The organism is Brevundimonas sp. (assembly GCF_030704825.1).
Classification (GTDB): Bacteria; Pseudomonadota; Alphaproteobacteria; order Caulobacterales; family Caulobacteraceae; genus Brevundimonas.
The window spans coordinates 1-45,372 of the sequence record NZ_JAUYNX010000018.1 but is presented as its reverse complement, the minus strand read 5'-3'; the positions used below and the strand labels follow the sequence as shown (position 1 = coordinate 45,372).

At 70.8% G+C, this 45,372-nt stretch carries 48 protein-coding genes and 1 riboswitch; of the genes, 23 read left to right on the top strand and 25 right to left on the bottom strand.

The features are described from left to right. A partial coding sequence (gene thiC, locus Q8Q71_RS10470) for a phosphomethylpyrimidine synthase ThiC (protein WP_305759536.1) occupies positions 1–1,623 on the bottom strand: 1,623 nt, incomplete at its 3' end. Positions 1,624–1,756: 133 nt separating this feature from the next. After that, positions 1,757–1,865, bottom strand: a riboswitch (TPP riboswitch). A gap of 39 nt (positions 1,866–1,904) precedes the next feature. Between thiC and Q8Q71_RS10465 the strand changes: the two genes are divergently transcribed. Further along, positions 1,905–2,489 (top strand): hypothetical protein, encoded by a 585-nt coding sequence (locus Q8Q71_RS10465; protein WP_305759534.1) that lies wholly within the window; start codon positions 1,905–1,907, stop codon positions 2,487–2,489. 6 nt (positions 2,490–2,495) lie between these two features. On the opposite strand, the gene Q8Q71_RS10460 is transcribed toward Q8Q71_RS10465, so the two are convergent. Next, a complete protein-coding gene (locus tag Q8Q71_RS10460) occupies positions 2,496–3,107 on the bottom strand; it encodes a TetR/AcrR family transcriptional regulator (protein WP_305759533.1) in 612 nt (203 codons plus the stop codon). Between the two features lie 241 nt (positions 3,108–3,348). Here Q8Q71_RS10460 and Q8Q71_RS10455 point away from each other — a divergent pair, with 241 nt between their 5' ends. The 3 genes from Q8Q71_RS10455 (at position 3,349) to Q8Q71_RS10445 (ending at position 5,128) form a co-directional block, all read left to right on the top strand. Next, the gene (locus Q8Q71_RS10455) at positions 3,349–4,347 is read left to right on the top strand and encodes a D-cysteine desulfhydrase (protein WP_305759532.1); all 999 of its coding nucleotides are present in this window, start codon (positions 3,349–3,351) and stop codon (positions 4,345–4,347) included. A gap of 57 nt (positions 4,348–4,404) precedes the next feature. Beyond that, positions 4,405–4,710: a hypothetical protein gene (locus Q8Q71_RS10450; RefSeq protein ID WP_305759531.1), complete on the top strand. Its 306-nt coding sequence runs from the start codon at positions 4,405–4,407 to the stop codon at positions 4,708–4,710. Between the two features lie 67 nt (positions 4,711–4,777). After that, positions 4,778–5,128 carry a hypothetical protein gene (locus tag Q8Q71_RS10445; RefSeq protein ID WP_305759530.1) on the top strand — a complete coding sequence of 117 codons (351 nt, stop codon included), beginning with the start codon at positions 4,778–4,780 and terminating at the stop codon, positions 5,126–5,128. Positions 5,129–5,187: 59 nt separating this feature from the next. On the opposite strand, the gene Q8Q71_RS10440 is transcribed toward Q8Q71_RS10445, so the two are convergent. Next, positions 5,188–5,880, bottom strand: coding sequence for a hypothetical protein (locus Q8Q71_RS10440; RefSeq protein ID WP_305759529.1), 693 nt, complete (start codon positions 5,878–5,880; stop codon positions 5,188–5,190). Positions 5,881–6,106: 226 nt separating this feature from the next. On the opposite strand from Q8Q71_RS10440, the gene Q8Q71_RS10435 reads away from it, so the two are divergent. The 6 genes from Q8Q71_RS10435 (at position 6,107) to Q8Q71_RS10410 (ending at position 9,979) form a co-directional block, all read left to right on the top strand. Next, a complete protein-coding gene (locus tag Q8Q71_RS10435; RefSeq protein ID WP_305759528.1) occupies positions 6,107–6,364 on the top strand; it encodes a hypothetical protein in 258 nt (85 codons plus the stop codon). A gap of 76 nt (positions 6,365–6,440) precedes the next feature. Beyond that, a complete protein-coding gene (locus Q8Q71_RS10430) occupies positions 6,441–6,764 on the top strand; it encodes a hypothetical protein (RefSeq protein ID WP_305759527.1) in 324 nt (107 codons plus the stop codon). Positions 6,765–6,901: 137 nt separating this feature from the next. Then, positions 6,902–7,564: an aspartate/glutamate racemase family protein gene (locus tag Q8Q71_RS10425; protein ID WP_305759526.1), complete on the top strand. Its 663-nt coding sequence runs from the start codon at positions 6,902–6,904 to the stop codon at positions 7,562–7,564. 66 nt (positions 7,565–7,630) lie between these two features. Then, positions 7,631–8,158 carry a Rid family hydrolase gene (locus tag Q8Q71_RS10420; RefSeq protein ID WP_305759525.1) on the top strand — a complete coding sequence of 176 codons (528 nt, stop codon included), beginning with the start codon at positions 7,631–7,633 and terminating at the stop codon, positions 8,156–8,158. 43 nt (positions 8,159–8,201) lie between these two features. After that, positions 8,202–9,134 (top strand): nucleoside hydrolase, encoded by a 933-nt coding sequence (locus Q8Q71_RS10415; RefSeq protein WP_305759524.1) that lies wholly within the window; start codon positions 8,202–8,204, stop codon positions 9,132–9,134. Further along, positions 9,131–9,979, top strand: a complete 849-nt coding sequence (locus Q8Q71_RS10410; protein WP_305759523.1) for a ribokinase — start codon at positions 9,131–9,133, stop codon at positions 9,977–9,979. Before Q8Q71_RS10415 ends, Q8Q71_RS10410 begins: the two co-directional genes overlap by 4 nt. On the opposite strand, the gene Q8Q71_RS10405 is transcribed toward Q8Q71_RS10410, so the two are convergent. The 3 genes from Q8Q71_RS10405 to Q8Q71_RS10395 all read right to left on the bottom strand — a co-directional run bounded on the left by Q8Q71_RS10405 (position 9,976) and on the right by Q8Q71_RS10395 (position 12,322). After that, positions 9,976–10,650 carry a bifunctional 4-hydroxy-2-oxoglutarate aldolase/2-dehydro-3-deoxy-phosphogluconate aldolase gene (locus tag Q8Q71_RS10405; RefSeq protein ID WP_305759522.1) on the bottom strand — a complete coding sequence of 225 codons (675 nt, stop codon included), beginning with the start codon at positions 10,648–10,650 and terminating at the stop codon, positions 9,976–9,978. The genes Q8Q71_RS10410 and Q8Q71_RS10405 overlap by 4 nt on opposite strands. A gap of 143 nt (positions 10,651–10,793) precedes the next feature. Beyond that, positions 10,794–11,402 carry a hypothetical protein gene (locus Q8Q71_RS10400; RefSeq protein ID WP_305759521.1) on the bottom strand — a complete coding sequence of 203 codons (609 nt, stop codon included), beginning with the start codon at positions 11,400–11,402 and terminating at the stop codon, positions 10,794–10,796. A gap of 110 nt (positions 11,403–11,512) precedes the next feature. Then, positions 11,513–12,322, bottom strand: coding sequence for an alpha/beta hydrolase (locus tag Q8Q71_RS10395; RefSeq protein WP_305759520.1), 810 nt, complete (start codon positions 12,320–12,322; stop codon positions 11,513–11,515). 46 nt (positions 12,323–12,368) lie between these two features. Here Q8Q71_RS10395 and Q8Q71_RS10390 point away from each other — a divergent pair, with 46 nt between their 5' ends. From Q8Q71_RS10390 to Q8Q71_RS10370, 5 genes are all read left to right on the top strand, one after another. After that, a complete protein-coding gene (locus Q8Q71_RS10390; RefSeq protein WP_305759519.1) occupies positions 12,369–12,626 on the top strand; it encodes an Lrp/AsnC ligand binding domain-containing protein in 258 nt (85 codons plus the stop codon). 72 nt (positions 12,627–12,698) lie between these two features. Further along, positions 12,699–13,883 carry an acyl-CoA dehydrogenase family protein gene (locus Q8Q71_RS10385; RefSeq protein WP_305759518.1) on the top strand — a complete coding sequence of 395 codons (1,185 nt, stop codon included), beginning with the start codon at positions 12,699–12,701 and terminating at the stop codon, positions 13,881–13,883. Positions 13,884–13,887: 4 nt separating this feature from the next. After that, positions 13,888–15,006 (top strand): acyl-CoA dehydrogenase family protein, encoded by a 1,119-nt coding sequence (locus Q8Q71_RS10380; RefSeq protein WP_305759517.1) that lies wholly within the window; start codon positions 13,888–13,890, stop codon positions 15,004–15,006. A 73-nt stretch (positions 15,007–15,079) separates the two neighbouring features. Further along, positions 15,080–16,378, top strand: a complete 1,299-nt coding sequence (gene hmgA / locus Q8Q71_RS10375; protein WP_305759516.1) for a homogentisate 1,2-dioxygenase — start codon at positions 15,080–15,082, stop codon at positions 16,376–16,378. Further along, positions 16,375–16,761 (top strand): hypothetical protein, encoded by a 387-nt coding sequence (locus tag Q8Q71_RS10370; RefSeq protein ID WP_305759515.1) that lies wholly within the window; start codon positions 16,375–16,377, stop codon positions 16,759–16,761. Before hmgA ends, Q8Q71_RS10370 begins: the two co-directional genes overlap by 4 nt. Before the next feature lie 115 nt (positions 16,762–16,876). Here the strand turns inward: Q8Q71_RS10370 and Q8Q71_RS10365 are convergent, their stop codons facing one another. From Q8Q71_RS10365 to zwf, 5 genes are all read right to left on the bottom strand, one after another. Next, on the bottom strand, positions 16,877–17,137 hold the full coding sequence (locus tag Q8Q71_RS10365) for a hypothetical protein (protein ID WP_305759514.1): 261 nt from the start codon (positions 17,135–17,137) through the stop codon (positions 16,877–16,879). Between the two features lie 85 nt (positions 17,138–17,222). Next, positions 17,223–18,200 carry a glucokinase gene (glk, locus tag Q8Q71_RS10360; protein WP_305759513.1) on the bottom strand — a complete coding sequence of 326 codons (978 nt, stop codon included), beginning with the start codon at positions 18,198–18,200 and terminating at the stop codon, positions 17,223–17,225. 80 nt (positions 18,201–18,280) lie between these two features. Then, positions 18,281–20,173: a phosphogluconate dehydratase gene (gene edd / locus Q8Q71_RS10355; protein WP_305759512.1), complete on the bottom strand. Its 1,893-nt coding sequence runs from the start codon at positions 20,171–20,173 to the stop codon at positions 18,281–18,283. Further along, the gene (pgl, locus tag Q8Q71_RS10350) at positions 20,173–20,880 is read right to left on the bottom strand and encodes a 6-phosphogluconolactonase (protein ID WP_305759511.1); all 708 of its coding nucleotides are present in this window, start codon (positions 20,878–20,880) and stop codon (positions 20,173–20,175) included. Before pgl ends, edd begins: the two co-directional genes overlap by 1 nt. Next, complete coding sequence (gene zwf, locus Q8Q71_RS10345; protein WP_305759510.1) at positions 20,873–22,330, bottom strand: glucose-6-phosphate dehydrogenase; 1,458 nt, start codon at positions 22,328–22,330, stop codon at positions 20,873–20,875. Before zwf ends, pgl begins: the two co-directional genes overlap by 8 nt. Before the next feature lie 210 nt (positions 22,331–22,540). Here zwf and Q8Q71_RS10340 point away from each other — a divergent pair, with 210 nt between their 5' ends. Next, entirely contained in the window at positions 22,541–23,749 is a 1,209-nt protein-coding gene (locus tag Q8Q71_RS10340) for an NAD(P)/FAD-dependent oxidoreductase (RefSeq protein ID WP_305759509.1), read from the top strand. Here the strand turns inward: Q8Q71_RS10340 and Q8Q71_RS10335 are convergent. Beyond that, complete coding sequence (locus Q8Q71_RS10335; RefSeq protein WP_305759508.1) at positions 23,746–25,101, bottom strand: bifunctional diguanylate cyclase/phosphodiesterase; 1,356 nt, start codon at positions 25,099–25,101, stop codon at positions 23,746–23,748. The two genes, Q8Q71_RS10340 and Q8Q71_RS10335, sit on opposite strands and share 4 nt — an antisense overlap. 151 nt (positions 25,102–25,252) lie before the next feature. On the opposite strand from Q8Q71_RS10335, the gene Q8Q71_RS10330 reads away from it, so the two are divergent. Then, positions 25,253–27,562, top strand: a complete 2,310-nt coding sequence (locus Q8Q71_RS10330; protein WP_305759507.1) for a TonB-dependent siderophore receptor — start codon at positions 25,253–25,255, stop codon at positions 27,560–27,562. 8 nt (positions 27,563–27,570) lie between these two features. Next, entirely contained in the window at positions 27,571–28,248 is a 678-nt protein-coding gene (locus tag Q8Q71_RS10325; RefSeq protein WP_305759506.1) for a Fe2+-dependent dioxygenase, read from the top strand. Between the two features lie 143 nt (positions 28,249–28,391). On the opposite strand, the gene Q8Q71_RS10320 is transcribed toward Q8Q71_RS10325, so the two are convergent. The 7 genes from Q8Q71_RS10320 to Q8Q71_RS10290 all read right to left on the bottom strand — a co-directional run bounded on the left by Q8Q71_RS10320 (position 28,392) and on the right by Q8Q71_RS10290 (position 36,310). Beyond that, positions 28,392–29,756, bottom strand: a complete 1,365-nt coding sequence (locus Q8Q71_RS10320; RefSeq protein WP_305759505.1) for a sulfite reductase subunit alpha — start codon at positions 29,754–29,756, stop codon at positions 28,392–28,394. After that, entirely contained in the window at positions 29,753–30,766 is a 1,014-nt protein-coding gene (locus tag Q8Q71_RS10315) for an FAD:protein FMN transferase (RefSeq protein WP_305759504.1), read from the bottom strand. Before Q8Q71_RS10315 ends, Q8Q71_RS10320 begins: the two co-directional genes overlap by 4 nt. Positions 30,767–30,849: 83 nt before the next feature. Further along, positions 30,850–31,650 carry a DUF4198 domain-containing protein gene (locus Q8Q71_RS10310; RefSeq protein WP_305759503.1) on the bottom strand — a complete coding sequence of 267 codons (801 nt, stop codon included), beginning with the start codon at positions 31,648–31,650 and terminating at the stop codon, positions 30,850–30,852. A gap of 11 nt (positions 31,651–31,661) precedes the next feature. Then, complete coding sequence (locus Q8Q71_RS10305) at positions 31,662–32,165, bottom strand: DUF2271 domain-containing protein (protein WP_305759502.1); 504 nt, start codon at positions 32,163–32,165, stop codon at positions 31,662–31,664. Positions 32,166–32,174: 9 nt separating this feature from the next. Further along, positions 32,175–32,837, bottom strand: a complete 663-nt coding sequence (locus Q8Q71_RS10300; protein WP_305759501.1) for a PepSY-associated TM helix domain-containing protein — start codon at positions 32,835–32,837, stop codon at positions 32,175–32,177. 51 nt (positions 32,838–32,888) lie between these two features. Then, the gene (locus Q8Q71_RS10295) at positions 32,889–34,907 is read right to left on the bottom strand and encodes a TonB-dependent receptor (RefSeq protein WP_305759500.1); all 2,019 of its coding nucleotides are present in this window, start codon (positions 34,905–34,907) and stop codon (positions 32,889–32,891) included. Continuing rightward, positions 34,904–36,310: a glutamate ligase domain-containing protein gene (locus Q8Q71_RS10290; protein ID WP_305759499.1), complete on the bottom strand. Its 1,407-nt coding sequence runs from the start codon at positions 36,308–36,310 to the stop codon at positions 34,904–34,906. Before Q8Q71_RS10290 ends, Q8Q71_RS10295 begins: the two co-directional genes overlap by 4 nt. Positions 36,311–36,377: 67 nt before the next feature. Here Q8Q71_RS10290 and Q8Q71_RS10285 point away from each other — a divergent pair, with 67 nt between their 5' ends. Further along, positions 36,378–37,199: an LD-carboxypeptidase gene (locus Q8Q71_RS10285; protein ID WP_305759498.1), complete on the top strand. Its 822-nt coding sequence runs from the start codon at positions 36,378–36,380 to the stop codon at positions 37,197–37,199. A 231-nt stretch (positions 37,200–37,430) separates the two neighbouring features. After that, a complete protein-coding gene (locus Q8Q71_RS10280) occupies positions 37,431–38,378 on the top strand; it encodes a pepsin/retropepsin-like aspartic protease family protein (RefSeq protein WP_305759497.1) in 948 nt (315 codons plus the stop codon). Here Q8Q71_RS10280 and Q8Q71_RS10275 read toward each other — a convergent pair. The 4 genes from Q8Q71_RS10275 to Q8Q71_RS10260 form a co-directional block, all read right to left on the bottom strand. Further along, entirely contained in the window at positions 38,375–39,223 is an 849-nt protein-coding gene (locus tag Q8Q71_RS10275) for a neutral zinc metallopeptidase (protein ID WP_305759496.1), read from the bottom strand. The two genes, Q8Q71_RS10280 and Q8Q71_RS10275, sit on opposite strands and share 4 nt — an antisense overlap. Before the next feature lie 77 nt (positions 39,224–39,300). Then, the gene (locus Q8Q71_RS10270) at positions 39,301–39,687 is read right to left on the bottom strand and encodes a hypothetical protein (RefSeq protein WP_305759495.1); all 387 of its coding nucleotides are present in this window, start codon (positions 39,685–39,687) and stop codon (positions 39,301–39,303) included. Positions 39,688–39,731: 44 nt separating this feature from the next. Next, on the bottom strand, positions 39,732–40,385 hold the full coding sequence (locus Q8Q71_RS10265; RefSeq protein WP_305759535.1) for a methyltransferase: 654 nt from the start codon (positions 40,383–40,385) through the stop codon (positions 39,732–39,734). Continuing rightward, positions 40,385–41,320, bottom strand: a complete 936-nt coding sequence (locus tag Q8Q71_RS10260) for a fatty acid desaturase family protein (RefSeq protein ID WP_305759494.1) — start codon at positions 41,318–41,320, stop codon at positions 40,385–40,387. Before Q8Q71_RS10260 ends, Q8Q71_RS10265 begins: the two co-directional genes overlap by 1 nt. Before the next feature lie 142 nt (positions 41,321–41,462). Between Q8Q71_RS10260 and Q8Q71_RS10255 the strand changes: the two genes are divergently transcribed. Genes Q8Q71_RS10255 through Q8Q71_RS10245 form a run of 3 tightly spaced genes read left to right on the top strand, consistent with a single transcriptional unit; the run spans position 41,463 to position 43,033 of the window. Beyond that, positions 41,463–41,867 (top strand): hypothetical protein, encoded by a 405-nt coding sequence (locus Q8Q71_RS10255; protein ID WP_305759493.1) that lies wholly within the window; start codon positions 41,463–41,465, stop codon positions 41,865–41,867. Continuing rightward, positions 41,864–42,061 (top strand): helix-turn-helix transcriptional regulator, encoded by a 198-nt coding sequence (locus Q8Q71_RS10250; protein WP_305759492.1) that lies wholly within the window; start codon positions 41,864–41,866, stop codon positions 42,059–42,061. The genes Q8Q71_RS10255 and Q8Q71_RS10250 overlap by 4 nt, the downstream gene beginning before the upstream one ends. Before the next feature lie 30 nt (positions 42,062–42,091). Continuing rightward, entirely contained in the window at positions 42,092–43,033 is a 942-nt protein-coding gene (locus Q8Q71_RS10245) for an alpha/beta fold hydrolase (RefSeq protein WP_305759491.1), read from the top strand. A gap of 13 nt (positions 43,034–43,046) precedes the next feature. On the opposite strand, the gene Q8Q71_RS10240 is transcribed toward Q8Q71_RS10245, so the two are convergent. Then, a complete protein-coding gene (locus tag Q8Q71_RS10240; RefSeq protein WP_305759490.1) occupies positions 43,047–43,913 on the bottom strand; it encodes a DUF3298 and DUF4163 domain-containing protein in 867 nt (288 codons plus the stop codon). Between the two features lie 11 nt (positions 43,914–43,924). Then, positions 43,925–44,974: a UbiA family prenyltransferase gene (locus Q8Q71_RS10235; protein ID WP_305759489.1), complete on the bottom strand. Its 1,050-nt coding sequence runs from the start codon at positions 44,972–44,974 to the stop codon at positions 43,925–43,927. Positions 44,975–45,372 lie beyond the last annotated feature (398 nt).

Genomic DNA, 45,372 nt, shown 5'->3' with positions numbered 1-45,372 from the left:
GTTGAACTGGTCTTCCCAGCGGAACTCGAACCGGGCGCGGCTCAGGGCGTCGTCGTGCAGGCGGGCGGCCGGGTGGCCTTTGGCCAGGTCGGCGGCGTGGGCGGCGATCTTGTAGGTGATGACGCCGTCCTTGACGTCCTGACGGTCAGGCAGGCCGAGATGCTCCTTGGGCGTGACGTAGCAGAGCATGGCCGTGCCGAACCAGCCGATCATGGCCGCGCCGATGGCGCTGGTGATGTGGTCATAGCCGGGGGCGATGTCGGTGGTCAGGGGCCCGAGCGTGTAGAAGGGCGCCTCGTGGCAGTGTTTCAGCTGCTCATCCATGTTGGCCTTGATCTTGTGCATCGGCACGTGGCCGGGGCCCTCGATCATGACCTGGCAGCCTTTCGCCCAGGCGATCTTGGTCAGCTCGCCGAGGGTGCGCAGTTCGGCGAACTGGGCCTCGTCATTGGCGTCGGCGATGGAGCCGGGACGCAGGCCGTCGCCGAGGCTGAACGACACGTCGTAGGCCCGCATGATGTCGCAGATGTCCTCGAAATGCTCGTAGAGGAAGGACTCGCGGTGATGCGACAGGCACCACTTCGCCATGATGGAGCCGCCGCGTGAGACGATGCCGGTGACGCGTCTGGCGGTCATCGGCACGAAGGGCAGGCGGACGCCGGCGTGGATGGTGAAATAGTCGACGCCCTGTTCGGCCTGTTCGATCAGGGTGTCGCGGAACACCTCCCAGGTCAGGTCCTCGGCGACGCCACTTACTTTTTCCAAGGCCTGATAGATCGGCACGGTGCCGATGGGGACGCTGGAGTTGCGGATGATCCAGTCGCGGATGTTGTGGATGTTGCGGCCGGTCGACAGGTCCATGACGTTGTCGGCCCCCCAGCGGGTGGCCCAGACCAGTTTGTCGACCTCGTCGTCGACGCTGGAGAGGACGGCCGAGTTGCCGATGTTGGCGTTGATCTTCACCAGGAAGTTGCGGCCGATGATCATCGGCTCGACCTCGGGGTGGTTGATGTTGTGCGGGATGATGGCTCTTCCCCTCGCGATTTCATCGCGGACGAACTCGGGGGTGACATAGTCGGGAATGCTCGCCCCGAAGCTTTCGCCATCCCGCTCGGCGCTAACGCTCGCGACGCGGTCGCTCGCTCCTTGAGCGCCTTCGCTCGCAGGGTTCTTGCGCCTGAGGTTCTCGCGGATGGCGACGTATTCCATCTCGGGGGTGATGATGCCGGCCTTGGCGTATTCGTACTGGGTGACGGGGCGGCCCTCGACGCCCTTGAAGACCTTGTGGCGGCTGGTGTCGAAGCGGGGGGCCAGGTTCTTGCCGCTGGCGTGGCCGTTGTCCTCGGGCTTGACCTCGCGCGGGTTGAGGACGGGGGCGATGTCGCCGCGGTCGAGCTGCCAGCTGGATTTGACCAGGGGCAGGCCGCGCTTGATGTCGATGGTCACCGTCGGGTCGGTGTAGGGGCCGGAGCTGTCGTAGATGGTCACCGGCGGCTCGTTGGCCGACGGGTGGACGGCGACCTCGCGGAAGGGGACGCGGATGTCGGGATGGAGTTCGCCGGCGACATAGACCTTGCGGCTGCCGGCGCGCTCGCCGGTCGGGATGGTGCCGGTCTCGCGCATCACCTGTTCGCGGGCGTCCTTGAGGGCCAGCTCGACATTGGGTTCGTGCGGCAGCTCGGGCGGGGTGACGGCGATGTTCATGGCGGCCTCGATGTTGAGGGCGCCGACGTCGGGCGAGAGGGTCCTGTCGCGTGGACCGAAGCGTTTCCCATCCCTTCGCCGGCATGACCCGGATCAGGTTCGACGGGTCAGGGGATCACCCCTATCTCAGCCGCTCGAGCGCGACCCCCCGGAGAACGGCGCCAGCCTAGGCCCGGCGCCTCTGGCTGTCGAGCGGCGCCGTGCCCACCTTGGCCGTGGAGGTCGATATGGACGAACGTTACGACGCGGAGGCGCTGCGGCTGGCGCGGCAGGCGGCGATGGCCGGGGAGTCGGTGCTGTGGGCCGGCCGGCCGGGACGGCGATGGGCGCCGGGCTGGCCGGTGGCGCTGGCGGTCGTGCCGCTGGCGATCATCGCCTGGACCTTCGGATCCCTCGTCGTCAATGAACCGTACCGCATCAGCGAGTGGTGGCAGTGGCTGGTCCCCTGGGTGATGGCGGCGCCGTTCGCCCTCATCCTGGGCGTCCACCTGTGGCGGATGTGGCGGCGCGACCGCGAGATCTACGCCGTGACCGACTGGCGGGTGCTGATCCTCGCGCCGGACGGGACGCCGCGGCACGCGGTGGGGCTGGAGCGGGCGGACGAATTCCGGCGGGTGGGGCGCAGGGTGAGCCTTGGCGGCGAGGACGAGGTCTGGCGGCTGGGCAAGACCGACCTCGACGGCGGCCTGGGCCGGTTCGAGCAGCTGCCCCGGCTGGAGCGGCTGGCGGACGCGGAGCAGGTGATGGCGACGATCCGGCGGGCGGCGGCTCGGGCCGCGGCCTGATCGCGCCTATTCGGGGAAGACGGCCAGCAGGGCGTCGAGGGCGGCCTCGATGCGGGCCCAGCCGGCCTCGTCCAGGGCCACGCCGCCGACGCCGGGGCGGGTCCCGCCGGACAGGGCCAGGTGCTGGACCGCGGCCAGCAGCACGGCGTTGATGGCGACCGCGTCGCCGGCCGGCGGGGTGCGCAGGCGCGGGCGGCGCTCGCGCATCCAGGCCTGGAGCACGGCCGAGCGCTCGGACTCGATGCGGTTGAGCAGGGGCGAGGACTCGACCAGGGCCCAGGCCACCAGCCTCAGGGTCAGGGGGCTGGCCCGCAGGGCGCCCAGCCAGGCCGACAGGCTCTCGCGGGCGAAGGCGCGCAGGGAGTCCGAGCCGGCGGCGGGGACGGCGTCCAGCGACCGGACCAGTTCGGCATGGGCGCGGGCGGCGATGCGGGCGACCACGCCGTCGGCGCCCTCGAAATAGCGATAGACCAGCTTGCGGTCGCAGCCCGCCTCGGCCGCCAGGGTCTGGACGTTGAGGCCCGGAAAACCGTCGCGCAGCAGGATGCGCTCGCCGGCCTCGACGATGAGGGCCTCGGTGGCGGGGCGGCTGCGCAGGCGGACGGGCGATTCGGCCATGAAGCGAGCATCACGCCGCGCGGCGGGCGGGGCAAGCGGCGGATGGCGGATAAAGGTGCGGCCCGGTCTGCGTCGGGGGGCGTGGCAGAGACCGGGCCGCTTTCGGACTTGTCGAGCGCGCATCGCCGCAAGGTCCGAGCGATAAACTGCGATCCACGCGTTCGGTTCCCGAGATTTCGCGCGCGTTCGCCGGATGGCCGCCGGGATGGTATCGGGAGCGGTCCCGTCCGGAGCTCCGTTCATGCACCTCGCCCGTTTCCCCCGCATCCGCCTGGCCCACCTGCCGACGCCGCTGGAGCCGCTGCCGCGGCTGTCGGAGGCGCTGGGGGTCGAGCTGTGGATCAAGCGCGACGACTGCACCGGGCTGGCCGGCGGGGGCAACAAGACCCGCAAGCTGGAATTCCTGCTCGGCGACGCCTTTGAGCAAGGGGCGGACACCTTGGTGACCCAGGGGGCGGTGCAGTCGAACCACGTACGCCAGACGGCGGCGGCGGCGGCGGCGCACGGTCTGGCCTGCGAGATCATCCTGGAAGAGCGGACGGGGTCGCAGGCCGTCGACTACACTCGCAACGGAAACGTGCTGCTGGACCGGCTGTTCGGAGCGCGTATCCGCACCGTGCCGGGCGGCAGCGACATGACCGCCGAGCTGGAGGCCACGGCGGCCGGGGTCAGCGCCCGGGGCGGGCGGCCCTATGTCATCCCGGGCGGCGGTTCGAACGCCGTCGGGGCGCTGGGCTATGTCGACTGCGCCCGCGAGATCGTGGTCCAGGCCGACGAACTGGATATGCCGATCGACCGGATCGTGACCGCGACGGGCAGCGCCGGAACCCACGCCGGACTGGTGGCCGGGCTGGCGGTGATGGGGGCGGACATTCCGGTGCTGGGCATCGGGGTGCGGGCGCCGAAGGAGAAGCAGGAGGAGAGCGTCCTGAAACTGGCCCACGCCACCGCCGTGCTGCTGGGCCGCCCGGACGCGGTGACGGCGGAGATGGTGGTCGCCGACTGCGACTATGTCGGCGAGGGCTACGGCCTGGTCGACGGGGCGGTGATCGAGGCGCTGAAGCTGGCGGCGCGGACCGACGGCATCCTGCTGGACCCGGTCTATACCGGCAAGGCGATGAAGGGGCTGATCGCCCTGGCGAAGGCGGGGCGGTTCGAAAACGAGACCGTGGTCTTCCTGCACACGGGCGGGGCGCAGGGGCTGTTCGGGTACGAGAGCGTGATGGAGGCGGGGCTGTAAGGGGGATGTCCGCTTTCGACGCATTGCGGACGTTCAGGGTGGCGTTACCCTCCTACCATGCTGAAACACCTTCGCGCTCGCTGGCCTGATCCGACAATCCCCGCTGGGGAGCCAACTTTGCTGCTCTATGAGATTGATGAGGACGCTGATGCCGTCGTCCGCACTGTCGATATTTTTGCAGACGGAAGCATCACTCGAAACAGCATTGAGATAGAGGAACGTAGCGGCCAAGCCTGCCCCTCACTCATTGATTGCTCGCTCGCTGACGGCTTCACTGGCGTGGATTCCGAGGCAATCACGCACGAGGACTTCGACGCAGCCTGGCTTAAGGGCATCGACAAGCCGTTCTGGAATGTCCGTTAGCCACACCCAGGCGACGGTCTGCTGCCGACCCATTGCAGCCATCTCCAAACGTCAGATACTGCGAAGCATGCCGAAACGCACGGTTGCCATTCTGCTTGTCGTCATCGCTAGCGCCGGCTGCTTCTATGGCTGCGCGCAGCCACCCTCGAATGAATGTGCGGCGATCACGCATAAACAGGCGGTCAGCATCGCAGACGCCGCCAAACAAGGGATGCTTTCACGGTCGCTCTCGTCCGTTGAGCGAAATTTCACGGCCAGTTCTGCTCACGTTGAAGCGTTGAATGATGGTCGGGGCTACGGTGCGCAGGTGGCTTATCGTGGCGACGATGGGCAGACGCTGATCGCGCTGATCCACGAGGACTGCTACGTCGGTTGGACGCAGCGTGGGCCAGACCATCTTGGCCCTGATACCCGCTAACCACCCTGAGGCGCCTGTCGGCTCCCGACCCTTTGCGGACGTTCCGAGGAAAGGACGGGTCAGGGTTCCCGCCTCCACCAGTAGGTCATGATGCGGAACGTCCCGTCGGGCGCGGGACGGGTGGCGACGGAAACGCTCAACGGGCCGCCGTGAAGCGGGACGGACACAGAGACCACGTCCGCATCCATCTCTGTCCGGCCCAGGATCACATAGTCGCCTATGGAAGCAGAGGCGGTTGCCTCACCAAAGGCGATGAGCACGCCTTCCCCTGATGCTTCGTCTCGCCAGAGCCCGACTGACCCTGCAGAAGCCGACACCCGGAAGGCGTCCTGGAACGCATAGCCTTCGATCTGCGGCCAAGCTTGCGGAGCCCGGAAAACGCGGCTTTCGTCCACCGGTGTCGACGAGGGGACGCCGAGGGCAAGGCGGCCGTGCCTGATCCCGTCGTGCCCGGGGCCGGGACCGTGTTGGTAGGCGAGCGACAGGATGCGGCCGTCGGCGAGCCGCAACGACGACCACTCCATCGCATACCCGGTGAAGTCGACGAGGTCGGTTCTCCCGGTCGCGACGTCGAGCCCCCACTCGAACTCCAGATGGGTGGTCATCAACGACGCCGCGCCGTCCTGCCGGGACACCGGTGTCCCGGTCACGGAAATCGCCGAAGAAGGGGACTGCGCCGGCTCCCGCGCGGTCGCAGGAGCCGCAAGAGAGGTCATGAGACAGCAAACAGCGGAGACAACCATCAGGCGCATCTTCAATCGGTAGCACGAAACTGGAACGTCCGCTTCCCACCCTTAGCCGACCATCGCCTCCCGACCCGTTGCGGACAGCAACAAGGTCCGCGATGGCGGGAACCTGTTCGGGCCTGCCCGCCTTGATGCCCGGAGGAGAGATCAGCATGCCCATCGATGATATCCCCGCCCCCGATCAGGGCGCGAACGAACCGCTCCAGGGAGCCCGCGCCTTCGGGGCCGGAGCATGAGCCTGCGCCTGTACGAGGTCGCCCTGGCCCGAAACGGGTCGGAGAGGCGCATCGTCCACGTCATGTCGGAAACCGACGTCCAGGCGGGCGACGCCGCCGCTCCGCTGATGGCCGCGGACGAGAGCATCGTTTCGATCACTGAAATTCCGGATCATGGAACGGCGCGCGTCGATGCGCCCCCGCCCAAATCCCAGGCCGCCGAATTCGCCCCGGTCACCCCGGGCGCCGCCGCCGCGCCGGACCGATCCGAATAGCAGGCGCCAGGCGGTAACTGGGCCGTATGGAACGAGACGGGGAGCCGTGCGTCGAGTCTGCGGAAGGAGAGTGATCATGCCTCATCAGAACAGCGCGTCTTCCGACGCCGCCGCACAGAACAGCGCCACGGATTCCGGATCGCCTCGCAATATTCCAACCGACCAGGATCTCAGGCCCGAGCCCACCTCCTACGCCGCCCGGGAGGGCGATATGAGTTCGGTCGCGCCGCCGGCCGCCGGCGAGGTCGCCGATTATCAGGACGAGGGGGAGGCGCTGGAAGGCGAACCGGTCCAGCAGGGCGCGACCAACACCAACCGGCCCGACCGCACCGAGGCTCTGGACGGGCAGGGGCCGAAAACCCGGGCGGCCAACAAGGACATTGTCCGCGGCCGGATGTAGCCGAACCCGCGCGACGCTGGACATCCGTACCCGCAAGGCCCCCCAGGCCTCAGACGGCATGGCGTTTCATGCCGGTTTTCGCGCATAAGGGCGTCGGGCCGTCTGCTTCGCAGGGCGGCGAGGAGTTCACAGGCGCAATGGGCAAGGTATTGGGCGTCCTGGGCGGCATGGGTCCGGCGGCGACCGTGGCCTTTCTGGCGCGGGTGCAGGCGCTGACGCCGGCGCAGGGCGATCAGGACCACATCCGCATCATCGCCGACATCAATCCGCAGGTGCCGGACCGCAATCGCGCGCCCGACGCCGCCGAGAAGATTCTGGGCCAGATGGCGATGCGGCTGCGCGACGCCGGGGCCCAGGTGCTGGCCATGCCGTGCAACACCGCCCACGCCCAGGCGGCGGGGGTGAAGAAGATCGGTCTGCCCTTCATCGACATGATCGCCGAGACCACCGAGGCCGCGACGGCGGGCGGGGCGAAGAAGATCGGCGTGCTGGCCACGCCGGGCGGCGAGGCGCTGTACACCAAGGCGCTGCAGGGCAAGGGGGCCAAGATCGTGCGCCTGAGCGGGGCGGCGCGGGAGGCCTTCATGGCCTGCGTCCATGCGGTGAAGCGCGGCGACGTGGGCGACGGGCCGCGGGCCGAGATGCGCCGTCTGGCGGCCCTGCTGGTCGCGGGCGGGGCCGAGGCGGTGATCGCCGGCTGCACCGAGGTGCCGCTGCTGCTGGGGGCGGAGGACGTGTCCGTGCCGCTGGTGGATTCGGCCGAGGTGCTGGCGCAGGTTTGCGTAAACCGGTGCCGGTGACCAAAGCTTGAGTTGAGCCGGACCCGGGCGCGGGGCAGAAAACGGGCCGGAAACCGGAGACTCCCGATGCGTTCGATCGTGGCCGCGCTCATCCTGGCCAACCTTCCCGGCGCGGCTTTCGCCCAGGATGCGCAACCCTGGCCCGTACGGCTGCCGAGTTCGGGCGGAGAGGTCATCATCCCCTCGCGCGGCGGGCAGTACGCCCACGACGAGGTGGGCTACGCCCCGGCGCGGCGGGCGGGAGATACGCTCTATGTCTCGGGCGCGATCGTCTTCCGCGCCGAAGGCGAGGGAACCGACGTCGCGGCCTTCGAGGCGCAGGTGAGGCGCACGCTGACGAGCCTGAACCGCACGCTGGAGGCGGCCGGCGCGGCCATGGACGACGTCGCCCTGATCAACAGCTTTCACGTCTGGGAAGGGCCGGATTTCGTGGGCTCGCGGAACGAGCAGATCGAGGTCATAGCCCGGGTCTGGCGCGAGTTCTCGGACGGGCCGCGTCCGGCATGGACGGCGGTGGGGACGACGGGGCTGCTGGGCACGGGCGGGATCGTTGAAATCCAGCTGACCGTGCACGCGCCGACCGCCGCCGACTGACGGGCCGCTTGCGGGCGGGCGCGGGTCGCGGCAGTGATGCGGGGTGACCAGACAAGCCCTCATCATCGATTGCGATCCCGGCGTGGACGACGCCGTGGCCCTGATGCTTGCCTTCGGCTCGGAGGCGCTCGAGCTGCTGGCGATCACCGCCGTGGGCGGCAATGTGCCGGTAGTGAAGACGGCGCGGAACGCCCGCATCCTGCGCCAGATCGCCGGGCGCGAGGATGTGCCGGTGTTCATGGGGGCCGACCGGCCGCTGCGGCGCGAACCGGCGGGCGCGGGCGAGTTCCACGGCGCCGAGGGGCTGGGCGACATGACGCCGTTCGAGCCGGACGCGCCGTGCGCGGACGGGCATGCGGCGGACGCCATCATCGATCTGGTCATGGCGCGCCCGGCGAAGACCGTGGCGCTGGCGGTGCTGGGCCCGCCGACCAACCTGGCCCTGGCGTTGCGCAAGGAACCGGCGCTGGCGGCGCGGCTGGGGCCGGTGGCGGTGATGGGCGGGGCGCGGTCGGAGGGCGGCAACATCACCGCCTCGGCCGAGTTCAACATCTGGGCCGATCCCGAGGCGGCGGCCGAGATGCTGGCCAGCGGCTGCGACGCGGTGCTGTTCGGCCTGGACGCGACGCATCAGGTGCGAGCCACCGAGGCGCGGATCGCGACGCTGGAGGCGATCGGAACGGCGATGGCGGATGCGGCGGCGTCGATGATGCGGTTCTCGCAGCGGGTCGAGCGGAAGATCGTCGGCTGGGACGCGCCGCCGGTGCACGATCCCTGTCCGGTGGCCTGGCTGCTGAAGCCGGCGCTGTTCGACCTGAAGCCCTGCCGGATCGCGGTGGAGACGCAAAGCGAACTGACGCGCGGGCATACGGCGGTGGAGTTCCGCGAGGGGGTGGCGGGGGCGCTGCCGCACCGCTGGGCGGTCCGCGCCGACGCGGACGGGGTGTTCGCCCTGATCGCGGAGGCGGTGGGATGAGGATCACCGTCGTCGGTTCGATCAACCTGGACTTCGTCGCCTCGGCGCCGAAACTGCCGCGCGCCGGGGAGACGGTGACGGGGGCGACCCTGGCGCGGCATCCGGGAGGCAAGGGCGCCAACCAGGCGCTGGCGGCGCAGCGGCTGGGGGCCGAGGTGGCCCTGATCGGCCGGGTAGGACGCGACGCCATGGCCGAGGAGGCGATGGCCCTGCTGCTGGCCGACGACGTCGACACGGCCGGGGTGCTGACCGACGCCGAAGCGCCGACCGGCGCAGCGCTGATCGCGGTCGATCCGCACGGCGAGAACCAGATCGTGGTGGCGGTGGGGGCCAACCATTGCGTCCGCCCGGAACAGCTGCCGGCCCGGATCGAGGGGCCGCTGATCCTGCAGCTGGAGCTGCCGGTCGAGACCGTCGAGGCGGCGGTGGGACGGGCCACGGACTTCGTCTGCGTCAACCTGGCCCCGGCCGCGCCGGTGTCGGACCAGCTGCTGCGCCGCGCCGACCTGCTGGTGGTCAACGAGACCGAGGCGGCCTTCTACGGCGACCTGCTGCATCACGGCGGGGGCCGGGTGGTGACGACCCTGGGGGCGAAGGGGGCGGTCATGCACCAGCGCGGCGCCGAGATCGCCCGGGCGACGTCGCCGAAGGTCCGGGCCGTGGACGCCACCGGGGCGGGCGACGCCTTCGTGGGGGCGATCTGCGTGGCCCTGCTGGAGGGCATGGAGCCGGACGAGGCCCTGGCCTTCGCCTGCGCGGCCGGAGCGATCGCGGCGACGCGGCCCGGCGCCCAGCCGTCGTTGCCGACGCGGGCCGAGGTCGAGGCGATGCGGACGGACGGCTAGCGCGCGGCCCGGAAGGCGGCGACGGCGTCCACGGTCTTGCGGACATTGGCCTCGATCCCTGCCCAGTCGCCGGCCTTGACCGCCGCGTCGGTGACCAGTTTCGAGCCCATGCCGGCGGCGACGATGCCGGCGCCGAACCACTTCGCGATGCTGCCCTCGTCGGGGTCGACGCCGCCGGTGGGCATGATCTTCGTCCACGGCATCGGGCCCAGCACCGCCTTGACGAAGTCGGGGCCGCCGACGCTGGCGCCGGGGAACAGTTTGACGATGTCGCAGCCCAGCTCGTGGGCCTGGCCGATTTCGGTGACCGAGCCGCAGCCCGGGAAATAGGCCGCCATCCGCCGGTTGCAGACGCGGGCGACCTCGGGGACCAGGCAGGGGCTGACCACGAAGCGGGCGCCGCGGTTCAGGTAAAGGCTGGCCGTGCCGGCGTCGACCACCGAGCCGATGCCGGGGATGATGTCCGGGTCGGTGCGCTGCAGCTCGCGGGCGATGTCGCCGAACAGGTCGACGGCGAAGTCGCCGCGGTTGGTGAACTCGATCACCGGCGCGCCGCCGCGGGCGCAGGCGCGGATGACGTTCAGGCAGACGTCCGCGTCCGGATGGTAGAAGACGGGAGCCACGCCCTGGGCTTCGAGGGCGGTCAGGACGGTCAGGCGGTCATGGCGCATGGGATTGGGTTTCCGCTCATCCCGGCGACGGCCGGGACCCAGGTCTGTGGGCGATTGGTGGGACCGAGTCTGGCCCATGCTTAGCCCAGGCCGGCGACAAGGCGAAAGCGCCGGGTTCCTGCTTTCGCCGGGAGAGACGGAACTTATTGTTTCGCCGGCTCCGCGTCCTCTTCCGTTCGCAGGGCCGTGCGGAGGCCCTCCAGATGGCTGCGGTAGCCCTCGCCATCGCCGAAATCCTCGAAGCGGTCATAGCGGGCGTGGGCGCCGACGACGCGGCGGGTGTGCTTGATCGGGCACCAATACTGCTCGGTGCGGGACGCGATCTCGCCCACATAGGCGATGACGCCGTTGACGTAGGAGCAGTAGGCGCAGTTCAGCTTCTCGAGCGCATTGAGGTAGGGCAGGCCGGTGCGGTCGAAATTCATGTACCGGCCGCGACGGACCCGGGGGATGCGGTAAACCCGGAAGCAGATCGCCTGGTAGATCGAGACCCAGAGATCGACCAGGGCGAAGGGGATCAGCAGCGAATAGATCACCGGCGCGGTCACGGCGACCAGCAGGGGAGAGCCGAAGACATAGTCGAACAGGCGGATGCGGCGTTCGGTCAGCCGGCGTATGGCCTCTTCCTCGAACCGGGCCCGGCCGTGCTCGAGCCCGAAACGGAAGCCGGAGCGCTGTCTGGAGAATTCGGCCTCCAGCTCGTGCTCCAGCAAGCGGATGCGGTCGATGAGGACGTCAACGCGGTTGGTCATGCACGCTCCCGGAGCCGGCGGATCGCCTGCCCCCGGGGCGCGGCGCGGTCCGGAGGCGAGCCCGGGCCGTCAGGACGCCAGCCTAGCACCTCCGGACGTCAAACCCCGCATCAGCCCGGGCGCGCCAGGGCCGCGATCCGCCGGACCAGGCCGCTGTCCGCGTCGAACAACGGATCCAGCACGGTGAAATGGTTGAGGCCGGGCAGGGCCTCGTAGCGGGTCTCGACGCCCCGGGCGCCCCACAGGTCGGCCATCGTGCGCGACTGGCGCAGGAATTCCGGGCTCTCGTCGGCGCCGACGATACAGTCCAGCACCGTGCCGCCGGGGGTCGAGCCGTCGGGGACGGGCCAGTGGACCGGCGACAGGGCCGCGGCCTCGCGGTCGTCGAGGTCGAGGGCCGTGTTCAGCGAGGTCGGGATCAGGGGGGCGAGGTCGAAGACGCCGCTGACGGCCACGGCGGCGGAGGCGCGGCCCTCGGACAGCATGCAGGCGGCCATGTGGCCGCCGGCGGAGTGGCCGAAGACGACCGGGCGGACGCCGGTGCGCCGGCGAATGGTTTCGACGGCGGCGCGGACCTGACGCAGGATCACGCCGAGGCGGACGGCGGGGGCCAGGTCGTAGGAGGGGATGGCGAGGCTGACGCCGTGGGCGTTGAGGGCCGGGGCGAGGCCGGAGAACCAGCTCTTGTCCAGCGCCTGCCAGTAGCCGCCGTGCAGGAAGACGGCGGCCGGGGCGTCGGGGCCGGCCTCGAACAGGTCCATGACCTCGCGCGGGCCGGGGCCGTAGGCGATCTCGATGGGCGGCCGGGCGGCGCGGGCGGCCCCGGCGGTTTCGCGCCAGCGCTGCATCACCGCCGGATGGTCGGGCACGCGGGCGCGGTTGTTGTATTCGGCTTCGTAGTCGACGCTCTTACCCGTCACGCCATCATCCGCTAGACACCGTCCGACACCCGGAAGGACCGCCGCCATGATGACCGCCATCTTCGTCTTCATCAAATGCGAGCTGGGCCACGCCAACGACGTGGCGGCCGACATGGTCGACAATGTCGAATACGTCTCGGAGGTCTATTCGACCTCGGGCCAGTACGACCTGCTGGCCAAATTCCAGCTTCCGAAGGACATGGACATCGGGACCTTCGTGACGAAGTCGGTGCAGACCCGGGCCAATATCCGCGACACCTTCACGGTGATCACCTTTTCGCCGTTCCTGCCGGGCGGGAAGTAGCCGGCAAGGCTCTTGCCTGACGCAACGTCATCCGTGAGACGCTGTCGACCGGACGCGGATGGAGATGCACGCATGGCCGACCTGGACACCTTCCGCGCCGAGACCCGCGCCTGGCTGGAGGCCAATTGCCCGAAGGAATGCCGTGGGCCGGTGGAGAGCGACGAGGACCGGGTCTGGGGCGGGCGGAACGCCGTCTATCCGACGCCGGCGCACAAGGTCTGGCTGGAGCGGATGGGCGCGCGCGGCTGGACCGCGCCGGAATGGCCGGCCGAATACGGCGGCGGCGGACTGAGCCGCGAACAGGCCAAGGTGCTGGCCTCCGAGATGCGCCGGATCGTCGCCCAGGCGCCGCTGGCCAGTTTCGGGGTCTGGATGCTGGGGCCGGCCCTGCTGGCCTTCGGCACCGAGGAACAGAAGCAGCGCTTCCTGCCGGAAATCGTGCGCGGCGAGATCCGCTGGTGCCAGGGCTATTCCGAGCCGGGCGCGGGGTCCGATCTGGCGGCGATCCAGACGCGGGCCGAGGATCGGGGCGACCACTGGATCGTCAACGGCCAGAAGGTCTGGACCAGCTACGCCGACAAGGCCGACTGGATCTTCTGCCTGGTGCGCACCGATCCGGCGGCGCCCAAGCATCTGGGCATCTCCTTCGTCCTGTTCGATATGACGACCAAGGGCGTGAGCACGCGGCCGATCACCCTGATTTCGGGCAAGAGCCCGTTCTGCGAGACCTTCTTCGACGACGTGCGGGTGGAGAAGGCCAATCTGGTCGGGACGCAGAACCGCGGCTGGGACGTGGCCAAGCATCTGCTGGCGCATGAGCGGACCATGATCGGGGCCATGGGCGAGGTCGGCGGCGGCCGGCCGCTGGGCCAGGTGGCGACGGGATCGATCGGGATCGATGACGAGGGCCGGCTGGACGAGCCGATGCTCCGGGCACGGATCGCCGAGCTGGAAGTCGACGCCGCCGCCTTCCGCCTGGCCATGGAGCGGACCGGGGATCAGGTGAAGGCGGGTCAGGCCCATCCGGCCATCGCCTCGATGCTGAAATACTACGGATCGGAACTGAACAAGCGGCGGCACGAGTTGCTGATGGCGGCGGGCGGCTCGGACGCGCTGGAGTGGGAAGGCGAGCGGTCGCGGGGCGGCAAGGCGGCGCGCGACTGGCTGCGGACCAAGGCCAATTCGATCGAGGGCGGGACCTCGGAGGTGCAGTTGAACATCATCGCCAAACACCTGCTTCAGCTTCCGGGAGCCTGAGCCCATGCCCCTGATCCTGACCGAAGAGCAGACGATGCTGAAGGAGGCCGCGGACGGCTTTCTCAACGAGCACGCGCCGATCGCCCACCTGCGCAAGCTGCGCGACAGCCGCGATCCGGACGGGGTGTCGCGCGACCTGTGGCGGGCGTTTGGCGAGATGGGGTTCGCGGGCGTCATCATCCCCGACGAACATGGCGGCTCGGGGCTCGGCGCGGTCGAGGCCGGGGTGATGGCCGAGGCGCTGGGGCGGACGCTGACGCCGTCGCCCTTCCTCGGCTCGGGGGTGCTGTCGGCGACGGTGCTGAAGGGCGGATCGGCCGAACAGCAGGCGGCCTGGCTGCCGCGGATCGCGGCGGGCGAGGCGATCGTCTCGCTGGCGGTGGACGAGGGCGCCAAGCACGCGCCGGCGCGGATCGCGACCGTGGCGGAGCGATCGGGCAACGGCTTCCGGCTGAACGGCGCCAAGGGGTTCGTGCTGGACGGCCATGTGGCGGACGCCCTGATCGTGGCGGCGCGGACGGAAAACGGCCTGACCCTGTTCCTCGTCGATCCAAAGACGGCGGGGGTCGAGATCGAGCGGACGGTCATGGTCGACGCCCACAATGCGGCGCGGGTGACGCTGACGGATGTCGAGGTCGACGCGGACGCGGTGATCGGGTCGGTCGACGGCGGCGAGGCCCTGCTGGAGGGGGCGCTGAACCTGGGCCGGGCCTGCGCGGCGGCGTCGCTGAACGGGGCCGGGGACCAAGCCTTCCAGACGACGATGGCCTATCTGCGGACGCGCAAGCAGTTCGGCCGGCTGATCGGCGAATTCCAGGCCCTGCAGCACCGGGCGGCGCATCTGTTCTCGGAGATCGAGATCGCGCGGGCGGCGGCGATGGGCGCGCTGACGGCGCTGGACGCCGGGCGTCCGGACGCGGGTCTGGTGGTGTCGGTGGCCAAGGCCAAGGCCGGGCGCGTCGCCGAACTGGCCGTGCAGGAAGCGGTGCAGATGCACGGCGGCGTCGGCATGACCGACGAGTTCGACGTCGGCCTGTTCATGAAGCGGGTGCGGGTGCTGAACGAACTGCTGGGCGACGCAGGCTTCCATCAGGAGCGGATGGCGCGGGCGCAGGGGTTCTGACCCGGGCCTCCGGGTCACGCCGGAGTGGCCATCCGGTCAGCCCTGTCCTAGATCGTAGTCAGGGAGAAACGCCATGACGACGCGAGCCAACGCGCCTGCCTATATGCCGGGCTTCGGCAACCATTTCGCCACGGAGGCCGTGGCCGGCGCCCTGCCCGAGGGTCGCAATTCGCCGCAGCGGACGCCGATGGGGCTGTATGCGGAGCAGTTGTCCGGGACGGCGTTCACCGCCCCCCGGTCCGAGAACCGGCGGTCGTGGCTGTACCGGCTGCGGCCATCGGCGCAGCATCCGGCCTATCAGCCGTTCGCCCAGGGCCGGGTGCGGTCGGGGCCGTTCCACGAGGCGCCGCCGTCGCCCAACCGCATGCGCTGGGACCCGCTGCCGCTTCCGGACGCGCCGACCGACTGGGTCGAGGGGCTGGTCACCTATGGCGGCACGGGCGACGCCGAGGCGCTGTCGGGCGTCGGCATCCATCTGTACGCCGCCAACCGGTCGATGACGGATCGCGTCTTCTACTGCGCCGACGGAGAGTTGCTGATTGTCCCACAGCTGGGAGATCAGGTTTTTGTCACGGAGATGGGACGCATCGAGGCCCGGCCCGGCGAGATCGTGGTCATCCCACGCGGCGTGCGGTTCCGCGTCGAATGTTCCGGGCCGATCCGGGGCTATGTCTGCGAGAACTACGGCGCCGCCTTCCGCCTGCCGGACCTGGGGCCGATCGGCTCGAACGGCCTGGCCAATCCGCGCGATTTCCAGACCCCCGTCGCGGCCTTCGAGGATCTCGACCGGCCCACCGAATGCGTGCAGAAATTCGGCGGACGGCTGTACGTCACGCGCTTCGACCATAGCCCGTTCGACGTCGTGGCCTGGCACGGCAACAACGCGCCGTACAAATACGACACGGCCCTGTTCAACACGATCGGCACGGTCAGCTACGATCACCCGGACCCGTCGATCTTCACCGTCCTGACCTCGCCCAGCGACACGCCGGGCACGGCCAATTGCGACTTCGTCATCTTCCCGCCGCGCTGGATGGTGGCCGAGGAGACCTTCCGCCCGCCGTGGTTCCACCGGAATGTCATGAGCGAGTTCATGGGTCTGGTGACCGGCGAGTACGACGCCAAGGAGGGCGGATTCGCCCCCGGCGGCGCGTCGCTGCACAATTGCATGAGCGGCCACGGGCCGGATCAGGCGTCCTACGACAAGGCCGTGGCGGCGGACCTCAAGCCGGTGAAGATCGAGAACACCCTGGCCTTCATGTTCGAGACGCGCCTGCCGATCCGGACCACGGAATGGGCGCAACTCTCGCCGACCATGCAACTGGACTATGACGACGTCTGGACGGGATTCCGGAAGGGACAGGTGGAATGAAGCGTCTTGCGATGGCCGCGGCTCTGCTGCTGGCGGCCGCCTGCCAGCCCGTTCCCGAAAAGGGCGATCTGGGCTTCGGAGACGAGCCCGCGCCGGTGGCGGTTCCCGAGAGCCCCACGGCGGCGGACTGTCTGGCCCGCGGTGGGCGGATGCAGCCGGTCGGCCGGATGCAGACCATGCAGTGCGTGGCGCCCTACGCCGACGCCGGCAAGCGCTGCACCGACGGCGACCAGTGCGCCGGCGAGTGCCGGGTCGCGGACGTCACCCGGCGTCCGGCGGCGGGCGCGGCGGCGGTCGGCCAGTGCCAGGCCGACAACAATTCGTTCGGCTGTTTCACCCGGGTGGAGGACGGCAGGGCCGAGGCCACCCTGTGCGTCGACTGACGCCCGGCCCCGGGCGGCCGCTCGCGCCGTCCGAAGCCGGCATGGAAAACCCCCGCCGCGAGCGCGACGGGGGCTGACCGTTCGACAGCCGGGGCAAGACGCCCGGCGGATCGCCTTACTGGCCGGGGTTGGCGGCCGAGGGCGAGGTGTTCGGGGTGTTCTCGGTGGTCATGCCGCCGTCGGCGTTGCCGGCTTGCTGCTCGATCGCGTCGGCCTTTTCGTTCAGGGCCGTTTCGGCGGCTTCCGTCGGCGCGGCGGCGGCCTGCTCCTCGAGGGCGTCCGCCTGGACCTCGGCGGTCTTGTCGGCCTGGCTTTCGCAGGCGGCGAGCCCGGCGACGGCGAAGAGGGCGGCGGCGGCGGTGATCAGTTTACGCATGAGGATATCCTTCCAAAGGTGGAAACCCCATAACTCCGCCGCGCCGCCGGGGTTCACGGCGGCGTGAGAAATTTGTGTTGGAACCTCACCCGAGGTCGGCGAAGGCGACCCTGGCGGCCCCCAGCAGGGCGGCGTGCTTGTGCAGGATCACATTCGTCGGAATGGCCGCCATATAGTCCTGGAACCGGCCCTTGCGCTCGAACCGCTCCCGGAAGGGGCTGGCCTTGAGGAAGGGCAGGATGCGCGGGGCGATGCCGCCGGCGATGAAGACGCCGCCGCGCGCGCCGGTGGTCAGGGCGATGTCGCCGGCCACGGCGCCCAGGATGGCGCAGAAGCGGGCCAGGGTGGCGCCGCAATGGCTGTCATGGTCCTCGAGCGCTTCGGTGGTGATCTGGGCCGGGTCGTCGATATGGGTCTCGCGGCCGTCGATCTCGGCCAGGGCCCGGTGCATGTTGAGCAGGCCGGGCCCGCAGATCAGCCGCTCGATCGAGACGCGGTCGTAGCGGCGGCGCAGGATGCGCAGGATCTCGTCCTCGATCGGATCGCCGGGGGCGAAACAGGCGTGGCCGCCTTCCGAGGGCATGGCGATCTCATTGCCGTGGATGTCGCGGGCCAGGGCCGAGACGCCGAAGCCGGTGCCGGGGCCGAGCACGGCGATGGCGGTGTGCGGCTCGCCCTCGGCAGGGCCGCCCAGCGAGGCCAGCATGTCCGCGGGCACGACCGGGGCGCCCCAGGCCAGGGCCTCGAAATCGTTGATCAGCCGGACCGGATTCAGGCCGAGGGTCTGCAGCTGGGTCTCGGACACGCGCCAGGGCGAATTGGTCAGATCGATCTCGCCGTCGGTGACGGGCCCGGCCACGGCGATGACGCCGCCGGTGGGCTTGATCTCGCAGCCGTCGATGAAGGCCTTGACCCCGCCGAGGAAGGTCGGGTGCTCCGAGGCCGGAAAGCTCTGATGGTGTTCGAGCACCGGCCGGCCCTCGACCATATGGGCCAGGGCGAAGCGGGCGTTGGTGCCGCCGACGTCGCCGACGAGCAGGGTCTTGTCCCAGTTGACGGTCATGGAGGGTCCCTATTTCCCTGTCGTTCGCCGCGCGTTCCCGCCGGAGCGGGGCGTGCGGTCTGTTGTGGCGAGAATCGGCGTCACGCGTCCACCGCGCGGTCGACGAGGTTCGGATCGGAGGGCGTGTCGGCGTGACCCGCGGCGCCCGCCGGCAGGCCGAAGCAGATCGAGGCGCCCTCCTCGGCCGTCGACACCAGATGGCGGAAGGCGGCGAACAGTTCGCGGCCATAGCCCCAGGCGGACCCTTCGGCATGGACGCGCGAGCGGGGCGCGGGCGGGCGGGCGGTCAGGCCGGGCGCACCGACCGTCGAGAGGACGCCCGCGTCGGCGTCCAGGCGGATGACATCCCCGTCGCGGACATAGGCCAGCGGCCCGCCGGCCAGGGCCTCGGGCGAGACGTGGATGGCGGCCGGCGTCTTGCCCGAGGCGCCGGACATGCGGCCGTCGGTGACGAAGGCGACCTTGAAGCCCTTGTCCTGGAGCACGGACAGGGCGGGCGACAGGCTGTGCAGTTCGGGCATGCCGTTGGCCATGGGGCCCTGGAAGCGCAGCACGACGACCACGTCGCGGTCCAGCCGGCCGTCCTTGAAGGCCTGGAGCGCGTCCTCCTGGGTTTCGAAGACGGCGGCGGGAGCCTGGACGATGCGATTCTCCGGCTTGACCGCCGAGACCTTGATCACGGCCCGGCCGAGATCGCCCTGGACGAGGCGCAGGCCGCCCTCGGTGTCGAAGGGGTTTGAGGCGGGGCGCAGAATGTCCGTGTCCAGACTTTCGCAGACGCCGTCCTTCCAGACCAGTTCGCCGTCGATCATGACCGGCTCCTGGAAATAGTGATGGATGCCCTCGCCCATGACGGTGACGACGTCCGAATGGATATGGCCGGCGCCGGCCAGTTCGCGGGCCACGAAGGCGACGCCGCCGGCGGCCTGGAAGGCGTTCACATCGGCCGAGCCGTTGGGATAGACGCGGGCCAGCAGGGGGGTGGCCGAGGACAGCTGGTCCATGTCGGTCCAGTCGATCAGCACGCCGGCCGCCCGGGCCATGGCGACCAGATGGATGGCGTGGTTGGTCGAGCCGCCGGTGGCCAGAAGCGCCACGATCATGTTGACGATCGACTTCTCGGAGATGACGTCGGCCATCCGGCCCTGGCCGGTCCGCGCCAGTTCGACGGCGCGCTTCGCCGCCGCCGCCGTCAGGGCGTCGCGCAGGCCCGTCTCGGGATGGACGAAGGCGGTCGAGGGCAGGTGCAGGCCGCCCAGCTCCATCATCATCTGGTTGGAGTTGGCGGTGCCGTAGAAGGTGCAGGTGCCCGGCGAATGGTAGCTGCCGATCTCGCTTTCCAGCAGGGTCCGGCGGTCGACCTGGTTCTGGGCGTAGAGGGCGCGGACGCGGGCCTTTTCGGCGTTGGGAATGCCGGAGGGCATGGGGCCGGCGGGGGCGAAGACCACGGGCAGGTGGCCGAAGGCCAGCGACCCCATGAACAGGCCGGGCACGATCTTGTCGCAGACGCCCAGGGCGAGGACGGCGTCGAAGGCGTCGTGGGTCAGGCCGACGCCGGTCGACATGGCGATCAGGTCGCGGCTGAACAGCGACAGCTCCATGCCCGGACGGCCCTGGGTGACGCCGTCGCACATGGCGGGCGTGCCGCCGGCGACCTGGGCGGTGGCGTTCACCTCGCGCACGGCATCGCGGATGATCTGCGGGAAGCGCTCGAACGGCTGATGCGCCGAGAGCATGTCGTTATAGGCGGTGACCACCCCGACGTTGGGCTGGGTCCCCGACATGGCGTTGAGCTTGTCCTTCACCGGGGCGCCGGCGAAGGCGTGGGCCCAGTTGGCGCAGGACAGTTTGGCGCGGCCGGCGCCGGAGTCGCGGGCGGCGTCCATGCGACGGATGTAGTCGGCCCGGGTCGCCCGCGAGCGCTCGACGATGCGGGCGGTGACCTCGGCGACGACGGGGTGGAGTTTGGGCATCACGCTTTCTCCGTCCACAGAACGTCGAGCGGGACGTCGGCGGCGATCAGGGCGGCGATGGGCTGGACGGCGGGGTCGCCGGCGGCCTCGCGTTCGAAGACCGCGCGCTTGGCGGGACCGGTCAGGGCCAGGACGACGCGGCGCGCCTGCATCAGATACGGCAGGTTGATCGACAGCCGCTCGAGGCTGGGCGCCGCGCCATCGCGGCCATGGGGCACGCCCAGCACGGTCGGCGGCAGGCCCGGCGAGAGCAGGGTCTTCAGGGTGGGGCTGTTCGGGAACATGGAGCAGATATGGCCATCCTCGCCCATGCCGAGAAGGACCGCGTCGAGACGGCGGCCTTCCCGGGCCAGGGCGTGGGCGGCGAGGGCGGCGGCGCGGTCGACGGTGACCTCGGAATGATACAGGGGCACGAAGCGGGCGGCGGCGGCCGGGCCGGTCATCAGGGTCTGTTTGATCAGGGCGGCGTTGGACTCGGGCGATGACGCGGGGACGTAGCGCTCGTCGATCAGGGTGACGGCGACCTTCGACCAGTCGAGATCGGTCTGCGCCATGCGGCGATAGATCGGGGCCGGGGTCGATCCGCCCGAGCCCGCGAACAGGGCCTTGCCGGTTTCGGCGAGCGCGGCGGCGAGGGCGTCGGTCAGGCGGACAGCGCAGGCGGAGGCCCAGCCGGCGGCGTCCGGAAAGGTCTCGATGTCACGCATCGCCCGTGTTCCACTGGCGGCCCGTCCGGGAGAGCAGATAGCCCGACTCCTGCGGGCCCCAGGTTCCGGCGACATAGTCCTTCGGCTTGAACGCCGCGCCCTGCCAGGCGTCGGAGACCTCGTCGACCCATTTCCACGCCTGTTCGGCCTCGTCGCGGCGCACGAACAGGGTGGAGTCGCCGTTCAGGGCGTCGAGCAGCAGCCGTTCATAGGCGATGCGGCGGCGAGGCGGCTTGGCGGACTTGTCGTTCTGCCCCCACGACAGGGACATCTGGATCGGCTGCAGCTGCATCCGCTGGTCGAGGCCCGGCTTCTTGTTCATCACCGACAGGGAGATGTCCTCCTCGGGCTGGAGGGCGATGACGAGGCGGTTGGCCTGCACCTGGCCGCGGTCGTTGTCGAAGATCGAATGCGGCAGCGGCTTGAACTGGATGACGATCTCGGTGCGCTTTTCCGGCAGGCGCTTGCCGGTGCGCATGAAGAAGGGGACGCCGGCCCAGCGCCAGTTGTCGATGTCGGCGCGGATGGCGACGAAGGTTTCGGTGTCGGACGGCGCGCCGCGCTCCTCGTCATAGCCCTTGGCGGGTTTCCCTTCCGAGGTTCCAGCGACGTACTGGCCGCGCACGGTGACGCGCTCGGCCTCCTCCGGGGTGATGGGGCGCAGGCTGCGCAACACCTTGACCTTCTCGTTGCGGACCGAGTCCGGATCGAGGTCCGACGGGGGCTCCATGGCCACGAGGCAGAGCAGCTGGAGCATGTGATTCTGGAGCATGTCGCGCAACGCTCCGTACTCGTCGTAATAGGGCCAGCGGTCGCCGACCCCGACGGTCTCCCCCACCGTGATCTGGACGTGGTCGATGCTGAGATTGTTCCAGAGCGGCTCGAAGATGGTGTTGCCGAAGCGCAGGGCGATCAGGTTCTGGACGGTCTCCTTGCCGAGATAGTGGTCGATGCGGAACACCTGCTGTTCCGAGAAGGCGTCGGCCACGGCGTCGTCGATCTCGCGGAAGGTTTCGAGATCGCGGCCGACCGGCTTTTCCAGCACCACGCGGTCGTCGGCCTCGGCCAGTCCGGCGGCGCGCATGGCCGTGACGATGCGGGCGTAGAGCGACGGCGAGACGGCGAGGAAGGAGGTGCAGGCGCCGTCGCCGACCCTGTCCTTGAGCGGCCTCAGGCTTTCCGCGCTGGTCGCGTCGACGGCGAGATAGTCGAGGCGGGTCTCGAGTCGCTTCCAGGCGTCTTCGGACCAGGCGTCGTCGGCCCTGGCCTTGCCTTCGACGGCGACGCGGACCTTGCCGACATAGTCGGCGCGGCTCTCCTCGGAACGGGCCGCGCCGATGATCGTGAGCCCGTCGGGCAGAAGGCCGTCGTGCTCGAGGAAATAGAGCGAGGGCAGCAGCATCCGCATGGCCAGGTCGCCGCCGCCGCCGAAGAGCACCAATGCTGCCATGCGCGCTGTCTTCCCTTGGTTTCCCAGCTTGACCGGGAGGTTGTTTGGCCGCTTCCGCCCGTCGAGCCAACAGGTCCGGCCCGTCCTGAAACACCAAGTTACGGCCGGGAGGCCTCGTCCTCCCTTGATAGACCAATCCGCGGCCGGGGTGGCGGGTTCCTCACCGGTCCGGATGGCGCGCGCGCGGGCTTCGCTCTATTTCCCTTGGCCATGAGCAAGGTTGTGATCATCGGCGCAGGCCATGCGGGCGGGACGGCGGCGGCGCTGCTGCGGCAGTACGGGCATGAGGGACCGATCGTGCTGGCCGGAGAGGAGCCGGCGGCGCCGTATCAGCGGCCGCCGCTGTCCAAGGCCTGGCTGAAGGGCGAGGCCGATCTGGAGTCGCTGCTGCTGCGGCCCGAGGCGTTCTACGAGGAGCACGGGATCGAACTCCGGACGGGGGTCGTCGCGACCGCGATCGACGCGGCGGGGCGGACGGTGACCTTCGCCGACGGGACGGTGGAGCCGTACGACGCCCTGATTCTGGCAACCGGATCGACGGCGCGGAAACTGGCCGTCCCGGGCGGGGATCGGCCCGATCTGCTGGAGCTGCGGACCCTGGCGGATGCGGAGCGGCTCAAGGCGGCCCTTGGACCGGGGCGACGGCTGGCGGTGGTGGGCGGCGGTTATGTCGGGCTGGAGGCGGCCGCGTCGGCGCGAGCGTTGGGCGCCGAGGCCGTGATCATCGAGCGGATGGATCGGGTGCTGGCGCGGGTGGCGTCCCGGACCCTGTCGGACTTCTTCACCGGCTACCACCGGGCGCGGGGGGTCGAGGTGTTGACCTCGGCCGAGGTGACGGGGTTCGAGGACGCGGGCGTGCGGCTTTCGGACGGCCGGCTGATCGAGGCGGACGCGGTGCTGGTCGGCGTCGGGGCGGCGGCGAGCGACGGCCTGGCGCGCGCGGCGGGGCTGGACTGCGGGAACGGCGTCGTGGTGGACGAGGCGGCGCGGACGTCAGACCCGGCGATCTGGGCCATCGGCGACGCGACGTTCCGGCCGGTTCCGGCGCACGGCGGGCGGCGGCATCGGCTGGAGAGCGTGCCCAATGCGCTTGAGCAGGCCCGACAGGCGGCCTCGGCCATCGCCGGCCGCCCGGCCCCGGCGCCGGAGGTCCCATGGTTCTGGTCCGACCAGTACGACCTGAAACTGCAGATCGCGGGCCTGGCCGACGGTGCGGACCGGCAGGTGGTGCGGGGGGATCCGGAAACGGGCTCCTTCGCCGTCTTCCATCTGGGCGGCGACCGCATCCTGTGCGTCGAGGCGGTCAATGCGCCGCCCGAGTTCATGGCCGGGCGGCAGATGATCGGCCGGGGCGCGGCCGTGGACGTGGCGAAGCTGGCCGATCCGGCGGTGTCGATGAAGGCGGTCGCGGCGGATTAGGCCGCGGCCGTCGCGTCCAGGATGGCCGGGCCCGCCAGACGTTCGAGCAGTTCGGCCATGGGAGCGGGGCGGCCGATCAGATAGCCCTGCGCCATGTCGCAGCCCATGCCCCGCAGCAGGGCCAGGGCCGTCGGGGTCTCGACCCCTTCGGCGGTGACCTTCAGGCCGAGGCTGTGGGCCAGGTCGATGGTCGACTTGACCAGCAGGGCGTCGCGCGAGGACTGGTCGAGGCCGACGATGAAGCTCTTGTCGATCTTCAGCTCGTCGGCGCGAATCTGTTTCAGATAGGTCAGGGACGACAGGCCCGAGCCGTAGTCGTCCAGCGACACCGATATGCCCGCCCCCGCGAACCGCTCCACGATGCGCAGGGCCAGGTCCGGATTGTCCATGACCGCCGTCTCGGTGATCTCGAAACACAGGTCGGCCTTCGAGGCGGCGACCTCGGCCAGGGCGAAGTCGGCGAAACTCTCGTCGGACAGCAGGCGGCCCGAAATGTTGACCGAGACGGTCAGGGCGTGCCCCGCGGCGGCCAGCCGCTTCTGGTCGGCGATCGCGCGGCGGATGGCCCACTCCGTCAGCGGGCGGATATGGCCCGTCTCCTCGGCCATGGCGATGAACAGGTCTGGCGAAACCGCGCCCCGACGCGGATGGGTCCAGCGCATCAGAGCCTCGACCGCGTTGATGCGCTGGCCCCTGAAGTCGTATTTGGGCTGGTAGGCTAGGGACAATTCGTCCTTGGCGAGGGCCGCCATCATCTCGCCGATCAGCGACAGATTGCCGGCCGGGTCGCCGTAGCGTTCGGCGTCGAAGGCGGCGGTGCGCCGGCGGGCCGCGCGGGCCTGGTCGACGGCGATCGAGGCGCGGTCAACCGGAGACGGAACGTTGCGGTTGACCTCGGCCGCGCGCGCCACGCCCGCCGTGAGGGCGATGTCCACCGGGGCCCCGTCCAGGGTGACCGGAGACTGGGCGGCCTCGCACAGCCGGCCCGCCAGGGCGAGGGCGGCCTCGTCGCCGTCGCACTCGAACACCATGCCCAGGGCGCCGCCCCCGACGCGGGCGACCGGCGCGCCGTCAGACAGGGCCGACAGCCTTTGCCCGAGGGTGATCAGCAGCCGGGCCATCGAATCGTAGCCGATGGCGTTCCGGACCACCTCGAAACGGTCCACGCCCACGAGGACGACATGGATTCGCCCGGAGCCCGCCGCCCGCCGCTCCAGCGAGAGACGGTTTCCCAGTCCGGTTTCCTGATCGTGCAGGGCCATGTGGGTCAGCTGCGCCTCGCGGTCGCGCAGATGCGTCCGGGCGGAATCGGCCGAGAACAACGCCGGCAGGAATGCGAACGGATTGCGCATCCCGACCGGTGTACGGCAACGGGGTGAAGCCGATGTAAACCGGGTTGGAGGCGTCTGACGGGCGCAAATTGCGAGTAATTCTCATTTCCGCTTGCGCGGCGCCGTCAAGTTGCTATTGCGACCACTTCTCAATCGCAACCAGGCCGCTCCGATGTCCGACTCCCGCGCCGACGCCCTTCGCGTCCTGCTGTACGCGTCCACGGCGGCGGGCATGCTCATGGCGGGACCGGTCCTGGCCGAGCCCGGACCGGAGGGCGAGCCGCAGGACGCCCAGACGCTGGAAACCGTCACGGTCGACGGCCGGCCGGTCCGGCGCGAGCCGCAATCGCCCGAGTTCACAGCGCCCCTGGTCGACACCCCGCGCTCGATCACCATCATTCCGCAGCAGATCATCGAACAGACGGCGGCGACCTCGCTGCAGGACATATTGCGCACCTCGCCGGGCATCACCTTCGGCGCCGGCGAGGGCGGCCAGCCGCTGGCCGACCGGCCGTTCATCCGGGGCCAGGCGTCGGGCAACAACGTTTTCGTCGACGGCATCCGCGATACGGGCGGCCAGCAACGCGAAGTGTTCAACATCGAGCAGGTCGAGGTCATCAAGGGGCCCGACGCCGTCTATTCCGGCCGCGGGTCCGGCGGAGGCAGCATCAACCTGGCCTCCAAGGCCCCGCGCCTGACGGACTTCACCCGCTTCGGTCTCGGGGTGGGCACGGACGGCTATCTGCGGGGCACGATCGACCAGAACTGGAACCTGGGCGAGACGGCGGGCCTGCGGATCAATCTGATGGGCGCCGAGGGCGACGTGGCCGGCCGGAACTCGGTCGACTACGACAAATGGGGGCTGGGTCTGTCGCTGGCGGCGGGCCTGGGGACGCGCTCGACCGGGACTTTCAGCTACTATCACCTGGAGTCGAACCAGATGCCGGACTACGGCATCCCGCTGTTCACCAAGATCGGCGCGCGGACCACGCCGAGCGGCGTTCTCGACGTCCCCTACGACAGTTTCTACGGGTTGGAGGGGCGGGATTATCTGACCAATACGGTCGACGCCTTCACCTTCGCGTTCGAGCATGCGTTCGACAACGGGCTGGCGCTGCGCAACGTCAGCCGCTGGTCCGAGACGCTGAACGACTACATCGTCACCAATCCCGGCGACGGCGGGGCGGCGCAATTCGTCGCCGGCGAATGGTGGATGAAGCGCGCCACCAAGACGCGCTGGAACCCGGTGACCACGATCGCCAACGTCACCGACCTGCGCGGCTCCTTCGCCGCCGGGGGCGTCGAACACGCCTTCGACCTGGGTCTGGAGCTGAGCCGCGAGAAGAACCTCAACGCCGCCTGGTCGACCTTCACCACCTCGGGCGCGACCTGTCCCGCGGGCTACGTCATGTCGGCGGCGAACCTGAACAACCTCGGCGCCGGGGACTGCACGCGCGTATACGCCCCGTCGACGGACGACGCCTGGACCGGGGTGATCAACCGCGGGCCGGTCAGCAGCAATACGACGGAGAGCGTCGGGGTCTACGCCCTGGACAGCATTTCGCTGACCGACCGCCTGCTGCTCAATCTCGGGGTCCGGTGGGACCGGTACGCAGTCGAGGGCGTCAACGGCGTCGCAAACACCGTCGGCGGGGTGACCCAGGTCGGCGGCGTGTGGAACCCGGCGACCTATACGGCTGTGCCCCGGCGCGAGTGGGACTTCGCCAACTACCAGGTCGGCCTGGTGTTCAAGCCGACAGCCGCCTCCAGCGTCTATGTCTCCTGGGCGACCGCCTCGACGCCGCCGACGATTTCGGCGGGCGACCAGAACACCAGCGGCGGCACGGGGACGGGCAATCTGGCCGCCACGGTGCTCGACCCGGAGCAGACCGAGAGCTTCGAGATCGGAGCCAAGGCCAATCTGTTCCACGACCGGCTGGCGGTGTCGGGCGCGGCCTTCATGCTCAGGCGCGAGAACGCCCAGATCCAGGTGTCGCCGGGCGTGTTCGAACAGGCCGGCGAGGCCGAGGTGAAGGGGATCGAACTGGGCGTGTCCGGCAACATCACCCGCGCCTGGCAGGTGTTCGGCGGCTACACCTGGATGGACTCGGAACTGGTCTCGGGGGCCTACAACAACGCCAACGTCGGCGATCCTCTGGCCAATACGCCCGAGCATTCCTTCAGCCTGTTCACGACCTGGCGGGTCATCCCCAGCCTCAGCGTCGGCGGCGGCGTCTATCATGTCTCCGACAGCTTCGGCGGCAACCAGGGCGGGGCCGGCGGCGGGGCCAACCGGATCTATGCGCCGGCCTGGACGAGGGTCGACCTGTTCGCCTCATACGACATCAACGAGCGCGCCAGCCTGCAGCTGAATGTCCAGAACGCGGGCGACGAGGCCTACATCCTGCGCACCAACGGCGTGCACCACGCCGACGTGGCCCCCGGACGGCAGGCTATCCTGACGCTGAATCTGCGGTACTAGGTCGGGCCATGCTGCTCCACATCCCCGGCGTCTTCAGCAAGGACGAGGTCGCGACCCTGCGGTCGCGTCTGGACGCCGGGCCATGGGCGGACGGCAACGTGACCTCGGGCCATCAGGCGGCGACCGCCAAGGTCAACCGGCAGCTGCCCGAGGGCAGCGCCGAGGCGCGCGAGGTCGGGGCGCTGGTGGTCCAGGCCCTGAACGCCAATGCGATGTTCGTGGCGGCGGCCCTGCCGCATACGATCTTTCCGCCCCTGTTCAACGCCTATGAGGGCGGCGAGCGGTTCGACGTCCATGTCGACAACGCCATCCGCCAGCGGGGTCCGGTCCGCATCCGCAGCGATCTGTCGGCGACGCTTTTCCTCGCGGAACCAGACGCTTACGACGGCGGGGAGCTGGTCGTCGAGGAGATGTACGGGCCGCAGTCGGTCAAGCTGCCGGCCGGGGATATGGTGCTGTATCCGTCCAAGAGCCTGCACCGGGTGACCCCGGTGACCCGGGGGCGGCGGGTGGCGAGTTTCTTCTGGATTCAAAGCCTTGTGCGCGACGATGCCGACCGGGAGACGCTGTTCCGGCTCGACGTGGCGATCCAGCGGGTCAGCGCGGACAAGGGGCCGAAGGATGCGGCGGTGCTGGAGCTGACGGCGGTCTATCACAACCTCATGCGGCGCTGGGCCGAGGTCTGAACGCGACGATTTCGACCACGGAATCCGGCGATTGCGGTCACTGTAGCTGAAGAGAAACACGCCATTTCAGCCAGGTCGACCATGACGTCCGGGCCCATCGACTGACGAAGGCCGCAATTGTCGCCGACGGGCCGACGTCCGCCCTAATAGACGTCGCGGCGGTAGCGGCCGGCTTCGGCGAGGTCCAGCAGGCGGTCGGCGCCGAGGGCTGCTTCGAGCGCCGCGTGGACCCCCGTCGACATGCCTTCGAGGCTGCCGCAGACGAGGATGACGGCGCCGCGGTCGACCCAGGAGACGAGTTCGTCCGTGCTCTGAAAGATCAACTGCTGGACGTAGCGGCCGTCGCCGGCGTCGCGCGAGAAGGCGCGGTCGAGCCGGGTCAGCCCTCCCGAGGCGAGGGCCGCCTGAAGTTCGCCGTCGAGGAAGGCGTCGCTGGCCGAGGTGCGCTCGCCGAACATCAACCAGACGCCGCCGTGCGGTTGACCGGACCGGGCCCGCCAGTGGGCGCGCAGGCCGGCGAGGCCGGTGCCGTTGCCGATCAGGATCAGCGGGACCTCGGGAGCGGGGCCATGGAAGCCGCGGTTGACGCGGATGCGCATGCCGACCGGGTCGCCGATCGCGAGGTCGCGGATCAGCCAGCCGGAGGCGAGGCCGGGGGAGCCGTCGGGTCGGGCCATCAGGCGGACGATGAACTCGACGCGGCCGTCCGACGGCAGGGAGGCGACGGAGTATTCGCGGCTGCCGGGCGAGGGTTCGCCGGGCAGACCGATCTCGGCGATATCGCCCGCGACCCAGCGGGGGCTGTGATCGACCGGTTCGAAGGCCAGCAGCCAGGCCTCGCCGCCGGGGCTGCCGGGATTGAGATGGGTGCGGGCGGCGAGCCGCCAGCGGTCGTATGCGGGCGGGGTCCAGTCTGCCCGGACGGCGTGGCCGGTGACGACGCCGAGCTGGTGCTGCCAGTGACGGACGGCGCCGGCGTCGCCGTCGTCGACCTCGACCCAGTCGAACATCGGCGCCGCTCCCGAGCGCTGGAGCCAGCCGTCGAGGGCGCGGCCGAAGCCGCAGAAGTCGGCGTAGGTGCGATCGCCGAGCGCCAGCAGGGCGTAGGACAGGCCGGCGAGATCGGCAGGGGCGGTCATATGCTTGCGGGCGAACCCCGACATGGCGTCCGGCCCGTCGCCCTCGCCGGTCGTGGAGGCGACGATCAGCACCCGGCCCGCGGCCCTGAGGCCCTCTGGGTCGAGATCGCCGAGAGGGGCGACGCGGACGGGGACGCCGGCGTCCGACAGGCTGGAGGCGGTCATCCACGCCAGCTCCTCGCCGAGGCCGGTCTGGCTGGCGAAGGCGACGAGCAGGGCCCCGGCGCCATCGTCGGGCGCCATGGCCGCGGCGCGGGCGGCGGCGGCGCGGCGGGCCCGGGCGCGGCTCCAGGCGACGCCGGCCACGAGGAGACACCACAGGGCGACGGCGGCGGCCGCCCACAGCCAGCGGACCGGATCGTGGGTCACGCGCCCTCGGTCAGCATGGCGGCGAAGGCGGGGCTCACGACCTCGGTCAGGCCGTCCTCGCCGCGCACCACGAAGGCGGCGGCGATGTTCAGGGCGTCTGCATAGTCGGGACCTTCCCTGGGTCCCATGACCGTCAGGGCCGTGGCCATGGCGTCCGCGTACATCGCCGTCCCGGCCAGGACGGTGACGGACGCGACGCCGTTGTCGACGGGTCGGCCGGTGCGGCCGTCGATGGTGTGGCTGTAGGTCTGGCCCCAGGCCTCGTAGGCGCGGACCCAGTCGCCCGAGGTGGCGACCGCGAGGTCGAACAGGGCGGCGACGGTGCGGGGGCCCGGCGCGTCCGGCGCCTGCTGCAGCTCGACCCACCAGGGCTGGCCGTCGGGCTTGACCCCGGCCCCGCGCAATTCGCCGCCGATCTCGACCAGGTGGTGGGTCGCGCCGAGGGCGGTCAGGCGTTCGGAGACGCGGTCGACGGCGTGGCCCTTGGCGACGCCGGAGAAGTCCAGTTTGACCCCGCCCAGCTGCTGGACGGCGCGGGCGTCGCGGTTGAAGCGGACGATGCCCCAGCCCGACAGGGCGCGGGCGGCGGCGATTTCCTCGTCGAAGGGCACGGTCGGGCCGGTCCCGAAGGCGTTGAGCGGGCGGGGGCCGGGCGGGCCGAAGCCCCACAGGTCGACCAGGGCGCCCAGCGCCGGATCGAAGGCGCCGTTGGTGTCGTCGGCCAGGTCCATGGCCTTGTTGAGCAGCTCCCAGAACGGCTCGGACACCGCCCAGAATCCGGGCGGGGCGGCGTTGAGGCGGGACAGTTCCGACCGCGGATCCCAGTGGCTGAACAGGGCGACGATGCGGGTCAACTCCGCCTCGATGGCCGACCGGGCGGCTTCGCGCCCGAGGCCGGGCGGCGGGACCAGCCGAACCGACCAGGTCGTGCCCATGGTCTCGCCGGCGAAGTCCTCGATCCCGGCGCCGGGCGGCGGCCCGGGGCGGCGGCCGTGGGTCGGGATCAGCACCCGATTGTCGGGACGCGGGGCGGCGTTCCCGCCCGCTATGGGCGGGGGCGGGGCGCCATCCGTGGAGCCGGAGCCGCCGCCGGTCAGGGGAGGACTTCCACGACGCCGTTGTACTGGGCGCTGTAGGCCGGCTGGTCGCCCGAGGCGGGGCTCCGCACCGAGGCGTTCATCCAGTACATCCCCGACCCGGGCCAGGTGACGGTGAAGGCGCCGTCGGACCCGGTCCTGACCGTGATCTCTTCCGGATTGTCGCGATAGCGCGAGCCGCCGCGGGCGATGGTCACATCGAGGCCGGCGGCCGGTCGACCATCGCGCACCAGTTTGAAGGTCGCCGCTTCGCCGACCACCAGATCATTGGGATGGGTCACCGGAACCAGTTCGATGCCCTCGCCCGTCGGCGTCAGGGCCGAAACAGACGGTTCGCCGAGCGTGACGAAGGTCTCGACCCGGCTGAAGGTGCGGGTGGCGACCACCTCGGTGGCGTCGGCCGGGATGTTGGCCGCCATATCCGCCTCGGCGCCGCGCCAGCGCTTCTGCTCGCCGCCCTGTTTGTAGCTGACCATCACGCCGCCCGTGACATTGGCGACCTTCCAGGTCCCCGGCCGGGTCAGGTGCAGATCGAAGGTCGAGCGATAGCGGCCGCGCATCATGTTCTCCGGCGCCGCCGTCGAGCCGTCGGGCGCGGTGATGACCAGTCCGGCCAGGTTCATGGCGGCGTGGTCCGGGATGAAGACCCCGTTCGACATGCCGGCGTCGAAACTCACCCAGGCCTCGGTTCCGGACAGGACGGTCGAGGTCGGGGCCAGCCAGGCGCGGTGGGCCTGGGCCGACATCGGCAGGGCCAGGGCCGCGAGGGCGACGAACAGGGCGAGCGATTTCTTCATGGCGGCCTTCCTTAGCGGGTGACGGCGACGCCGACGGCGCCGAGTTCTGTGGCGCCCGAGGCGCGGGCGGTGTTGGCGGCGCCCCAGCGGAAGGGGACGCGCACGGCCTCGCGCCCGCCCAGTTCGCGGGCGGCCTCGACGACCATGACATAGTCGCCGGCGGGCAGGTCGCGCAGACGGGCGCCCGGCACGGTGACGGCGTGGCGGCCCGGGGCCTTGGTGGCGCTGGAGATTCCGTCGGCGGGCAGGGCCAGGGCGCGGCCGCCGCGGCGCCACCAGGTGCGCATGTCCTTGAGCCAGTCCTTGCCCTCGGCGACGTTGGAGACCTCGTACCAGACGGCCACGGTGCGGACGGCGGTCTGATCCGGGCGCTCGATCCAGATGGCGACATAGGGCCGGTGATAGGCGGCGACCGTCAGGCGCGGAATCTCGACCGAGACGGTCAGGTCGGCGGCCACGGCGGGCGCGGCGACGGCGCTGGCGGCGGCGGTGAGGGCGAGGGTGAGCTTACGCATGGCGACTCGTCAGTGAATGAACAGCAGGGCGATGACGGCGGGGATCAGCAGGCCAAGGCCCAGGAGGGGCCAGGTCGAGGGGCGCTGGCGGGCGTGCAGCCAGGCGAGGCCGAAGCCGGTGGCGGCGAAGACGATGCAGGCGGCGGCGAAGACGTCGATGAACCAGTACCAGACCGGGCCGGTGTTGCGGCCCTTGTGCAGGTCGTTGAGCCAGGCGACCCAGCCGCGCGTGGTGCGCTCGCGCAGGGCCTCGCCTGTGGCGCGGTCGATGGTCAGCCAGCCGTCCCCGCCTGGCTCGGGCAGGGCGACATAGATCTCTTCGGCTGTGGTCTCGGTCGGCCGGCCGGCGATTTGGACCCTGAAGGCCTCCGACGCCCAGCGGGCGATGGCGTCGGGAACGGGATCGGTGGTCACGGCCGGGAAGGCCGACAGGCGGGCCAGAAGCGGCGCCGGCAGGGTCGCGATCGCCTCGGTCGTGACCGGTTCGGCCGGAATCTGGCGGGCGTGGTTCAGGGTGACGCCGGTGACGGCGAACAGCAGCAGGCCGATCAGGCTGAGGGCTGCGGAAATCCAGTGCCACTGGTGCAGTTGCTTGAGCCAGAACGAGCGGGCGCCGTTGAGCGCCGACTTCGGCGCCTTGGGCGATCTGGCGGGGGCGGCGGCTTCGGTCACGCGTGGCTTGTGCCGAAGTTGCGAACGATTTGCAATACTAACGATCGCCGCTCAGAGCGAGAGTCTGACGCCGAGGCTGAGGGTCCGCGGCGGGCCGAGGCCGGCGACGCCCGTGGCGGTTTCGGAGACCTCGACTTCGGCGTCGAACAGGTTGTCGGCGGCGATCCACACCGTGGCCGCGTCGGTGACCGCCCAGTCGGCGCGCAGACCGACCGTTCCGCCGGCCTCCAGCACCCGGCTGTTGAGATCGTCCTCGAACCGGCGGCTCTCCCAGCGCAGGTCGGCGGCCACCGTCAGGCGGCCGGTCGCGCGCCAGTCGAGGCCGGCCGTCGCGCTCCAGATCGGGGCCTGGGCCGGGCGCAGGCCGGTCAGTTGGGGGGCGAGGGCGCCGCCGTCGACGCGGGCGTCGGTCGCCGACAGGGCGGCGCGGACCGACAGGGCGTCGGCGATCTCGAACCGGCCGTCGATCTCCAGCCCGGTCGCGGCGATGGTCCCCGCGTTCATCCGCTGGCGCAGCACGCCCCCGGCCGGCACGAAGCCGGCGCGGGGGAAGACGCCCGGACCCTCGCCGACGGTGACATTGACGATGGCGTCCCTGATCTCCGTCCGGAAGGCGGTCGCGGTCAGCGAGGTCCGCTCGCCGGTCCAGGCCCAGCCCGCCTCCACGCCGGAGAGGCGCTCGGGTTCGAGCGCGGCGTTGGCCTCGGTCAGGTCGTTGCCGACCCGGAACGGACGGTGCAGCTCGTTCAGGGTGGCGGAGCGGAAGCCGGTGTATGCGGCGAGGCGCAGGGCGTGGCCGGCGCCGATGTCGCGACGAGCGGCCAGACGGGCGCTGACCACCCGGCCCGAACGGTCGGGATCCGTTTCGTCGAGGGTCGGCAGGCCGGTGGCCAGGTCGCGTTCGAGACGGCGCCCGCCCTCGCTGCGCCACTGGTCGAGGCGCAGCCCCCCCGCGAACAGCCAGGCGCCTATGGCCGACGAGCCCTCGACATAGGCGCCGACGACCGAGGTCTCGCCCCCGGCGACGCGGTCGCGGGTGAAGGCGCCGGCCATGTAGCGGAACCGCTCGCGGGTCTCGCCCTCGTTGAAGCGAGCGTCGACGCCCAGCTCCCATTCGGCGCGGCCGATGCCGGAGACGGTGGTTCGGCGCAGGGCGGCGTTGAGGCCCCAGCCGGTCGCCGGAGTCTCGTACTGGTCGTTGGCGGGGGTGGTGGAGGCGCGGTCGGCGGAGACGGCGACGGAGGTGTTGGCCAGATCGCTTTCGCGCCGCCAGGCCTGGAGCCGCCAGCCCGGACGGTCGGCACGCGGCTGGACGGCGGCGGTGGCGGACAGGCTGTTTCCGCTGGCGGCGGCGCGGGCCCCGGCGAGGCCGGAGCCGCGCGCCTCCTCGAAGGCGGAGGCGCGCAGGGAGACGACGGCCTCCGACACCGGAATGTCGGCGCGCAGGGCGGCGCCGCGGGTCTCGAGGTCCAGAGGCGTGTCGGCGGCGCCGGCGGCCGCGCCCCGTACCGGGACGTAGCCGTCGCTGGTCTCGTACTGGCCCGAGGCGACGAGGCGGACGGGACCGAGCCAGGTCGCGCCGGACGCGGCCAGCCGCCCGCCGCCGCGTTCGGCGAGCGAGGCGTCGAGCACGGCGCCGTCGTCCCGCTCGCGCAGCGAGATCACGCCGGTCAGGGCCCCGGCGCCGTAGGGCCCCGCCCCCGAGCCGCGAACGATGTCGAGGCCGGACAGGCTCCCGGTCGGAACCTGGGACCAGATCACCCAGCCGCCGAAGGGGTCGTTCAGCGGCACGCCATCGAGGATGACCAGGGTGCGCCCGGCGCCGGAGGGGGCGATGGCGCGGAGGCTGATTCCCTGGGTGGTCGGATTGGCGGCGAGGCTGGAGGTGCGGCGGAACAGGGAGACGGCGGGGACGGAGGCCAGGGCCTCGTCGAGGCGCTGTTCCGTGCGCAGGTCGGCTTCGGTCAGGCGGACGACGGAGAAGGCGGCCTCGCCGGCGGCGGGCGGCAGGCGGGCGGCGGCGACCACGACCTCGGGCAGTTGTTCCGGGGGCGGCGGGACCTGGATCATCCAGCCTCAGCGCCCAGACGGCCCAGAAGCTCCGCTGCGAAGACCGACAGGGTGTCGTCGCGGGCGCCCATGACGATGATGCGGTCGCCGCGGCGGGCCAGCTCGACCAGGCGGTCGCCGCAGGCCTCGCGGGTCGGAAGGGCCTCGGCGAAGCGGCCGGCGGCGCGGACGCCGGCGGCGATGTCCTCGCTGCCGACCGACCGGTCGGTCGTGCCGCCGTAATAGACCGGCTCAGGCATCAGCAGGACGTCGTCCTCGCGCAGCAGACCGGCGAAGCCGTCGATGAACTCGTCCTTCATCAGCCGCAGGGGGCCGAAGCCGTGCGGCTGGAACAGGATCAGCAGCCGGCCGTCGAAGGCGTGCAGCGTCTTCAGGGTGGCGGCGATCTTGTCGGGGTTGTGGGCGAAGTCGTCGATGACGGTGACGCCGCTGGCGGTCCCGACCACCTCCATGCGGCGGCGGATGCCGGCGAAGGTTTCCAGCGCCGCGACGGCCTGTTCCAGCGGCACGCCGATGGCGCGAACGGCGCCGATGGCCGCAAGTGCGTTGGCGGCGTTGTGTGCGCCGGGAACATGCAGTTCAAGCAGGCGGCTCTCACCGCCCGATTCCGTCACGGTGAAGCGTATGCCGGTCGGCAGCGGTTCGAGGTCATGGGCGTTCAGCGTGGCCCGCTCCTCGCCCAGGGCGAAGGTGATGACCTTGTCCGGCGGCAGCAACTGGGCCAACGCCTGGGTCTCGACGTTGTCGAGGTTGAGCACCGCCCTGGCCGCGCGACCGGTGAAGCCGCCGAACAGGTCGCGCAGCTCCTCCATCGACTTGTGGTCCAGCGAGATGTTCGAGACCACGGCCACCGTCGGCGCGTAGCGGGCGATTGAGCCGTCGGACTCGTCGACCTCGGACACGAACAGCTCCGGGCCGCCGATCAGCGCGCTGGCGAAGGGGTGGTCGGCGTCGGCGAAATTCTTCATCACCGCGCCGTTCATGACCGTGGGCTCGCGGCCGGCGCGGTGCAGGATCCAGGCGATCATGCCGGTGATGGTCGACTTGCCGCTGGTGCCGGCCACGCCGATCGAGACCGGGGCGGCGTTGAACAGCTGGCTGAGCAATTCGGGACGGGTGACGATGCGGGCGCCGGCGCGCGTCGCCGCGCCGATGTCGGGGACCGTGTCCTCGATGGCCCCCGTGGCGACGACGATCTGGTCCGCGCGCACGACGCCCGAGCCGTCCTGCGGGTGCAGCGCGACGCCATGGGCTTCGAGCCAGGCGAATTTCTCCGGCGTGCGGCCCTGGTCCCGGGACCGGTCCGAGCCCTCGATACGGCCGCCGCGCGCCTGGACGATCATGGCGAGGGGAAGCATGCCCGAGCCGCCGATGCCGCAGAAGAAATAGTCGTCTTGATTCATGAGGGCGAAACCGGGGAATGTCCGGCGGCCTGACTAGCACGGGCGACGCCTGAGGCCAGACACGTCCATGAAGATCGGCATCGTCAACGCCAGTTCGCGCTTCAACCGCGCCCGCGCCGACGCCGTCGAGGCATGGTTCGCGGCGAATATTCCCGACGGTTCGGTCAAGGTCGTGTTCCACCCGGCCAGCTTCGGCAAGCACGGCCATTTCGGCGGCGACGACGCCAGCCGCGCGGCGGCCTTCATCGAATACGCCAACGATCCGCGTCTGGACGCCGTCTGGTTCGCCCGCGGCGGCTACGGCTCGTGCCGGATCGCCGAGGCGGTGCTGCCGCGGCTGGAGCCGGTCGCGCGCAAGAAGCGGTATCTGGGTTATTCGGACGCCGGCAGCATTCTGGCCCTCTTGTACAAGGCCGGGTTCCCGCATGTGGCGCATGGGCCGATGGCGTCGGACGCGGTGCGCCACGACGCCACGGCCTGGCGGGCGATCAACTGGCTGAAGTCCGGCGACCCTTCGTCGTGGGAGCCGTCGCTGGCGGACGATCCGCGCCCGGCCGTCGCTTTCAACCTGAGCATCATCGACGCCCTGGTCGGCACCGCCCTGGAGCCGGACCTGACCGGTCATGTGCTGATGCTGGAGGACGTGTCCGAGCCGCTGTACCGGATCGACCGGATGATGTTCCACCTGACGGGGCAGGCCTCGATCCGGAAGGTGGCGGGCATTCGCATGGGACGGGTGTCGGACATCGTCGAGAACGATCCCGATTTCGGCCTGACCGCGGAGGAGATCGCCCGCTACTGGTGCCAGAGATCAGGGATTCCCTGGCTCGGCGCCGCCGACATCGGCCACGACCGCGCCAACAAGGTGGTGCCGTTCGGCCCGCGATAGGCGACCCGGCGCTCGCGCGGACGGGGAAGGCGGTCGACGGATCGCGACGGACGGCGTCAGATGCGTATCCAGAGGGCTCACGGGGCGTCACGCCCGAGCCCGCGACACCCTTGGGGAGGGGTGTTCGCGGTGGCGGTCCGGCCGGCTGCGGGGGCGCGCTGGCCGGACCGCGACCATCCGCCCGACGGCGGCGCTGGCGTCCGCGACGGGCAAGCGCCATCTTCTCAGGACATGAACCGCCGCTCGTTCCTGATCCGCGCCGCAGGACTGGCCGCCGTCGCCGGCGGGGCCTGGTGGGCGCGCGAACATCTGCTGTGGCCGAAGCCGACGCTGACGTTCGCCGACGGCGCCGCAACGCCATGGCTGACCTACGCCCGTCGCGCGATCGTGCCCACGGCGCGGGTCCGGATCGGGGGACGCGAGGTGGTCGCCCTGATCGACAGCGGGGCCCAGTATTCGGTGATCGACCGGGGGTTTGTCGCGGCTCTGCCGCCGGCGGGCCGGTCGCTGTTCGACATGCCGCTGGTGGCCTACGGCGTCGGCGGCGGGACGCAGATGGGCCGCGGCACGACCCTGGACCTGTCCTTGCCCGGCCTCCAGATCGCCGGCCTGCGGGCCGCCATCCTCGATCTGGGGCCGCTGGCGTCGGAAACCGGCCTGCAAACGCCGCTGATCCTGGGCCAGGACGTGCTGGGCGAAGCGATTCTGGCGCTGGATCCGGCGCGTCGGCACGTCCGGCTGATCCGGCGGGAAGCCTTCGTGCGGCCGGCCGACCTGGCTCCGGCGACGGTGCGGCGATCCGGCGGGGCCCTGACCACGGAGGTGACGGTCGAGGGCGCTGCCGTCGGGGTGGTGATCGACACCGGCGCCTCGGCCCTGCTTGGCCTCAGCCGCGAGGCGGCGGCGGGGGCGGGCCTGCTGGACGGACGGCCGCAACAAAGCGGAGTCAGCCTGGTGCTGGGGGGCGCCCTGCGGTCGGCGATCATCGAGGCGCGGACGGTGACCTTCGCCGACCATCTGTACCGGCGCGTGCCGGTCGGGGTGTTCGACCAGCCGCCGCTGCCCAACTTTCCCGGCGGTCTGGTAGGGATGGAGGCGTTCGCCGGGCGCCGCGCGGCGCTCGACCTGGGCGCGGGATCCCTGTTCGTCTCGCGTCCCCTGGATCTGACGGTCGGCTAGAGGCCGGCGAAGGTGTCGCAGGAGGCGGGATCGCCGGTCTCATAGCCCCGCCGCAACCATTCGACCCGCTGGGCCGAGGAGCCGTGGGTGAAGCCGTCGGGCTGGACCCGTCCGCCCTGACGCCGTTGCAGGGTGTCGTCGCCGATGGCCGAGGCGGTGCGCATGCCTTCCTCGAGGTCGCCGGATTCCAGCGCGACCGCGCCGTTCGACACCGTCGCGGCGTTGCGCGCCCAAACCCCGGCGTAGCAATCCGCCTGAAGCTCCAGCGCCACCGAATAGCGGTTGGCCTCGGCCTGACCCGAGGCGCGCTGCTGGGCAGCCTGCACCTGTTGCGAGGCTCCGGTCAGGGTCTGGACGTGGTGGCCGTACTCGTGGGCGATGACATAGGCGCGGGCGAAGTCGGCGCCGGACGCGCCCAGCTGGGTCTCCATGTCCCGCCAGAATCCGAGGTCGAGATACACGTGCCGGTCGGTGGGGCAGTAGAAGGGGCCCATGGCCGACTGGCCGAAGCCGCAGCCGGTATTGGCGCCCTGTTCGTAGAGGGTGACGGTGGGCGGCTGATAGCCCTGCAGCTTCGTCTTCCAGACGTCGTCGATATTGGTCCCGATGACGTCGACGAAGGCTCCCGCCTGGTCCTCGGGGCTGCCCTGCTTGCCCTGCTCGGCCGCGCCGACGCCGCCGAACTGGCTGGCGAGCTGGGTCGTGGTCTGGGGGTCGATGTCGAAGAAGATGGCGCCGATCGCCGCCAGGATCAGGACGCCGATCCCTCCGCCGGCCATGCCGACCGGCCCGAGACCGCGCCGGTCGTCGATGTTCCCGCCCCGCCGTCCGCCCTGCCAGCGCATGTTCGATCTCCCTCGTCCCGGATTCCCAAGCCAGGCCGGAACGCCGTGGCGCGGGAAGGGATGCGACGGTCGCGCACTTATCGGTCGCGGTCCAGCCAGGCGTCTATCTGGCCCACGCCGGCGGCCGTGGCCGCGCGGCGACGCGAGGCGGCCTCGCGCGCGGCGCGCTCCTCCTCGGGCGTGCGCAGGGCGCGCCAGGCGGGTGGCTGGACCGGTTCCGGCTGGCGGGCCGCCTCGATCCCGAGCCGGTTCAGACGGGTTTCGAGCTGGAGCTGGCGGGCGAGGGCCTCGCGCTGGTCGGCCCGGGCGCGCAGCTGGTCCATCTCGTAGCGGTGCCGGTCGGCCTGATAGCGGTTCAGCTCGTGGGCGGAGGCCCCGGGAAGCGGCGGCCGCGACGGCGTCTGCGCGGCGGCGGGCGCGGCGAGGAGAACAACGGCGGCGGCGAGGGCGCGGACGACTGTCATGCCAGCAAGATGGGCCCGATGCGACGGACCGCCAAGCGTGGCCGTCAGGGCGCTCCGGCGAGGGTCCAGACGCGGGTGCGCTTGACGGCCGAATCCTCGAGCTCGCGCGTGGTGGGCACAGCGTATTCGGCCAGCAGGTCGAAGCCCGTTCTCGGGAAATAGGTCCGCAGCGGATCGCCGACGAGGACGCGCGTTCCTCCGTCGGCGGCGAGGCGCAGCCATTCCAGCATCCGGCCGGACATCGGCTGTTCGTAGAAGACGTCGCCGGCGCAGATCACCTCGACCTCCGGCGGCGGGCCGTCCAGCAGGTCGGCGCCCGTGAAGTCCAGGGCCACCCCGTTGGCGCGGGCGTTGAGGGCGACGGCGGCCTCGCAGAAGGGGTCGATGTCAGCGCACAGGGCCGAGGCCGCCCCGGCCCGCATGGCCGCGACGCCGACCAGGCCCGAGCCGGCGGCGAGGTCGAGCACCCGCCGGCCCGCGACGTCGGCGGGGTTGTCGAGCAGCCAGCGGGCCAGTCCCTGCCCGCCGGCCCATGCGAAGGCCCAGAAGGGCGGCGGCAGACCCATTTCGCCCAGCTCGTCCTCGGTCAGCCGCCAGATCGGCGTGACCTCGTCGGCCAGCCACAGCGAAATCTCCGGCGCGTGCGGCACGGGCTGGAGGCGGGTGTTGGCGAGGATGAAGGCCGTGGGGTCGGAGATCACGCCTTGGCCGACGCCTCTCGCAGCACGGCGAGGTAGCCCTCCGCCACCTCCATCCGGGCTCCCTGCGGCTTGCCGCGCACCGCCCGGTGCAGGGCCGGGAGCTTCCAGCAGGGGACGTGCATGAACAGATGGTGCTCGGCGTGGAAATTGACCCAGTAGGGGGCGATGAAGGCCCGCTCCCACCAGGAGGCGCGGGTGGTGCGGGCGGCGCGGAAGGCGTCGGCGGAGGAGCCTTCGACGCAGGCGTGCTCGGCGATGTTGCGCAGGCGGGTGACCATCGGGAACCAGGTCGCCAGCGGCAGCAGCCAGAGGGCGAAATACGCCCACCAGACGCCGGCCAGCGTCGCCCCGAGCAGCAGGGCGGTGTTGACAAGCAGGAAGGGAGCGACCGAGCGGCCGGTGACGACCGCGCCTTCAGCCAGGTCTTCGTCGCGCCGGCTGGCGAAGGCCTTGAAGGCGAACAGGACCCGTTGCTTGAAGAAGGTCTGGCCGGTCAGGTCGCGGACGATCTTGCGGCGCAGGGAGGTGCGGGTGACCGGGAAGGGGGCCGACAGGACCAGGTCCGGGTCCTCGGCCTGCTGGGCGTATTTGTGGTGCGACAGGTGGTAGGGCCGGTAAAGGGCCAGCGAGGCGCCGACCGGCACGGCGCACAGCCAGTGGCCGAGAAAGTCGTTGAAACGGGCGTTCGGCGACAGGCCGCCGTGGACCGCCTCGTGCATCAGTATGGCCAGACCCAGCTGCCGCGTGCCGATGACGGCGACGCAGAGCGGGATCAGCGGCGGCCAGATCACGCCGGCGGCGACGGCCAGGCCGATGACGCCCCAGCAATGGGCGACCAGCAGCGGGCCGACCCAGGCCGCGCGCGACTGGAAGGGCGCCCATTCGTCGGAGGTGAACAGGTCGGACGGACGGACGCGGGGCGCTGCGGGCATGGCGGCAGGATACGCCCGTCCGCCTGGGTCGCAAAGCGGCGAGGTCAGTCCGACCGTGTCACGCCATCCTGACGAAAAGTCAGGTTGACATGACACATGAGAGATGTAAGGTAAGCATGACATCACGTCAGGAGGACTTGTCATGCTGGCCCTTGCGAAATCCACCTCGTCGGCCCATCGGCGCTACGTCGTCCGAACCGTGGCCTTCATGAGCGGCTATGTGACGGTGAACGTGGCGGCCATTTTCGGGGCCTTCGACGACATCGCCTCGCCGGTCGCGGCATGGGCGCTGGCCCTGACCGTCTCGGCGCCCGTGATCGGACAGATCTGGGCGACGCTGGCGCTGATGCATGAGTCGGATGAGTTCGTCCGGGCCGTCACGGCCAAACAATTCATCCTCGCGGCGGGCATGGCGATGGCCATCGCCAGCGTGTGGGGGTTCGGCGAGAGCTATGCCGACGCCTACCATCTGCCCGCCTGGATCATCTATCCCCTGTTCTGGGCCTGTTTCGGCGTGGTCGCGCCGTTCGTCAGGAGCAGCCGATGAAGAACCGGCTGAAGCTGCTGCGCGTCGAGCGCGGCTGGACCCAGGAACAGCTGGGCCAGGAACTGGGCGTGTCGCGGCAGGCCGTGAACGCGCTGGAGACCGAGAAACACGACCCGTCGCTGGACCTCGCCTATCGCATCGCCGTGCTGTTCGCCCGGCCGGTGGAAGAGATTTTCGAAAACCCCCACGGCTGACCCCGTCAGGCTCTTTCAAGGACATATCCCATGCTGCATCTTCGTCACTTCGTGGCGCGCTCGACCCTGCGCGCACTGTGCCTCGTCTCTGCGTCATTATTGGTCGCAGGCTCCGTGGCCCTCGCCACGCGGGCCGAGGGGGCGCCGATCCCGGCCATGCAGGGCGCCTTCGCATCGGACCGGTTATCGGTCGAGGTTGTGGGCGACGGGCCCGATGTGATTCTGATCCCCGGCTTCGCCTCCTCGCGGGAGGTGTGGCGGGCCGAGGCTGAAAGGCTGAAGGCGACGCACCGGGTGCATCTGGTGCAGCTGGCGGGGTTCGCCGGCGAGCCGTGGAGCCACGGCGACGGCCCGTTCGTCGGGCCGATGGCGGATGAGCTGGCGCGCTATGTCCGCGAGGCCGGCCTGGAGCGGCCGGCCGTGATCGGCCACTCGATGGGCGGGATGACGGGCCTGTTGCTGGCCCAGCAGCACCCGGATCTGGTCGGGCGGCTGATGAGCGTCGACAGCCTGCCGTTCTTCAGCGCCATGTTCGGACCGCAGGTCACGGCGGAGGCGGCGCGGCCTTTCGCCGACCAGGCGGCGGCCGGCATCCTGGCGGCGGACGAGGCGGGCTTCCGAGCCCGGCAGGGCCGGACGGCGATCGGACTGGTCCGCGATCCGGCGACGCGGGCGACCGTGGTCGAGTGGTCCATGGCTTCGGACCGGCGGGCGATGGCCGCCGCGATCCGCGAGGTCATGACGACCGATCTGAGGCCGGGTCTGACGGCGATGACGACGCCGGTGTGGGCGATCTACGCCTCGGATGCGGACGGCGGCGCGCAGGCGGCGGGGGCGGACGCGCTCTGGGGTCGGGAGTATGCGCCGCTTCCGGGCGTGCGGCTGGCCCGGGTCGACGGCAGCCGGCATTTCATCATGGCCGACCAGCCGGAGCGGCTGGCGGAGCTGGTCGATCAGTTCCTGGCCGACTGACCACGGCGGAGGTTCAGGCGGCCGGGGCGGGGGCGGCCACGGGGGTGACGTCGCCGGTCTTGAGCAGCTGACCGCCGAACTCGTCGGCATAGGCCACGGCCAGCAGGGAGCGGAAGCCTGTGACGGGGAGGGCGATCTCGTAGCCGCCCTCGGCATAGGGTCCGACCTGATAGGGGCCGATCAGGAAGGTCAGGCCCGCCGCCCGGCCCGGAACGGTGCCCGGCGTCAGGACGAAGGCGGTGTCGGCGGCGCGCGGGCAGGAGAAGTCCTTGCCGTCGAAGGTGATGCTGGCCCCGTCGGGGACGCGGGCGCGCTTGGCGGCGTTGATCGCCGAGCACAGGGCCTGGTCGAGGGCGGTCAGGTCGGCGTTCTTGCGCAACAGGTCGGCCAGGCCGATCCGCCGCTTCAGCGCCTTGTCCCACAGCAGGCCGCTGGTCAAGGTGTTGGGGTGGGCCCCGCCCGAATAGTCGAAGTCGACCCGCTTGAGGCTGAACAGCTTGGCCGTCTCGGCCGCGGCGGTGATGGTGATGGTCTTTTCGTATTTGGGCCGGTCGGTCGCGGCCCCGGCCTCGGTCAGCTCGCCCTGGGCGCCCTCGATGAACTGGCGCAGCCGGCGCACCTCCTCGGCGTAGAGGCGGGCGTGCAGGTCGGTCTGGGGGCGGATGGCGTCGGGCAGGGTCAGGCGGACGTCGGCGTACGGGGTTTTGGACTCGAAATTCATCGGCGCGGCGGCGTCGGCCGGGGTGACGACGGCGGCGGCGGTCGCGGCGGCCGGGTCCGCCGGGCGCGGCTCGCGGTCGCGATTGCAGGCGGACAGGCCGGCGGCGAGGGCGGCGGTCAGGGCGAGGACGCGAAGCGAGGCCTTGGCGGGGGAGGTCATGCGGGTCTCCTTCAGAACGGCCACGATACAGCGCCGAGGATGATGGCGAAAAGCAGAATGAGGCCCGCGTCGCGGTTGGAGCGGAACAGGCGCAGGGCCAGGGCGGGGTCATTCTGGCGGGGCTCGCGGTCAGAAGGCTCCGCCTTCTCGACCCGACGCGAGCCGGGGAGGCGGACGACCTGCCAGCCGAGGTGGGCGGCGAAGGGCAGCAGGGCGACGTAGAACAGCGGGCCGAGGCCGGCCGCCGCGCCGGCGGCGACAACAAGGGCGATCGTGAGGAGATAGAAGACGCCGACGCCGCGGCAGACGTTGGGGCCGAGGCGGCGGGCGGAGGATTTGACCCCGACCATGGCGTCGTCCTCGATATCCTGCAGGGCGTAGATGGTGTCGTAGCCGAGGGTCCAGAAGACGAGGCCGAGGTAGAGGAGGAGGGCGCTCTCCGCCCAACCGGAGGGCGCGCCAAAAGCAGACGTGACCAAAATGCCCGTCCCGCCTCTATTCACCAGCGCACCCCAGCTCGCGGCCGCCGCCGCGAAGCCCATCAGGGCGCCCCAGTTGAAGGTCAGGCCGAGCCAGGCCTGCGGCCACCAGGTGATGCGTTTCATGAAGGGGTAGGCGGCGACGAGGGCGAGGGAGGCGACGCCGAGCAGAACCGCCGTGGGGTTCAGGGTCAGCAGGATGAGCAGGCTGATCAGCGAGCAGCCGATGACGAAGGCCCAGGCCTGTTTCACCGAAATGCGACCGGAGGGGATGGGGCGCATCGCCGTGCGGGACACCTTCGCGTCGATGTCGCGATCGACGATGTCGTTGAAAGCGCAGCCCGCGGCGCGCATCAGGCCGGCGCCGAGGGCGAAGCCGAGGACCAGCCAGGCGTCGTAGAGGTCGGGGGTCCTGCGGTACTGGCTCAGCGCCAGGGCGATCCCCTGCCAGCCGGGCAGGAGCAGCAGCCAGATGCCGACCGGGCGGTCGAACCGGCCCAGCTTGAGCCACGGCTTGAGGCTTTCCGGCGCATGGCGGTCGTCCCAGTTCGAACCGGCGTCGGGAAGCGGGGCGGAGGTCATGGGTGGGAGATAGCCTGTCGGGGGATGGGGGAGAAGGTCCCGGAGCAGAAGGGCCTTTCCTGACCCTTCTCCCCTCGGGGGAGAAGGTGGCCCGTAAGGGCCGGATGAGGGGGATGGCGGGATCTGTCCGGTGGGGAGGGGCCTGTGGCGGTCAGCCCCCTCATCCGTCTCGCTTCGCGAGCCACCTTCTCCCCCGAGGGGAGAAGGCATGCGTCGGCGCCCTTCCCGGCCGAACGGCCGGAAAGTGCGGGGAGGAGGCGGAGCGCGGGCGGGTCGGCCCGGAACCGTGATGTGGCCCCCTGCTTTCGCGTTACGGGGACCGGTGAGGAGTTTTCGGCGTCGCCGCCTGCGCTCCGCGCGACCGGTTCACGCAAGCCGACGGGGGCGGGCTTCTGGTG

Excerpts from the sequence above, each read along its gene's own strand:
- Q8Q71_RS10460 (WP_305759533.1), bottom strand. The coding sequence starts at position 3,107 with ATGGCCGAATCGCCCGTCCGCCTGCGCAGCCGCCCCGCCACCGAGGCC.
- Q8Q71_RS10455 (WP_305759532.1), top strand. The coding sequence starts at position 3,349 with ATGCACCTCGCCCGTTTCCCCCGCATCCGCCTGGCCCACCTGCCGACG.
- Q8Q71_RS10450 (WP_305759531.1), top strand. The coding sequence starts at position 4,405 with ATGCTGAAACACCTTCGCGCTCGCTGGCCTGATCCGACAATCCCCGCT.
- Q8Q71_RS10445 (WP_305759530.1), top strand. The coding sequence starts at position 4,778 with ATGCCGAAACGCACGGTTGCCATTCTGCTTGTCGTCATCGCTAGCGCC.
- Q8Q71_RS10440 (WP_305759529.1), bottom strand. The coding sequence starts at position 5,880 with ATGCGCCTGATGGTTGTCTCCGCTGTTTGCTGTCTCATGACCTCTCTT.
- Q8Q71_RS10435 (WP_305759528.1), top strand. The coding sequence starts at position 6,107 with ATGAGCCTGCGCCTGTACGAGGTCGCCCTGGCCCGAAACGGGTCGGAG.
- Q8Q71_RS10430 (WP_305759527.1), top strand. The coding sequence starts at position 6,441 with ATGCCTCATCAGAACAGCGCGTCTTCCGACGCCGCCGCACAGAACAGC.
- Q8Q71_RS10425 (WP_305759526.1), top strand. The coding sequence starts at position 6,902 with ATGGGCAAGGTATTGGGCGTCCTGGGCGGCATGGGTCCGGCGGCGACC.
- Q8Q71_RS10420 (WP_305759525.1), top strand. The coding sequence starts at position 7,631 with ATGCGTTCGATCGTGGCCGCGCTCATCCTGGCCAACCTTCCCGGCGCG.
- Q8Q71_RS10410 (WP_305759523.1), top strand. The coding sequence starts at position 9,131 with ATGAGGATCACCGTCGTCGGTTCGATCAACCTGGACTTCGTCGCCTCG.
- Q8Q71_RS10405 (WP_305759522.1), bottom strand. The coding sequence starts at position 10,650 with ATGCGCCATGACCGCCTGACCGTCCTGACCGCCCTCGAAGCCCAGGGC.
- Q8Q71_RS10400 (WP_305759521.1), bottom strand. The coding sequence starts at position 11,402 with ATGACCAACCGCGTTGACGTCCTCATCGACCGCATCCGCTTGCTGGAG.
- Q8Q71_RS10390 (WP_305759519.1), top strand. The coding sequence starts at position 12,369 with ATGATGACCGCCATCTTCGTCTTCATCAAATGCGAGCTGGGCCACGCC.
- Q8Q71_RS10385 (WP_305759518.1), top strand. The coding sequence starts at position 12,699 with ATGGCCGACCTGGACACCTTCCGCGCCGAGACCCGCGCCTGGCTGGAG.
- Q8Q71_RS10380 (WP_305759517.1), top strand. The coding sequence starts at position 13,888 with ATGCCCCTGATCCTGACCGAAGAGCAGACGATGCTGAAGGAGGCCGCG.
- hmgA (WP_305759516.1), top strand. The coding sequence starts at position 15,080 with ATGACGACGCGAGCCAACGCGCCTGCCTATATGCCGGGCTTCGGCAAC.
- Q8Q71_RS10370 (WP_305759515.1), top strand. The coding sequence starts at position 16,375 with ATGAAGCGTCTTGCGATGGCCGCGGCTCTGCTGCTGGCGGCCGCCTGC.
- Q8Q71_RS10365 (WP_305759514.1), bottom strand. The coding sequence starts at position 17,137 with ATGCGTAAACTGATCACCGCCGCCGCCGCCCTCTTCGCCGTCGCCGGG.
- glk (WP_305759513.1), bottom strand. The coding sequence starts at position 18,200 with ATGACCGTCAACTGGGACAAGACCCTGCTCGTCGGCGACGTCGGCGGC.
- edd (WP_305759512.1), bottom strand. The coding sequence starts at position 20,173 with ATGCCCAAACTCCACCCCGTCGTCGCCGAGGTCACCGCCCGCATCGTC.
- pgl (WP_305759511.1), bottom strand. The coding sequence starts at position 20,880 with ATGCGTGACATCGAGACCTTTCCGGACGCCGCCGGCTGGGCCTCCGCC.
- zwf (WP_305759510.1), bottom strand. The coding sequence starts at position 22,330 with ATGGCAGCATTGGTGCTCTTCGGCGGCGGCGGCGACCTGGCCATGCGG.
- Q8Q71_RS10340 (WP_305759509.1), top strand. The coding sequence starts at position 22,541 with ATGAGCAAGGTTGTGATCATCGGCGCAGGCCATGCGGGCGGGACGGCG.
- Q8Q71_RS10335 (WP_305759508.1), bottom strand. The coding sequence starts at position 25,101 with ATGCGCAATCCGTTCGCATTCCTGCCGGCGTTGTTCTCGGCCGATTCC.
- Q8Q71_RS10330 (WP_305759507.1), top strand. The coding sequence starts at position 25,253 with ATGTCCGACTCCCGCGCCGACGCCCTTCGCGTCCTGCTGTACGCGTCC.
- Q8Q71_RS10325 (WP_305759506.1), top strand. The coding sequence starts at position 27,571 with ATGCTGCTCCACATCCCCGGCGTCTTCAGCAAGGACGAGGTCGCGACC.
- Q8Q71_RS10310 (WP_305759503.1), bottom strand. The coding sequence starts at position 31,650 with ATGAAGAAATCGCTCGCCCTGTTCGTCGCCCTCGCGGCCCTGGCCCTG.
- Q8Q71_RS10305 (WP_305759502.1), bottom strand. The coding sequence starts at position 32,165 with ATGCGTAAGCTCACCCTCGCCCTCACCGCCGCCGCCAGCGCCGTCGCC.
- Q8Q71_RS10295 (WP_305759500.1), bottom strand. The coding sequence starts at position 34,907 with ATGATCCAGGTCCCGCCGCCCCCGGAACAACTGCCCGAGGTCGTGGTC.
- Q8Q71_RS10290 (WP_305759499.1), bottom strand. The coding sequence starts at position 36,310 with ATGAATCAAGACGACTATTTCTTCTGCGGCATCGGCGGCTCGGGCATG.
- Q8Q71_RS10285 (WP_305759498.1), top strand. The coding sequence starts at position 36,378 with ATGAAGATCGGCATCGTCAACGCCAGTTCGCGCTTCAACCGCGCCCGC.
- Q8Q71_RS10280 (WP_305759497.1), top strand. The coding sequence starts at position 37,431 with ATGAACCGCCGCTCGTTCCTGATCCGCGCCGCAGGACTGGCCGCCGTC.
- Q8Q71_RS10275 (WP_305759496.1), bottom strand. The coding sequence starts at position 39,223 with ATGCGCTGGCAGGGCGGACGGCGGGGCGGGAACATCGACGACCGGCGC.
- Q8Q71_RS10270 (WP_305759495.1), bottom strand. The coding sequence starts at position 39,687 with ATGACAGTCGTCCGCGCCCTCGCCGCCGCCGTTGTTCTCCTCGCCGCG.
- Q8Q71_RS10260 (WP_305759494.1), bottom strand. The coding sequence starts at position 41,320 with ATGCCCGCAGCGCCCCGCGTCCGTCCGTCCGACCTGTTCACCTCCGAC.
- Q8Q71_RS10255 (WP_305759493.1), top strand. The coding sequence starts at position 41,463 with ATGCTGGCCCTTGCGAAATCCACCTCGTCGGCCCATCGGCGCTACGTC.
- Q8Q71_RS10250 (WP_305759492.1), top strand. The coding sequence starts at position 41,864 with ATGAAGAACCGGCTGAAGCTGCTGCGCGTCGAGCGCGGCTGGACCCAG.
- Q8Q71_RS10245 (WP_305759491.1), top strand. The coding sequence starts at position 42,092 with ATGCTGCATCTTCGTCACTTCGTGGCGCGCTCGACCCTGCGCGCACTG.
- Q8Q71_RS10240 (WP_305759490.1), bottom strand. The coding sequence starts at position 43,913 with ATGACCTCCCCCGCCAAGGCCTCGCTTCGCGTCCTCGCCCTGACCGCC.
- Q8Q71_RS10235 (WP_305759489.1), bottom strand. The coding sequence starts at position 44,974 with ATGACCTCCGCCCCGCTTCCCGACGCCGGTTCGAACTGGGACGACCGC.